The organism is Enterobacter sp. T1-1, assembly GCF_000710795.1.
Classification (GTDB): Bacteria; Pseudomonadota; Gammaproteobacteria; order Enterobacterales; family Enterobacteriaceae; genus Enterobacter; species Enterobacter cloacae.
Window position 1 is genome coordinate 1 of record NZ_JALW01000034.1, and the last position, 55,329, is coordinate 55,329.

Genomic DNA, 55,329 nt, shown 5'->3' on the forward strand with positions numbered 1-55,329 from the left:
GTGCGCACCCGGTATAAGGTGGTGCCGGGCATGGTCAGCGTACGGGATTACAACTACCGTACCGCCGGGACACCGATGGACGCGACGGTGAGCGTGCGCAGTGACGCGATGACCACCGGAGAGCACTACCGCTACGCAGAGCCTTACCGGGAGGCGGGCGACGATGCTGACCCGGAGCCGGAGACCGAATCCGGCGCCTTTTATGCCCGCATTCACCATGAGCGGGAGCTGAACGCCTCGGCGCGTGTTCATCTGGAGAGTAACGCCGCCGGCCTGCTGCCGGGCCAGGTGCTGGAGCCGCAGGGCGAGGTGATTCGTGCGCTGCAGGAGGGCGTGGTCATCACGGAGGTGAAGTACCATGCCGCCCGCGACACCCGCCTGCACGTCTCCGTTGACGGGATGCCGTACACGGAACGTTACTGCTTCCGCCCGGCAGAAACCGAACGCCCGGAGGTACACGGCACGTTGCCTGCCCGCATCGAGAGCCGGGAGATAAATGACATCTGCGCGCACCTGGATGAACAGGGGCGCTACCGCGTCAGACTGGATTTCGACCGGGACGAGGCAGAGCAGGGATTCGCCTATCTGTGGCTGCGGATGGCGAAGCCGTACAGCGGTGGGACGTACGGCTGGCACATGCCACTGACCGACGGCACCGAAGTGGCCATCGCGTACAGCAACGGCGACATCGACCTGCCGTATATCTCCCACGCCCTGCACGATTCTGAACACCCGGACCACGTCACCCGCGACAACCACACCCGCAACGAGCTGCGCACGCCCGCGAACAATAAGCTGAGGATGGAAGACCGGCGCGGCGAGGAGCATATCAAACTTGCCACGGAGTACGGCAAAACCCAGCTGAACACCGGGCATCTGGTGGATGCGCAGGCGAAACCCCGTGGCAAGGGGTTTGAACTCAGAACCGATGAGTACGGCGTGATTCGCGTCGCAAAAGGGCTGTTTATCACCGCGGACGGGCAGCAGAAGGCGGCGGGTGAAGTGCTGGAGATGGAGACCGCCCTGAAGGAAATCGACGTCTGCCTGCAGCAGCTCCGGCAACTGGAGAAGGCGGCGGAGCAGGCGCAGGCGCTGAAGGCGGACATTGACAGCCAGATACGGATGTTTGAAAAGCGCCTGAAGCCGCTGAACGAAACCCTGCTGTTCTCCGCCCCGGAAGGGGTAGCCGTAACCAGCGGTGAGCATATGCAGATGACCGCCGCGAAGAACGTCGCCATCAACGCCGGAGGTGATATCAGCACCGGCGTCACGGGCAACATGACGGCGCTGGCGGGAGAAAAGCTCGGGCTGTTCGCCAGAACGGGCCAGCTGAGCCTGAAGGCCAGCGAAGGCGAGGTGGAGGTACAGGCGCAGAACGGGAAGATGGCGCTGTTTGCAGAGAAGAAGCTGACGATGAGCTCGGCGAGTGACATCTCGTTTGCCGGAAAAAAACGCATCACGCTGACTGGCGGCGGGAGCTACCTGCGGCTGGAGGCGGGGAAAATCGAGTACGGCACCCTGGGGACGTACCTGCGGCGGACGAAGCGGACGATGGCGGCGGGTGCGGCCTCAGTACCGGTTAAATCCATGACAGGGGGCGGTATATGCCTCAGTTGCCTGATGAAGGCGGTAATGAATGGTGACACCTTTGTCATAAGGGGCGAGTCATGAACAGCATCAGCTTCAGTCTCACCGCGCAGCATCTGATCCACTCAACAAAAGTGACATTACTTGCCTTGGTGGACGGCCTGCAATATGAGCGGTATTTCGGTGAGGAACTGTCAGTTCAACAACCTGCCGCCATCCCCCTGTTCGATACCTGTCCGGATTCGCGTATTGCTTTTGCGGGACCGTGGATCATTGAGATGAACAGCGTAATGGATTTCAGAGAAAAGCTGTGCGGGCTGGAAGCCGCGCTGCCGTCAGTTTCCTGGATGGTATCTTCTTCCACGCTTACCGAGCTGGTTGCGCATTTCAGAAAATATATGAACGTCGAGCTGCCGGACGGCCGGGCAGCGTTGCTGCGTTTTCAGGATCCACGCGTTCAGGTGCGTCTTGGCGCAACGCTGGACGATCTGCAACACCGTGACCTGACCGGTTTACTGCAGGAGTGGCTGACTACGGTGGACGGAAAAGTCTGGTCATTCAGGCAAAGGGGGTTCATATGCTGAAGCTGTCTGAAGAGCAGTGTGCAGGTGTGCACAAAATGGAAGATGAAGATTTTGTTCGCGATACTGCGCAAAGACTGAAAAGGAAATTTCCGGGGATTAACGAACCGGATGACACGTTCCATGTTCGCCTGAGAAATGCACTGGATTATGCCAATACCCTGCCGCTGAAAGAAAAGAATGTGAAGCGAGATTTTTTGTTCCTGGAAGCGTTCTGGCCAGGTTTTTATCTGAAGCCCGAAGTGGATAAATGGCTGAGAACCCCAAACGGCTATTCAGTGGAACAGCGGGTTGAAGATTATATGCATGTGATGATTAACAGGGAAAGGAGGGGGCTCTGATGGTGATGATCCCACCGGTAGTGATCGGAGGAACGGGCGGTGCGGCTGCCGGAAGTGTCGGTATGGCAGGAAGTACAGGCGGCGCGTCAACATTTCCCGGCGCAGGAAGCCATGGAGGCTGGGAAGATGAGGATATGTCTTATCCTGGTTCAGGAAGTGCGCAGTCCCGGAGCCAGGGAGGATTTGATTACCAGGGAAAAACCTATGATCCGATACTGAATGATCCGATGGCCGTCAGCGCGGAGACGCACGGTGATTTCTGGGAGGACGACATGGACTACTCAGAAACGGTAAGTTATGAGGGCGTCGAGACCAGAGCCGGCGCACAGGCGAAGACGGATGAAAATACCTGTGAAAACTGCCCGCCGGAAGGGAAAGTGATGCCGATGGTGAGGCGCTGTTCGCGATGGAGTATGGTTACAATCAGCTACCAGACAAGAATATGTGGCACGTTTTATAATCCGGAAACCAAGCACATACAGGAATTTAAATACTGCGGCGTATCATTTGACGGCTGGAAAGATAAGCTGTGTCAGTTCTGGGAGGCGAAGGCGCGGTATGATCAGTTTTTCAGAGCTGATGGATCGAAAAAACCTTGGTGGACAGGTAACCAAAGCGCAATCAATCAGGCATCCCGTCATCAAGCGGTTGCAACCGTGAATCAGCCGTTAAAAATTGTCTGGATATTTATGCAACCTGTAAGTCATGAATATTTCAGAAAGATCTTCATTGATTACAAAGATATTATTACGAGGTGGCAACCATGAGTGAACTTTTTAATGTTTCAATAAATATACATTCTTTGAAAGAAAGTAATATTGAAATAAGAGACTGTTTTAATGAGTTATATAGGAGTGCCAAACTTGTTAAAAAACTTACTCGACGTGAACATACTTGGTACTTAACTGGTTATTCAAAAAAAGAAGCTTTCAAATATGCAGTGTTTAATGGCGATGAACCGAGCCAGAATGCAATAGATATTTTTGAGCGGCATTATAAAAAAAATAGCCCATTAATTAATGAGTCTATATGGAATGGTCAAGCTGACGGGATTGCTTGCTCAATATCACATTTCATGAAGTTTATAGACAATCCTAAAAAATCAAATATTATTATAGATATAGATCAGCAGGTTTCTCATACATCTGATATGATTGATTCATTGTCATTATTAGCCAAAGGAGAGAGCAGAAGGTGGATAAAAGTTGATTCGAAAGGTTATTGGCGAAAAGATCGCAATGTTTTCCCTGATCGGGTATATGTAGGATGGATGCTATATATTCCTCATTTGGTCTTGCCTGAGTTAATTCCAGAGGCGGCAAAAATTGTGCCAGTTATAGAAAATGAGCATCAAAAAGGAACAATAATTGTTTCAACGGAAGAAATATTTGATGGGAATAATAAAGAACACATTGGCAAAGCCAACGACATTGAAATAAGACTCTTGGATCTTGGACTTCTACCGTTGATGACAGAACTTTGATTTTATTATCCTGTAGATATTCGATGGGAGTAATAAAGAACATATCGGCAAAGCTAACGATATAGAAATAAAACTTCTGGATCTAGGTCTGTTGCCATTAATGACAGAACTTTAATTTTATCCACCACGTGAAATGATTATGTCATGAAGAGACGGAACGGAATTTATTCAGCGCATACTGTCAGAGACCGGGATTTTCTGGCGCACGGAAATGGACGAGCCGTCCGGGCTGTATGACGGAGCACAGGAGTCGGTGTGGGACGTGCGCACCCGGTATAAGGTGGTGCCGGGCATGGTCAGCGTACGGGATTACAACTACCGTACCGCCGGGACACCGATGGACGCGACGGTGAGCGTGCGCAGTGACGCGATGACCACCGGAGAGCGTTTGAAAAGCGCCTGAAGCCGCTGAACGAAACCCTGCTGTTCTCCGCGCCGGAAGGAATGGCATTCACCAGCGGTGAGCATATGCAGATGACCGCCGCGAAGAATGTTGCCATTAACGCCGGAGGTGATATCAGCACCGGCGTCACGGGCAACATGACGGCGCTGGCGGGAGAAAAGCTCGGGCTGTTCGCCAGAACGGGCCAGCTGAGCCTGAAAGCCAGCGAAGGCCCGGTGGAGATGCAGGCGCAGAACGGGAAAATGGCGCTGTTTGCAGAGAAGACGCTGACGATGAGCTCGGCGAGTGACATCTCGTTTGCCGGAAAAAAACGCATCACGCTGATTGGCGGCGGGAGCTACCTGCGGCTGGAGGCGGGGAAGATTGAGTACGGCACCCTGGGGACGTACCTGCGGCGGATGAAAAGGACGATGGCAGCGGGTAGTATTTCACTGGAACAAGACCAGACTAAATTGCCCGCACCATTACTGGATTTGTCATGTGGACCAAACGTCGCCTGTTTCAGGATTTCAGATGCATTAACAGGGGCTGAAGATATGGAATTTGCTTATCAGGTTAAAACACCCACAGGGATGTTGCAGGGAAGAACTGATTCAGCCCTGACGCACATAGTGAATTCGGACACTCAAGAAAACGTGGTCCTGGACTATGTTTTCCAGATTAGAGCGGGGACAAGGTAATGGCTGTTTCATCGACAACCACGACAAAAGAACGGGAACAGCAGGAAAAGAAAGTCAGTGTGGAGTTCTTCCATATTGATATGATCCCTGATGCGATGAGAAATATGGGGTGGGAGATGGCTCCTAAGTTAATGGAGCATTGGTTTAGTATTTCTCCTGCGTACTCGTTTGATAAAGAGTCCAAAACTGCACTACTAAAATGCGATGCACGAAATATTCCTCATTAAAAGATCAGTGACAATATCGTAAAGATGGCATGGGCAAATCAGTACCCCCAAGTTAGAGATGGTATCGAGAAGTTAAAGGCTACATGGAACACCCAAAATGCCAGGAAGGAATTAAGAAAACACATTGCCAATATGAATATTTCAGAAGGAGAAAGTGCTGCAATTGGCTTTTCAGATGATGTTAAAGAGCTTGATGCAATAGCTCAGGTCAATTACTTGATAATTGGAAATAAGCTTGACACAATTAACGATTGGTATGGCGCGATAGGTAATGGTAATCTGAAGGTATGTGTTCGAGGGTACATGAGCCTGCTTGAAGGTAAGTACCGCGTGGCAATTAAATCTTTAGGTTTTTATATTAAAGATACATATGATTTCCTGGATGATGATAAATTCGGGATCGACCTGCCTGAGTCGCTTGGAGTTTGGGGGAAAGAAAGGATCTTAAATAAAGCAGAAACAATTTCGTATATGTCATCATATGGTGCTGGTACATTTGGTCTTTTAGTTAAAATGTTTTCTGGTTTTGTCCCTGTGTTTAACTCTGATTTCAGGAAATGGCAAAGAAAACACAATGCTGGCGGTGACTATATAGTGTTTTCAGACATAATGTAAGTTCCCCCTTTAGAAAAAGATTACTTGGTGACAATATGATAAAGAATAAGTATCTAAAAATATCTTTATGGATTCTGATTCTGATCTTGTGGATGATTCTATCGCCTACAGCTTTCTTTGGGCGTTTTAATCAGGCAAGCGAGCAAATAAGTGCGGATGGTGAATATAAGGTTGTGGCTCATTATGTTTTGCCTACAACGCCTATATCATTGTTTCAATGGATGTTTAATGGTGATGTTTTTTTGGTACTATATGATAATCATAATAACTATTTAGGACAAAGTTCACCTTTTGGATTTACGAATCAATCCAATATTTTTAGTAACGATATGTTTTTCCCTGATGAAGTTGATGGTAACGAAAAGTCATTTTCTATTAATGGTGTTAATGAATTCACTGAAGGTTATACAATACCGATAGAACACAAAAAATGGTGGAGTGTATTTTATTCTATTTTTTATTAAAAAATTCGATGATATGACCAAATATCTCCCATGCCCTGCACGATGCTGAACATGCCGAGATTGTCAACCGTGACAACCTCAGGCAGAACATCCTGCGAACCGCGGCATAAAACGAACTGCGGATGGAAGACCGGTGCGGGGAAGAGCATATCGCCCTGACCACGCCTTACGGGGCGGTACAGCTTAATCAGGGGCATATCACCGCTGACGGGCAAAATGACGGCGCTGGCCGGAGAAAAGCTCGGGCTGTTTGCGAGAACGGGGCAACTGAGCCTGAAGGCCAGCGAAGGCTCGGTGGAGATGCAGGCGCAGAACGGGAACATGAGGCTGTTTGCGGAGAAGAAACTGACCCTGACCTCGGAAAGTGACATCTCATTTGCCGGGAAGATGCGCATCACGCTGATTGGCGGCGGCAACTAATAACTTACCAGTCGTAATAAAAACAATGCCACTACTAGAGGATTTGATAAAAGATGGTTTATATGATGAGCAATTTCGTGTGATAGATGACGAAGTTAAACCAATAGTGAACACACCATATTTTATTCGTAATGAGAGCGGCGAAACATTTAAAGGTTTTACAGATTCTCAAGGGTTATGTAAACGAGTGGTTACTTAAGAAGAACTGGAATAATATTAAAACAAAAAATGTATAGAAGAAGCGAATAATTGAACTTGGTTGTGACATTTAGCCATTCAGTACAATAGGTATGACAAATTATGTGAAAATTATGGATTCAACTTCTCAGGTGAATTATCAGCCTATTGGTAATAAAACAGACACAGTAAATGACTGGTATGGTGCTGTGGGGAATGCTAATTTAAAGGTCTGTATAAGAGGGAATGTCATAAAAACCAATGAGAAGTTATTGGTAAATGTTGATGCTTTAGGGTTTTATCTTAAGGATACTTATGATTTTCTTGATGATAATAAATTTGGTATTGATATACCTGAGTGTTTGGGGGGGGAGAGCAGGATACTTGATAAGATTGAAACTGCTTCCTATATGACATCGTATACATCAGGCGTATTTGGTGTTTTAGCACGGCAATATTCTGGTTTCGTACCTATATTTAATTCTGATTTCAGAAAGTGGCAAAAAATCATGGAAAGGGTGGGGGTTATATTGTTTTTTTAGATATATTATGGATCTCCCCGTTGGATAAAGATAGGCTTCTGAAAATAAAGAAAGCACAATAAAGCATGTGATTTGTGCTTCGCTACAGGACTTAACGGATTATCATGAATTATAAATATCTATCTCTATATGAAACGCTTACTGGTAATTTTACAGGAGATCTTCCCGTGGTTCAGGTAAGTGAAGAAGACCAGGTCATTTTATCTGTACTGGACAATATTCAGCGTATCCTCAATTCAAGAGCCGAAGCCATTTCACATTTGCCTGACTACGGTTTGCCTGATATGACAAAAATCCTTCAGGGCATGCCCGGAACCGCACATCAACTAACAGCGACTTTATCGAATGTCTTATTAAAATACGAACCCCGGTTGCAGTCGATGAGTGTGACTTTACTGGAGCAGCATGTTCCTGGTGAACTGAGATACACCATAGATGCGGAACTGAAAGGTGTCGGACTGGTTCGCTATGGTACCGAGTTTATGCCAGAGGGCAAGGTTCTGCTCCGTCATCTGAAGCAGCAAAACTATCTTGATAAACGTTCCTGTTTTTGAATTTCTGTGACCTGGCAAGGACAGTATGATGAATCCGGTAAACACCCACCAACTCAAAACCGGCGGCGACCCGCGTACGCTTGCGGATTACGCCGCCCTGCGTGACGAAATGAACAAACTGACCCATCCGGCGCGACCGGACATCAACTGGCCGCAGGCGGAAAAGCTCTGTCTGTCGCTGTTTGAGCACAATGGGGTGGAACTGCAGACTGCGGCCTGGTATACGCTCGTCCGAACGCATCTGGCCGGTCTGTACGGCATGAACGAAGGACTGGCAATACTGGACGCGCTCCTCTCCCGCCAGTGGGGCAATATCTGGCCGCAGCTTGTACATGCGCGTATGGAAATTCTCAGCGCGCTAAGCAGACGGTTACAACAGATGATGCGCACCCTCACGCTGACCTGTACCGACCTCAGCCAGTTGTACCAGACAGAAGAGCACCTGAACGCACTGGGCGACATATTGCAGCGTCTTGAACTGAGGCATGCCAGCCAGCTTGATGCCCTGCGTACCCTGGTCCATAACGCGGCGGTACGGCTGGAAAACAGCGACGGCAGGCAGGAGGCGGGCGGTGCTGTTCTCCCGGCCAGCTTTACGACCCCGGCAGAACACGTCAGGTGGGTCTATGTTGCGCAGCCGGAGCCGCTGCCGGACAGGCAGGTGATGACCGCGCCGCCTCCGGTGAAGCCCTGGAAGCCATTTGTCGCCGGAATGGCGACCATGCTGGTGATTGCCAGCTCGGTGGCATGGGGATGGCAGACGATGCATACACCAGATCCGGCTCAAACACAGCTCGATGCCACTCTGGCGCCTTTACCTGACGAATTATCCAAAGCGCAGTTGCAGGCGCTGCGACAAGCGTCACTATCACCCGTGGCAGGGCTTAGCAAGACGCAAAATCGGCTCGCACAGCTTAGGGAACTGAAACCTGACTGGGCATGGCGCTACGGCGATAGCCTGGTGCAGCAGGCGCTGATCCTTTGGCCGCAAGAGGCGAAACCGCTGGCGCAACAGTGGCAGCAGCAGGTTAACGTTGCAGCACTTCCGCAACCATATCTGACTGGCTGGCATCAGGGAATGATCCAATTGCAACAACTGGCGAACCGGCTTAACGCACTTGATGAACAGCGGGGTAAGTACATGACGGTCAGCGAGCTGAAATCAGCGGTATTTACCATGATGCAGGCATTTAACAGTGCCGTGCCTGCAGAGGAACAACTGCGACAGCTGGCAGATCTTCCTGAAAACCAGCCGTGGCCTGCCGCGCAGCAGAGCCAGACAGAACAGCATCTGCAGCAGTTGATTGCCCGTTATGCCCTGATGAAACAAAAAACGGCGGAATAGCTACAAAGGGTTCCCTCGTTTTAGAAGGCGAGGAAGTATCCGGGAAGATAAAAATGGCCGGTCAGCGCAGGGGGCGCAGATCCTGGTTTAACCGTGTGAAAATGAACAGAGGCAACAACGTGTCAGCCAGAGAACGTTTCTTTAAAAAAGTGCAACAGAGTAGCAAGAACATAACGTCAGGTAACACCTCAGTTGAGGCTGAAATCGTTGAATTCTGCGAGCGGTTAGAGGGGTTGGTGCAGCAAATCATTGAGTGGTTTGCGGGCACCAGCATTGAAGTCACGTTATCACGTCAGTATCTTCACGATCTGAGCACATTAGGTTATAGCCTGAGCAGCGGAATTTGCCGCTATGAGATAGCGACTATCCTTCTGCAGAATGGCGAGCGTAGTGTCAGTATCGTGCCAGAACAGCTCTTCCGTGCAGGAGAAACGGGTTGTGTAAGAATGCGTGTTGAAGCTCCGGTCTTTCGTGAGGTGTTTTATCTGAGTATGGCGCCGGAAGCGGGCTGGTTTATCCGGCGCGAGTTTCAGAGCATTAAAGAGCGTGCTCTTATGACGGAAGAACGCTTTTTTGTTGCGGTCGATCGTCTGGCTTGAAGAGCGTATGTAAAGAGCAGGTTGCCTTGCTGGCCTATTCCAACAACTTCGCAAATTTCGCCAGCCACTGCGGATGCGCAGGCCAGGCCGGCGCGGTGACCAGGTTACCATCAACGTGAGCCTGATCGATACCGATATCGGCATACTCGCCGCCGCTGAGTCGCACTTCAGGCGCACAGGCCGGGTAGGCGCTACAGGTTCGTCCTTTTAAGATCCCGGCGGCGGCCAGCAACTGTGAGCCATGGCACACGGCCGCAATCGGTTTGTGCGCAGCATCAAATGCCTGCACCAGCTTCAGTATGTCATCATTTAACCGCAGGTATTCAGGCGCTCTGCCGCCAGGGATCAGCAGGGCGTCATAGTCCTGCTCGTTAACGGCGGAAAAATCGGCATTGAGGATAAAACGGTGACCCGGTTTTTCGCTATAGGTCTGAGCACCGTCGAAATCATGGATAGAGGTCATGACATAGTCACCCTTCGCTTTATCCGGGCAGACGGCGTCAACCTGATGACCAATCATCTGTAAGGCCTGAAAAGGGACCATGGTTTCGTAATCTTCGGCGTAATCGCCCACCAGCATCAGGATTTTCTTGCTCATCATTTTCTCACTTTTATGGATAACGACGTTTTAGATATAGCCTGGTGTAGCGCAAATGTCGGAAATAAAAAAGCCCGTCAGAGCACGGGCAAAATAAGCAAGTGATTTAGCAATTCGTTACCAACATAATGGAGGATAACGGCGCATATCTTACGCGCCTGTTGAGTTGGCCGATACCTGATAATTTCGGTAGGTGAAACAACGGATTAAACGTGCGTTACAGCGCGTCGAAAGTGGGGTAAATGCTGTTTTCAATATATTCCGCCACTAACCAGATCTCGCCACTGAAGATAAACCAGAATCCGAAAATAATAAGCATTAAAATAATTATGGCGAGGATTATTTCTGTTCTTCCCATTGCAGACGATACCCACCCATAGTCTTTTTCATCAAGATGGGCATTGTAGCGGGGCTTTATCCGATACACCAGTTTCATGCCGCCAGGACTTTATTACGGCCATCATTCTTGGCGCGATAAAGCGCGTCATCTACCCGTTTAAAGAGATCGTCGATACTCTCATCCTGGTTGTGCCGCGCCACGCCAATGCTGACCGTAAATCGCGGCAGGCCGGGGATCGAGATGCGGGCAACCGCTGCCCGGATCGTTTCGGCGATTTGTAATGCAGTATCGAGAGAGGTACGTGGCAGCAGAATGACAAACTCCTCGCCTCCCCAGCGGAACACGAAATCCTCTTTCCGGCTACAGGCCTCCAGGGTACGTGAAAGTGCGATGAGCACTTCATCCCCCTTCAGATGACCAAAAACGTCGTTGATATTCTTAAAGTTATCGGTATCCACCAGTAGTAAACTGAATTGCTGCTGTAGAGGCAGGTGCGTGAGATTCATTTGCTCAGCGATAATATAGAACTGTCGCCGGTTGAGCAGGCCCGTCATGGCATCCTGTAACGCGGCATGCTCCAGCTCAAGCTCCAGCCTTTTTTGCTCGGTGATGTCATGGATAATGCACAACATCAGTTTATCCCCGTAGATCTCAATTGGTCCGGCATAGGTCTGAACATGGCGGGTTGTTCCATCGGCAAGGCGGTGCACAAAGTTGAGTGGCTTATGCCCACCCGGCAGAGCGGCGATTTCGCTCATCACTGGAATCACATCGCGCCCCAGAGTATTGATCTCCCAGGTATGCTTGCTGCACATCTCCTCGTGCGAGTAGCCATAAAAATTAAGCGCGGCGAGATTGGCATCAACAATTTGGCCGTCGCGAGCAGGGTCGATCAGTAACATCGGGGCGCTGTTTGTCAGAAAAAAGCGAGCATAGAATCCTTGCTTTTTTCGCTGGTAAGTAGCGGAGCGGCTCGCTTTAAGCCCGGTCGGTGCCGGATGTGAAATCCCTTCAAAAACGATAATGTCGCCGTACGGCGCATGGTGGGTCAGCGAAAGACGACAGCTCAACGCGGTTTCATGCCCGTCGCGCCAGACAGTCCAGATCTCGACAATTTCCTGGTCCGTTTTCAACTCAGGGATATACATCGACAGCACGTCTTGCGCATTGGCTGAGAAAGCGCCTTTTCGCAGATCATCCAGCGTTTTATCCCCCATCACCTGAACCGCGGCCGTATTCGCAAAAATAATATGGCCAGAAACGGGGGAGATCAGCCACACGGGAGTTTTAATGACATTCAGCGCATCAAAATAATTTTGCGACATAAGGAATTCCTGTACATCGGCACAATATGCCTGACGATCACGACGGAATCGACTCGCGTGGACTCCTCTGAACCATACTCCAGTTAACCCTGTGTAGCATGATTTTTTTGTGAAACAAAAGCGGATTCCGAATGAATTTTACCAATTGGTATAATCTGTTTCTGTGAATTAATCTGCAGCAGTAGCCACGGGATCTGTTCGGCAGGCAAAGGTCTGGAGAACAGAAAACCCTGCAAATAATCACACCCGAGCTCTGTTAACACCGCTCGTTGCTCTTCTGTTTCGATCCCTTCGGCAACAACATACATCTCCATGGTCCGGGCAATATTAATAATGGTCTCCACCAGCTTGCGGCTTTTCTCATTTTCCAGCATTGACGTCACAAAGCTTTTGTCGATTTTGAGCTCTTTTGCCGGAAGCACGCTGAGCATAAGCAGATTAGAATAACCGGTGCCAAAATCATCAATAGAGACGGTGATCCCGGCCTGGTTGAATGCACTCAGTAATTCGATACTGCGGTCGAGATTTTTAAGGGCAGTGCTCTCCGTGACCTCAAGGATGAGCCGGGAAGGAGAAAGATTATATTTCTGCAACAGAGACGATATGGTCTGAAAGATATCCGGCTGTTCAAACTGAACAGGGGATAAGTTAAAAGACAACGTCCAGTGGGCAAAACCTTGTTCAGTCCAGAAATGCAGCTGACGGCATGCGGCCTCAATCGCCCAGTTACCCACGGGAATAATTAAACCTGTCTGTTCAAGCGAAGGTAAAAACAGATTCGGCAGCAGCACGCCTTGTTCGGGATGTCGCCAGCGAAGAAGCGCTTCAAAGCCGTGGATAGTTCTCTCTTCAGCGTGCCAGGTGGGTTGATACCACAGCTCAAACTGATCGCGCTCAAGCGCCTGCGTGAGTTCCTGCAAAAAACCGGGGTTAGCCGGGATCGCCGTCGACATCTCTGTCCGGTAGACCGCCCAGTCGTTTTTGCCTTGCTTTTTAACGTACTGCATTGCCGCGTCTGCTTTTAGCTTTAACTCATGCAGCGTTTCGCCATCCTGCGGATAACGACTGACGCCTGCGCTGAGCGTTGTACTCAGCGTATGCCCGCATACGGAAAGCGGGCGGCGCACATCGTCGAGCAGCGTTGAGAGGAGGGACTGGAGTTTGTCGTCATCACATTCTGGAACCAGCAGAATAAAAGCATCGCCCCCCAATCTTGCCAGGGTCATCTCACGGGTAAGCCTCGCCGTGATGCGCTGCGCAATGGTGATTAACAACTCATCCCCGACGTTATGTCCCCAGGTGTCATTAACCTGTTTAAAGTGATCAACGTCGAAGAAGATCACGGCAAATTGTTTATTGCTAAGCAACGCGCTGCGCAGGCAATCCTGCATGCGCAGGTCCATCTGGTGGCGATTAGCAAGGCCGGTAAGGGCATCAAACCGTGCCTGTAGTTCAAGCTGACGATTGAGCGCCTGAAGGTTGTCCGTGAGCCGGTTGGTACGCCAGTGGGAATCAATGAGTGAGATAATCAACATCATGCCGAGCAGGCACAGCGTGGTGACCGACACCCCTATCGATAATCCCAGTTCGCTGATACCGCCGGGTAGGGTATGAGCCATATCACTGAACTGAGCGGCCCGCATGCCAGTGTAGTGCATGGCACAGATGGCAGCGCCCAGAACTAAAGCGGCGAGAATGCGATTGATAAAGATCCCTTTTCGCTGATGCCGCAGGTGAAAGGCCAACCAGAGCGCGGCACCGGAGGCCATTACGGCAATTAATATGGATAAACCGATGATGGGGTGATCCCAGATGATGGGGCTGTCCAGCATCAGTGCGGCCATACCGATATAGTGCATTGATACCACGCCTGCGCTCAGAATTAAGGTAGAGATAAGCAGTCTGAAGGGCGAAAGGCGAGCGCCCGTCACGGCAATATTCATTGCCAGCATAGACGCCACCACCGCGACGCCCATTGAGGCGAGGGTTAACCAGAGGTTGTAGCTCATGATCATGGGCATTTTCATCGCTAACATACCAATGAAATGCATCGACCAGATCCCGACGCCCAGCGTAAGCCCTCCGGCAAAACGCCAGAACAGAGCGGCCTTTCTGCTGGAAAGCGGGATTTTCCCGGCACTCTCCAGGGACACAAACGAGGCGATAAAGGCCACAAGATAAGAGATGGCTATTAACACTGGGTCCCACGATACATTGAGCATTATGCAATCCCACGCCAAAGGGGTTACTGATTTCGCCAACCGGGACAGATCTTTATCTGGCTGCGTGCAGGCGAGTTCAAACAATATTAGTTATAGGGTACGTAAAACGGCCCGCACTATTAAAACGCAAAACTGTAAGCAATATAAAATATATTCTCAGTTCTAACTTGTTAAGCACAGCTAAACAAGGGCAGTTAATTGCAACAAAGTCTCTAAAATAGGGTGGTGATTAACCCATTTAGCCGCAGGTGATGGTATCGCTTAAGTTCGTGTCAGACCAGTATCACAGTATCCATGGCACAATATTTCCCACAATACGCTTTTTTTATCTCACTTAAGTTAAATTGCAGGTTGCTAACTGCGAAACGACAAAGCACCGCTATTCGTGAGGACAAACGCCAGTACGAATGCTATAAACCTTAATGCCGACCAAAATATTAAGTTGTGGGAATAATCATGCTAAAAAATATTAGTGTCAGAACCTTCATTGTCTATTTCCTTTTGTCTCTTTTTTTGCTAAACGCAGCTGTCGTCTTTCTATTTACCGGCGCATCGTCACTCTTAATAACGCTCAATGTAATAAATGTGATTGCTCTTTTTTTACTCTGGATTTACATGACCCAATATCTTGTGACACCGATCAATACTGTGAAAAAAAGTATTGAAGAAGTCACGGCAGGGAATCTTGGCGTGACAATCCCCGAGTTTGGCAACAACTGCGCAGGGCGTTTAATTCCCGGGATTAACAGCCTTTCGGGCAATATTGCAACACTGGTCCGGGAAATCAGGGCGTCGTCACAAACCGCCATGACCTTATCGGATCAACTCTCCTCACGCAGCGCGCAGCTATCGGTGAAAACGGAGCAGCAATCGGCTTCGCTGGTGCAAACCGCAGCCAGCATGGAGCAGATGGCTGCGAGCACCAAAAACAATGCTGATAACACCCGACTCGCCAGTGAACAGGCCAATCAGGCAACGCTTCAGGCACGTAAGGGGGGCGAGCTGATGGGGCAGGTTGCTCACAATATGCAATCGATCACCGAATGCGCACAGCAAATGACGGAAATCATCTCGATGATCGACGGCATTGCCTTCCAGACCAATATCCTTGCGCTTAACGCGGCCGTTGAGGCGGCAAGGGCGGGAGACCACGGAAAAGGCTTCTCTGTGGTCGCGGAGGAGGTACGAAATCTGGCACACCGCAGCGCGGAAGCGGCGAAGAACATCAAAACGCTGATTGAAGTCACCAGCAATAACGTTACACAGGGCGTGACGGTAGTGTCAGAAGCGGAAAAAAACATGCGTGAGATTGTGGCCGGATCCGGCAATGTCAGCCGTCTGATGGATGAAATTTCCAGTTCCACATCCGAGCAGGAGAAGGGAATTTCACAGATTACGCTGGCATTATCAGAGCTGGAAAGGGTTACGCAAAGCAATGTGGCGATGGCGGAGGAACTTAACGGATCCTCCGACGTGCTGCGCAATCAGGTTATCGAACTGCAGTCACGGACACGCAATTTCCGGCTCGACGGGGGATACGCGGCTGATAGTTCGTTGTCTTCACCGGTTGTTCCACTGGCGTTCCCGCAGCGACAAGGACATTCCGCCTGAAGGGACACCGCCGTTATCCGTACAATTCCCGAGCGATTTCAGCGCCATGCGGAACATAGTGGTTGCGTAACCTCTGCCGAAAGCTAGACTGACAACGAAAAGCTAAAAGGTGGAGGCGTTGTGGAGAGCATAAAAGGGTCTGAACTGAACGTTCCTGACGCAGTGTTTGCGTGGGTGTTTGACGGTAAAGGCGGTGCCCGGCCGCTGGAAGACAACGACGTGATCGATCACGCGCATCCCTGCTGGTTACACCTGAACTATACCCATCCGGACAGCGCTGAATGGCTGGCATCCACCCCTTTACTGCCAAACAACGTGCGTGATGCGCTGGCAGGGGAAAGCCTGCGGCCACGCGTGAGCCGGATGGGTGACGGTACGTTGATCACGCTTCGCTGTATTAACGGCAGCACGGATGAACGTCCCGATCAGCTGGTGGCGATGCGCGTCTATATGGATGATGGGCTTATCGTTTCCACTCGCCAGCGTAAAGTGCTGGCGCTGGATGACGTGGTAAACGATCTGAAAGAGGGCACCGGGCCGACCGACTGCGGCAGCTGGCTGGTGGATGTCTGCGATGCGCTTACCGATCACGCGAGCGAGTTTATCGAAGAGTTGCACGATAAAATTATCGATCTGGAAGATAACCTGCTCGATCAGCAGATACCGCCACGCGGTTTCCTGGCGTTACTGCGCAAGCAACTGATTGTGATGCGTCGCTACATGACGCCACAACGTGATGTATATGCCCGTCTGGCCAGCGAGCGTCTCAGCTGGATGAATGATGACCAGCGCCGTAGAATGCAGGACATTGCTGACAGGCTGGGGCGCGGGCTGGATGAAATTGATTCCTGTATTGCCAGAACCGCAGTAATGGCCGATGAGATAGCACAGGTGATGCAGGAGTCGCTGGCCAGAAGAACCTACACGATGTCGCTGATGGCAATGGTCTTTTTACCCAGTACCTTTCTGACCGGTCTGTTTGGCGTAAACCTGGGCGGCATTCCCGGCGGTGCTTATCGCTACGGCTTTACCGCGTTTTGCGTCATGTTAGCTGCTTTGATTGGCGGTGTTGCATGGTGGTTGCATCGTAGTAAATGGTTGTAAATTTACGCTTTTTCCACCTTTTTCGCGGATCAAAACGCTCTTTTAATTGAGCAAAGTCAATAAACAGAAACCGCGTAAGGTGCATTATTACTCCCGCAGGTGAATGCAACGTCAAGCGATGGGCGTTGCGCTCCATATTGTCTTACTTCCTTTTTTGAATTACTGCATAGCACAATTGATTCGTACGACGCCGACTTTAATAGTCGGCTTTTTTTTGCCTCCCGTTTCTCAGGGTCTACCCTAAAAGGGTCAATCCAAAAAACTGGAGGGAAAGATGAACCATCTACTCGCGCTGCAACGGCTGCATTCACGGCAGTCCGATCCGGTCCCGACCGACCCAACGCCCATGCCCGATCCCATTCCGCGTCCGCAGCCTATGCCCGACCCGCCGCCCGATGAAGAACCGATTAAATTGTCGCATCGAACCCCGAGATCTGCGAGGATACGCGCCATCTGACCGCAAAGATGACCACGAGAGACTATTGTGACCGCTTTTTCTACCCTGAATGTTCTGCCTGCCGCCCAACTCGATAACCTCAACGAGTTGGGATACCTCACGATGACGCCTGTTCAGGCGGCCGCATTACCCGCCATTCTTGAGGGGCGCGATGTTCGCGTACAGGCAAAAACCGGCAGTGGGAAAACGGCAGCGTTCGGTCTTGGACTGTTACAGCATATAGATGCCACCCTGTTCCAGACCCAGTCTCTGGTTCTGTGCCCGACCCGCGAACTGGCTGACCAGGTCGCGGGTGAGTTGCGTCGTCTGGCGCGCTTCCTGCCCAACACCAAGATCTTAACCCTCTGCGGCGGACAGCCGTTCGGGGCGCAGCGTGATTCGCTCCAGCATGCGCCTCATATTATTGTCGCGACACCTGGCCGTCTGCTGGATCATCTGCAAAAAGGCACCGTTTCACTGGATGCCCTGCAAACGCTGGTGATGGATGAAGCGGACCGTATGCTGGACATGGGCTTCAGCGACGCGATCGACGAAGTGATCCGCTTCGCGCCGGAAGATCGTCAGACATTGTTATTCTCTGCGACCTGGCCTGACGCTATCGCTGCAATCAGCGGTCGTGTACAAAAAAATCCGCTGACAATTGAAATCGACAGCGTGGATGCGCTGCCTGCCATCGAGCAGCAGTTCTTTGAAACCTCGCAGCAGGGCAAAATCCCGCTTCTGCAGAAAGTGCTGAGCCAGCACCAGCCCGCCTCCTGCGTGGTGTTTTGTAATACCAAAAAAGATTGCCAGGCGGTGTGTGATGCCCTGAATGCCGCCGGGCAAAGCGCGCTGTCATTGCATGGCGATCTGGAACAGCGCGATCGTGACCAGACGCTGGTTCGCTTCGCGAACGGCAGCGCCCGTGTGCTGGTTGCAACCGATGTCGCCGCACGCGGGCTGGACATTAAATCGCTGGAGCTGGTTGTTAACTACGAGCTGGCCTGGGATCCAGAAGTACACGTTCACCGCATTGGGCGTACCGCACGTGCCGGAAACAGCGGGCTGGCCATTAGCTTCTGCGCGCCGGAAGAGGCGCAGCGTGCCAATATCTTGTCTGAAATGCTGCAGATAAAGCTTAACTGGGTGAACACCCCGGGGAACGTTCGCGTTGTGCCACTCGAAGCCGAAATGGCAACGCTGTGCATTGATGGCGGCAAAAAAGCCAAGATGCGTCCAGGCGACGTATTAGGCGCGCTGACAGGGGACATGGGAATGGATGGCGCCGATATCGGCAAGATTACCGTTCATCCAGCACACGTATATGTGGCAATCCGCCAGGCGGTTGCGCATAAGGCATGGAAGCAGCTGCAAAACGGGAAAATTAAAGGCAAAACCTGCCGGGTCAGATTGCTGAAATAAGCGGCAGAAAAAACGCGTCTCAGACGGACTCTGAGACGCGACAGGATTATTTCACTTCAAGTACGTTCAGGCGCAGCTCGTCAAACTGATTATCATCCTCTTCCGGCTGCCAGCCGGCAGGCTGCATGGGGATCTCTTCCCGGTCAAACGCCAGATCGCCGCCATTCACCACTTCTGAATCATGGTTGATGCCTTTGAAGTCGAACAGCTCAACATCCGCAAGGTGAGAAGGCACCACGTTCTGCATTGCGCTGAACATGGTTTCGATGCGCCCTGGATAACGTTTATCCCAGTCACGCAGCATGTCACCAATGACCTGGCGCTGCAGGTTCGGCTGAGAGCCACACAGGTTGCATGGGATAATCGGGAAAGCTTTCGCCTGGGAGAAGCGTTCAATGTCCTTCTCGCGGCAATAGGCGAGAGGGCGGATGACAATGTGTTTGCCGTCATCGCTCATCAGCTTAGGCGGCATGCCTTTCATCTTCCCGCCGTAGAACATGTTCAGGAACAGCGTTTGCAGGATATCGTCGCGGTGATGACCCAGCGCAATTTTGGTTGCGCCCAGCTCCGTCGCAGTCCGGTACAGAATGCCACGACGCAGACGAGAGCAGAGAGAGCAGGTGGTTTTGCCCTCCGGGATCTTCTCTTTTACGATACCGTAGGTGTTTTCTTCGACGATTTTGTACTCAACGCCCAGCTTATCGAGATATTCCGGCAGGATATGCTCAGGGAAACCCGGCTGTTTCTGGTCAAGGTTTACGGCCACCAGGGAGAATTTCACCGGCGCGCTCTGCTGAAGATTACGCAGGATCTCAAGCATGGTGTAGCTGTCTTTACCCCCTGACAGGCAAACCATGATGCGGTCGCCTTCTTCAATCATATTGAAGTCTGCAATGGCTTCGCCCACATTACGGCGCAGCCGCTTCTGCAGCTTGTTGAGGTTGTATTGTTCTTTCTTTGTATTTGATTGATTGTCTTGCATTTATTGCTACCTTCGGAGCCAGCAGGGGCAAAAGTTTTCAGCGTGCCGGCTAATCGTTAAGCATCAGCACCTGTTGCCATTCATTTTCCACGCATTCTATGCCGCAACTGTCTGGCTATGAAAGATGGGTTAACGCCGGCAGTCAATGCCAGCGGGCAAAAGTATGTCGCGTATGGTACGGATTCCGGCGGCGAATACCAGCACGTTTTACAGCGATGAAGGATCTTGTGCCGACTTGCGGTAAAACGTAATCGGCTTTCTGTTCGCCATCAGCGAGACGTGGTCGTTAAAACAGATAACATATGGCGGGTAAGGGCAGGCAAGCTCCGCTCAGTAAAATGGCGGAGCCAGTAAAACGGAAGGACAGATCAGGTGGTTACTTTTCTACAATCTCTTTCACATCCGATTGATGGATCTGATGAATGCTACCATCTGCATCTTTGTATGAAATCAAACCGGTATCTTTATCTCGCTCTGGTTTTCCATGTGTGGTCATCATATGCCCATCTTTGGTCGATATGACATAATCACTTGAGCACCCTGTTATTGCTAACGCGACACCTAATGCCAAAAATGCAAAAATACCACCCTTCATATTAACCTCTAATTAACTTTATAGTTACAATCGTTTTAATACAGCATTATTTAACAACAGTGAATTGCAACGCTTCGTCAACGAAAGGGAATTTCCATTTTAAGCAAAAAAGAGCAATAAACGGCCACAGCGTACCCGTATATGTGGCGTTTAATCTTGTGCTTCTTTTTGAAATCCGTCTTTTTTTAGATGTAATCCTTTATGACTATTTCACGTTGCTCTTCATTCGCATCAGTATTGATTTAACTTGTATCGCTGCTTATTATCTTGCGTTTTAGCGTATGGGAATGTGAAGCTCGCATGCGACTTTACTGGCGTGCTGGCGCCCCGGATTAGACAATCACTGGCGAACGATTCCCTTAAGATGATATCCCACTGGAAGGGTTGAAAGTGTTTAAGTTAAGTACTTTTGGTTTTATGATTTTATTGTGCTCAGGGTGTAGTTCTGATGTGGTTATCACTCCTGCGGAAAAACCGGTTTATAAGCCAATGCCTGATATAACGCAATCTGTAACACCGTCTCAGCAACGGGCGATCATGGCTGGGGAACGTCCCGACTGGACAGACAGAGCACCGGTCACCACGACCAGGCGTTATTGATTTCTGCTTATCATCTTCAGGCTGCATAGCGCAGCGATTTCATAAGAAGCAGAGAACAACCCGGGACCTCACGATGGGGTCCTGCATGCTGATACGTAGCTTTAACGTGACCTGCACGAATAGCCACTTAAACTGCACTGTGTTGAGAGTCTATTCATCTTCAAGCTATTAAGCTGTTTTCCCCGTACAAAGCAGGAGGGAAACGGTGATGGCTGTTTTAAAAGTATGTCTTTTAGTTGGGTGCTTCCTGGCGGGTTGTGTCTTGTATCTTCATCTTTTTACGTCAATGAAGGAAGCATGCATAAAAGATACGGCAGGAGAAGTGTTTCACGTGCGTCAGGTTGAAAATGCTACTGATTGTCAGTCTTTTAACTGGAGCACGTATATACAGTGTGGCTATTTTTAGTCGTAAATATAACAAATGATCAACATGCACAAAGCGAAAATTTATATGCGGTAAAAGAAACTGCAATCAGTAAACATTAAGATTTATCTGCTTCTGTTTTATTCATTTCTTTCTGGGGTGGGATATGTTAATAGATGGTTGGATAACAGGGTGAAATGAAGTTAAAAATAAAATAAGCATAATGAACATGACAGAGCAAAAAAATATTTTTCGCGAGTGGTTAGATATTCGTTGAAGTAACACAACATACCCTTAATACCGTTGTGCAGTGGTTCCTTTAAAACTGTACGTTATGCTCAACGGCTCTCATTATTAAGGCTCCCGTATGCAAACTGACAAAGACCTTTCCACCTGGCTCACGTTTCGCCGTCTTTGGCCTATAATATCGCCTTTTAAGAAAGGGCTATTGGTTGCGGCATTAGCATTAATGATAAATGCCGCCTGCGATCCTTTTATGCTGTCTTTGCTAAAGCCGTTAATGGATGATGGCGTGGGCAAAATGGACCGCTCTGTCATGTTATGGATGCCGGTTGTGGTTATCGGATTGATGACGCTACGCGGTATTACCAGCTTCATCTCCAGCTATTGCGTTTCCTGGGTCTCGGGCAAAGTGGTGATGGATGTGCGCCGGAAATTGTTCCGCCATTTGATGGGTATGCCTGTGTCGTTTTTTGACAAACAGTCAACCGGGACGTTGCTGTCACGTATTACCTATGATTCCGAACAGGTCGCATCTTCGTCATCAGGTACGCTGATAACGGTCATCCGTGAGGGCGCGTCAATCATCGGCTTGTTCGCAATGATGTTCTACTATAGCTGGCAGCTCTCAATCATCCTGATTGTACTGGCACCTGTTATATCCGTGACTATCCGTATGGTGTCCAAACGCTTTCGCACTATCAGTAAAAGCATGCAGAATACGATGGGGCAGGTCACGGCGAGTGCTGAGCAGATGCTTAAAGGCCATAAAGAAGTATTGATTTTCGGCGGTCAGGACGTTGAAACAAAACGCTTTGATAAGGTCAGCAATAAGATGCGTTTGCAGGGAATGAAAATGATGTCCGCATCGTCAATCTCCGATCCTGTTATTCAGCTTATTGCTTCCCTGGCACTTGCGTTTGTTCTTTATGCTGCCAGCTTCCCGAGTGTTATGGCGACCCTGACGGCGGGAACGATTAGCGTCGTTTTCACATCGATGATTGCATTGATGCGGCCTCTTAAATCCCTGACCAATGTGAACGCACAGTTCCAGCGCGGGATGGCCGCTTGCCAGACGCTGTTCACTATTCTTGATTCCGAACAGGAAAAAGATGAAGGTAAGCGTGTACTTGAACGCGCAAAAGCGGACGTGGCGTTTCGCAATGTGACGTTTACCTATCCGGGACGTGAGGCCCCAGCGCTACGCAATATCACCCTGAACATACCTGCCGGTAAGACCGTAGCCCTTGTCGGACGTTCCGGCTCGGGTAAATCAACCATCGCCAGCCTGATGACGCGATTTTATGATATTGATGAAGGTGAAATTCTGCTGGACGGCCACGACCTGCGAGAATATACCCTTCAGTCGCTTCGTAACCAGGTGGCGCTGGTGTCGCAAAATGTCCATCTGTTCAACGACACGGTTGCCAACAACATCGCCTACGGTCGTACGGAGCAGTACACCCGTGACCAGATCGAGAATGCCGCGCGTATGGCAAATGCGATGGACTTTATCAACAAGATGGATAACGGTCTTGATACCATCATCGGTGAAAACGGGGTACTGCTTTCTGGTGGGCAACGGCAACGTATCGCTATTGCACGCGCACTGTTGCGGGACAGTCCAATACTCATCCTTGATGAAGCAACGTCAGCCCTGGATACGGAATCGGAACGCGCTATACAGTCTGCGCTCGAGGAACTGCAAAAGAACCGTACGTCACTGGTGATTGCGCATCGTCTGTCGACTATCGAAAAAGCTGACGAAATCATTGTTGTTGAAGATGGCGTTATCGTTGAACGCGGAAGCCATGCGGAATTGCTGACTCACAATGGGGTGTACGCACAGCTTCACAAAATGCAATTCGGTGCGTCAAACAGTTAAGTCACATTCACGCTTTTTACCCCGCTTGCAAAAGCGGGGTATCCCGTAATGTCACCCAAACCTGATTTTTGGTTTTGTTGTTCGCTAATGAGCATCATTACTGCCAATAGTAGTAGGCCAAATCCTGGTGGGTTGCTGTTTTTTGTCCGTTCTGAATAATACGTGCAACAACACGGACGACAGCATCTCATGAAAATAAAATGTATTACGCTGGCAGCGCTGATGTTTTATTCAGCGCCTGGCTGGTCGACGTTTCAGGAGCGGGAATATAATACCTGGTATATAAAAAATGCCGTTCTTTATGACATGACGCAGACGTCGGAAGGTTTTCCGGTAATGGTGAGCGTATCTCAGCCCGGGAAAAAATCCGCTAATCTGGTGGTTTCATACATCACCGAAGGGCAATGCGGAAAAAATACGCTGCCGCTTAATGTGAATGGTAAAGTGCTGCCCGCCAGCTATTACTGTGTTCAGGTTGGGTCGAACAGAATTGAACATTTTTCAGTGGTCGATGCAACCAGCGTCAATGCCCTGGTGGCGCATCTGAATTCAGATTTCACCCTTCTCCTGCAAAACGATATCAAGATTTGGGCCGCAAATATCAAATCGCCGAAATACGGTCTGACACCGCGTTTTTAAAATCCTGCTACGCTTGTTTGTGGTATCAGGAGCATGAACATGAAGAACAAAGATGAACAAACCGGGTTAGTTGGGCTGGCGATTGGTGCTGCCGTTATCGGGCTTGTTTCGGCACAGAAACCGATCGATCGTAACAGCATTGTTGATGAACTGCTAAGACTCGGCAGGCAAAAGGGTGACGGCGTAGAGGATGAGGTGTTCGTCAAGGCCGCTGAGCTGGTAAGAAAAGGGGTGTAAACGATGGCAGAAATCCGTCATGCCCAATGCCATTGTGGTGCAGTGGCATTTACCGTTGCGTTAACCGATGGGTTAAATACCGCCCGTCGCTGTAGCTGTTCTTTTTGTCGGATGAGAGGAGCGGTTGTGGTCTCTGCACCGTTAACCGGTATTACCGTCATCAAAGGCGAGGATAAACTTACGGAGTACCGCTTTAATACCGGTACAGCCCGGCATTTCTTCTGCTCGGTCTGCGGGATTTATACCTTCCATCAGCGGCGTTCAAATCCCAATGAATACGGTGTAAATGTCGCCTGTTTTGAAAATGTCTCTCCGTTCGATTTCCCGGAAGTGACGGTGATGGATGGGGTTAACCATCCTGCGGATGGCGAAAGTGGAGTCTTTGGCTATCTCTCTTTTCGCAAACGCGCGCCAACACAAGCATCCTAGCCGCCTGGCCACATTGTGCTAACGCTGGCTATAGTGGGAAGTGGGTATCTTAAAGAGGAGACATTATGCTTAGTGTTGAAAAAGACGACCCACGTGAGGCGCCTGAATCAGGGGATAAAAAGCCTCAGCCCGTGAAAAAATAGCATTCACGAAGGGTATCACGGCCACCGGCACTGCTGGTGGCTTTTTGTTTTCAAAGGCTCACTGTTAATGCCTGTCGAGATGATTTAAGAGCGTGCCGAGGTGCCCAACAATATCGCGGAAATCGAAAATTAACGCCATCCACAAACACGCTAAAAGAGCCAGTAGGGCAAGGGATACACGACCAAACAACACAGTTATCCTTAATGATGAGGGGGATATCTGCGCAGTCTAACCCGCAGTCTTTCAACTTATCCTCAACAATCTCGCGATAGCGTGCTGTTGTGCGACTAACCTCAAAAAAGGTGAGCCCGCATGATGCTGCGGGCTCTGATCATCAGAACTGGTAAACCAGGCCTAATGCAACGACATCATCGGTACCGATACCGTTGTTTTTGTAGAAGCTGTCATCTTCATCCAGCAGGTTGATTTTATAATCCACATAGGTGGACATGTTTTTGTTGAAGTAATAGGTTGCGCCTACGTCGGCATATTTAACCAGGTCTTGATCGCCCTGACCGTTGCCCAGGTCTTTAGCTTTCGACTGCAGGTAGGAAATTGCCGGACGCAGACCAAAATCGAACTGGTATTGTGCGGTTACTTCGAAGTTCTGGGTTTTATTCGCCACGGCGCTTTCGTTGTCGCCGTAAGGGGTCATATTGCGGGTTTCAGAATACATGGCCGCCAGATAGATATTGTTGGCGTCATATTTCAGACCCGCGGTCCAGGCATCCGCTTTATCCCCGCCCGCGGTGGTATTTCTCACCTGATCGTTGGTACGGTCAGAAGAGGTATAGGCCGCCCCCGCTGAAATTCCCATACCGAAATCATAGGTGGTAGAAATACCGAAGCCGTCACCGTTCTCATGACGCGTGTCGCGACCATTATTGGTCCCTTCCTGGTTATTGCTGGCATCTTCGTTATTACCCTGATACTGCAGAGCAAAGTTCAGACCCGGCACCAGGCCATAGAAATCGGTGTTGCGGTAGGTTGCTACGCCATTGGCACGACCGGTCATAAAGTTATCGGCATAGGTGTAAGAGTCGCCGCCGAACTCTGGCAGCATATCGGTCCAGCCTTCCACGTCATACAGGACACCATAGTTACGGCCGTAGTCAAAGGAACCGTAGTCACCCACTTTCACACCGGCGAAGGCCAGACGTGTCCAGGACTGGTTGTCAGACCCCTCGGTGTTATTTGCCTGAATGTTGTATTCCCATTGTGCGTAGCCGGTCATCATGTCGTTGATCTGGGTTTCGCCCTTGAAACCCAAACGCATATAGGTCTGATCGCCGTCTTTAGATGTGTCATCAGAGAAGTAGTGCAAACCATCTACTTTTCCGTACAGATCTAATTTATTGCCATCCTTATTATAAATCTCTGCTGCATGCGCAGCCCCAGCCATTAACAGAGCCGGAATCATCAGGGCCAGTACTTTTCTTTGCATTATGGTATTCCTTTGCGGTTGTTTTTATTTAATTACCTGTTGAACTTTCCTTTGCGGAGAGTTGTCACATGCTAAATCACTCCGCTGAAAGAGTAATAAATTATAATTGTTACGAAGTGAGTAAAATCTAAAGGGAATTGTTCTGCGGAAATGTTAATTTGTTTGATGAATGTTTTAGTGAAAAACATAATAAATTAAAATTATTAATCATGCGGTAAATCAGGTAATGTCTGCCCCGTTATATGCCTTTAAGATTATTATCCATAATTCCCATGAATATCATTTATTCATTTAACGTGATGCTCAGGGATTATTTGGTCTGGCCCGGTGTGAATACACCGGGCTTTTTTTATGGCATAAAAATGCCCGGACAAGCCGGGCATGGGGATTATTCGCTGGTGGATTTTTCCGCTTTCCCGGCCATTTGCGCCAGGAAGTCGTACCGTTTTTGCAGATCGGCGGCGGCATCTTTCCACAATTGCTCAGCCACCTCTGGCTGTTGCGCATTGAGGCGACGGAAGCGTTGCTCCTGCAGCAGTGTCTCAGCCAGGGCATCTGACGGAGGACGTGAATCGAGCGCCAGCGGCAGCTTGCCTTCCTCTGCCCGGCGAGGATCAAAGCGGTACAGCGGCCAGAAGCCCGTGGCGGTCAACTGACGCATCTGGTCGTGGCTGAGCGCCAGATCGTAACCATGCTCTTCGCAAGGGCTGTAGGCGATGATAAGCGATGGGCCCGGATACGCTTCCGCCTCCTGAATCGCTTTCACCGTCTGGTTAAGCTGCGCGCCGAGCGAGATTTGCGCAACGTACACGTGGCCATACATCATCATGCTGACGCCGAGATCTTTACGCGCCTTGCGTTTCCCATGTTCGCCAAATTTTGTTACCGCTCCTAACGGCGTGGCTTTTGACGCCTGTCCGCCGGTATTGGAATAACACTGGGTATCCAGCACCAGGATGTTCACGTTCTCGGTCAGGCTCAACACATGATCCAGCCCGCCAAAGCCAATATCATATGCCCAGCCATCGCCGCCAATCAGCCAGATCGATTTTTCAACCAGGGCGTCAGCGTCGGTCACCAGTTGTTCTGCACCGTCAACGCCCTGAAGGGCATTACGAAGCGCCGTAACCTGTTCGCGACGAACCTCAGGGGTGGCTTCAGCGTGCAGCGCAGCGTGCAGGTCGGCAGGGATGTTATCGGCAAACTGATCCAGCAGGCGCATCACACGTGCGCGGTGCTGATCCACCGTTAAGCGGAAGCCAAGACCAAATTCGGCGTTATCCTCAAACAGCGAATTCGCCCATGCCGGACCGCGTCCGTTGGCGTCGGTGGTGTAAGGGGTGGACGGCAGGTTACCGCCATAGATAGACGAACAGCCGGTTGCGTTGGCGATCAGCATCCGGTCACCGTACAGCTGCGTCAGCAGTTTGATGTACGGTGTTTCCCCGCAGCCGGAGCAGGCGCCAGAGTATTCGAACAGCGGCGTGATCAGCTGTGAGGTACGGATATCAATACGTTCCAGCTTGCTCCGATCGATTTCCGGCAGGTTCAGGAAGAAGTCATAATTCACTTTCTCTTCTTCCACGTGTTCCAGTCGCGACATCATATTGATGGCTTTGATATCCGGGTTCTGTCGGTCTTTGGCCGGGCAGACCTCAACGCAGAGGTTACAGCCGGTGCAATCTTCGGGTGCAACCTGCAGAACGTATTTCTGTCCGCGCATATCGCGGGATTTCACATCCAGCGAATGCAGGCTGGATGGGGCCGATTCCATCGCGTCCGGAGAAACGACTTTGGCCCGGATGGCAGAGTGCGGGCACGCTGCCACACAGTGATTGCACTGGGTACACAGCTCTTCCTTCCAGATTGGGATCTCTTCGGCGATGTTGCGTTTTTCCCAGCGGGTGGTGCCCATCGGCCAGGTGCCATCCGGCGGCAGGGCGGAGACGGGAAGGGCATCGCCCAGCCCCGCCAGCATGGCCGCCGTTACGGTTTTAACAAAATCTGGAGCCGCATCAGAAACCACCGGAGGACGGTTCGGGCTGCTGGCATTCACCGGCTGGAGCGGCACTTCAGACAGCGACTCGCGCGCCAGCGCCAGTGCCTGCCAGTTGCGTTCAACCAATTCCTGGCCTTTACTGCTGTAACTTTTGGCGATCGCGCCCTGCAGTTCCATTAAGGCGCTGTCGCCCGGCAGAATGTTTGTCAGGTGGAAGAACGCCATCTGCATGACGGTGTTGATGCGCGCGGCAAGACCACATTCGCGGGCGATCTTCGCCGCGTTAATGACAAAAAGCCGCGCTTTTTTCTGATTAAGCACTGCCTGCACTTCCTGCGGCAGGCGCGCCCAGACTTCATCCGCACTGTACGGTGTGTTGAGCAGGAAAATACCGCCAGGTTTGAGACGTTCGGCCATCTGGTATTTATCGATAAACTGCAGCTGGTGACAGCCGACAAAATCAGCCTGCGAAATAAGATACGCCGAGCGGATAGGGTGTTCGCTGACGCGCAGATGGGACACGGTCAGCCCGCCGGCTTTCTTGGAGTCATAGACGAAATAACCCTGTGCATACCACGGTGTGGAATTACCGATGATCTTGATGTTGTTCTTGGTTGCCGAAACGCTGCCGTCGCTGCCCAGACCGTAGAACAGCGCCTCAAGTTTCGCGCCGGAGGGCAGGGTGTTTTCCGGCAAGGCCAGTGAGAGATGAGTGACATCGTCATAAATACCGACCGTAAAGCGAGGCTTCGGCTTCGTTTCACTCAGTTCATTAAACACCGCCAGCACGCAATCCGGACCGAACTCTTTGGACGACAAACCATAACGTCCGCCAATGACACGCGGCAGCGTTTCGCGCTCGCCGTTACTGAAGGCTTCCGCCAGTGCGGTCATGACGTCCAGATACAGCGGTTCTGCGTGTGCGCCAGGCTCTTTGGTACGATCGAGCACGGCCACGCTACGTGCGCTCTCCGGCAGCGCAGAGAGCAGATGTTTCGCTGAGAACGGGCGGAAGAGGCGAACTTTCAGCACCCCAACTTTCTCGCCGCGCGTCAGCAGTTCATCCACGACTTCTTCACAGGTGCCAATGGCTGAACCCATCAGCACAATCACGCGTTCCGCCTGTGGATGGCCATAATATTCAAATGGTTTATATTCCCGTCCGGTGGCGGCAGCGAAATCGTTCATCGCCTGTTCCACATGGTTGTACACCGCGTTGTACCAAGGGTTCGTTGCCTCGCGGGACTGGAAGTAAGTATCCGGGTTGGCCGATGTCCCGCGGATCACCGGATGTTCCGGGTTGAGTGCGCGGGCGCGATGGGCATCAATGTCCGCCTGCGGCAGAAGCGAGAGAAGGGTGTCATCTGCCAGCGGCACGATTTTGTTGATTTCGTGGGAGGTGCGGAAACCATCAAAGAAGTGAATAAACGGCACGCGGCTTTTCAGCGTCGCGATATGGGAAATTAACGCGAAATCCTGGGCCTCCTGGACGCTGCTGGCGCACAGCATGGCGCAGCCGGTCTGACGCACGGCCATCACGTCGGAGTGATCGCCAAAAATGGAGAGCGCGTGGGTAGCAACGGTTCGTGCCGCGACGTGCAGGACAAACGGGGTAAGTTGACCGGCCAGTTTGTACAGCGTCGGGATCATCAGCAGCAATCCCTGCGAGGAGGTGAACGATGTGGAGAGCGCCCCCGTCTGTAGCGCACCATGCACCGCGGCAATCGCACCCGCTTCGGACTGCATTTCGACGACTCTCGGGACATCGCCCCAGACATTTTTTAACCCGTTTCCTGCCCAGGCATCTGCCTGTTCGGCCATTGTAGAGCTTGGCGTAATCGGGTAGATGGCGATAACTTCGCTGGTGCGAAACGCGACTGACGCGACTGCACCATTACCGTCAATAGTTTGCATAGGACGACACCCTTACATTGCGCAAAAAAAGAGGGGTCCGTAAACCTGGTCAGACCCTGAATATTATTCCCTTATTTTAGCAAAGGCCGGATTTTGCGATTTTCGCATTTGTGTCCTCGGTATTCTCACCATCAATGAGTAGATCAAACTTTAGGTGAAAAAATTGCGAGAAATTGTTTCAGCAGCGCATAAATACGCACTTCCGCTCTCGACGGCACGGGATGTGATGCCTATTATGCATAGGTTTCGCATTATTCATGGGGGAGAGAGAGCATGCGTTCAGCGTTTTGGGTAGGGTGTGCCGCGTTATTGCTGTCGGCCTGTAGTAACGAACCTGTTCAGCAGGCCACGGCGGCACACGTGACACCGGGAATGAAAGCCGCGATGTCCAGTTCTGGACAAGCCAACTGCGCGATGATTGGTGGCTCACTGTCGGTTGCCCGCCAGCTCGATGGCTCTGCGATCGGGATGTGCGCCTTGCCAAACGGCAAACGCTGCAGTGAACAGTCGCTTGCCGTTGGATCCTGCGGTAGCTACTGATTATTCAGCGCGTTTAAACATCAGCGTTTTGTCGGCTGTCGCCAGCGTTAACTGGTCTTCAGTCAGGTCGACCTGCGCCCCTTTGCGCAGCATGTCGCCGATGGCCTGATCCAGCTCGTTCAATTGTGGTTCGGTACAGAGTTTGCGCGTCATCGCCAGCCCTTTGACCTTAAGTTCCCCTTCGGACAATTTTCCCTGTCCGTTGAAGCGGTTACACATCACGCCGGAAATGCTGATGTTATTAACCAGGCTGATATCGGGCAACGCGCTAAAACTTATCTCAGGTTGCGTTGTCGTGGCCTTCACGGCTTTCCCGTCCACATTTTCCAGCACAAAGCGGTGGTTCTTTAGCTGCTCCGGCTGAACAGACGCTTTACCCGGATTAACGCAGCCGGAGAGGACAAGACTGATAACACTTAACGCAATGAGTTTTTTCATTTTTCTTCTCGAACTATAAATACTGTGAATCATTTACCAGTGTAACGATACGCTGGCGTGCGTTAATGGGGTTTATCTGAAAGTGCGGGAAGAAGACCGGGCAACGCAGCGGTTGCCCGGGACAAGATCAGTGAGATTTAAACCCGGCGGCCGTCATCAGCATGCGGAAGAACATACTGACAGCCGCCAGCGCCAGTACGCTGCCGCCCCAGATAATGGCCAGCCACAGCAATCGTTTCCAGACAGGCTGTTGCATCAGTGATAACCCTCCCCATGCTGTACTTTTCCGCGAAATACGTAATAACTCCAGAAGGTGTAGACCAGAATCACGGGAATGATCAACAACGCACCTACCAGCATAAAGCCCTGACTTTGTGTCGGCGCGGCCGCCTGCCACAGGGTGATCGACGGTGGAATAATATGCGGCCAGATGCTGATCCCAAGCCCGCTAAAGCCGAGAAAAATAAGCCCCAGCGTCAGGATAAACGGCCGATTATGGCTTTGCAGATTATTCAGGCAGCGCCACTGATACAGGCTCAGCAGGACGACCAGAGCCGGAACCGGCAACAGATAAAACAGGTTCGGCAGCGTAAACCAGCGCGCGGCGATGGCCGGGTGCGCCAGCGGGGTCCAGAGACTGATCGCCGCGATAACGGCCAGCAGCACAATTAAGAGCGTTTTAGAAACTTCGCGCATCCGCTGTTGCAGGGCATTTTCACTTTTCATCACCAGCCAGGTGGCGCCCAGCAGCGCATAGGCCACCACCAGACCCGCGCCACTGAACAGGTTAAACGCGGTAAACCAGTCAAAGGGACCGCCGGTATAGGCACGCCCGGTGACGGCAAACCCGTTTATGACGGCACCCACCGTGATGCCCTGGGTAAACGTCGCCAGAAGTGAACCGCCAATAAAGGCTTTATCCCAGAACGGACGGTGCGCTGGCGTTGCTTTAAAACGAAACTCAAACGCCACGCCACGAAAAATAAGACCGATCAGCATTAATGTCAGCGGAATGGTGAGGGCATCGATAATCACCGCGTAGGCCAGCGGAAAGGCACCGAAGAGGGCAGCACCACCCAGCACCAGCCAGGTTTCATTCCCGTCCCAGACCGGGGCGACGCTGTTGACCATCACATCGCGATCGTCCGGGTTTTGCGTCATCGGGAACAGAATGCCGATCCCCAGATCAAAACCGTCCATCACGATATACATCAGCGTCGCGAAGACGATGATGACAAACCAGATAATGGAAAGATCGATACCCATTATGGCTGCTCCTTATTGCCAGTGGTAACTGCGGAAAGCGGGCGTGCCGGACGTCCATCGGCCTCGGTGGCGAACGATTCGTGAGGCTGAGGCCCTTTTTTAATCAGGCGCACCATATAGCTGTAACCGACGCCGAAGACCGAGGTGTAAACGACGAAGAAAGCCAGCAAACTGACGCTCATATGCAGATCGCCATGGGCGGATACCGCATCCCGGGTACGTTGAAGCCCATAGACGACCCACGGCTGGCGTCCTACTTCGGTGGTCACCCATCCGGCCAGTATGGCGATCAACCCTGAAGGCCCCATCAGCAAAGCAAACCACAGGAAGGGGCGCGAGGTGTAAACGCGCTTTTTATAACGCAACCAGAGCGCCACCACGCCGAGCAGCAGCATCAGCATGCCTAAGCCCGCCATAATGCGGAACGACCAGAAGACAATGGTGGAATTTGGACGATCTTCCTTCGGGAACTCCTTGAGCGCCGGAACCTGTTTATCCAGACTGTGCGTCAGGATAAGGCTGCCAAGAGCGGGGATCTCCAGGCCAAAACGGGTGCGCTCCAGTTCCATATCTGGCCAGCCAAACAGCAGTAGCGGGGTAGGTTCCCCCGGTGGGTTTTCCCAGTGCCCCTCAATGGCGGCGATTTTGGCAGGCTGATGCTTTAAGGTATTCAGCCCGTGCATATCACCGACCATTGCCTGGATGGGGGCCACAATCAGGGTCATCCACAGCGCCATAGAAAACATAGCGCGGATGGCAGGCGTATTGTTTCCGCGCAGCAGATGCCAAGCCGCCGATGCGCCAACAAACAGGGCGCTACTGAGGAAGGCGGCTATCGACATATGCAGCAGACGATAAGGGAAGGAGGGGTTAAAGACCACGGCAAACCAGTCTACCGGAACGACCTGCCCGTTGACGATCTCATAGCCCTGTGGGGTCTGCATCCAGCTATTGGAGGAGAGGATCCAGAAGGTGGAGATAATTGTCCCCAGCGCCACCATACAGGTGGCGAAGAAGTGCAGCCCAGGCCCGACTTTATTCCAGCCGAACAGCATCACGCCGAGGAATCCGGCCTCAAGGAAAAAGGCGGTCAGCACTTCATAGGTCAGAAGCGGGCCGGTAATGCTGCCCGCAAACTGCGAAAATCCACTCCAGTTAGTGCCAAACTGATACGCCATCACCAGCCCGGAGACCACGCCCATGCCAAAGTTAACGGCAAAAATCTTTGACCAGAAATGGTACAGCGAGCGCCAGACCGGATTTTTTGTTTTCAGCCACAGCCCTTCAAGCACAGCAAGATAGCTTGCCAGGCCGATAGTGATTGCCGGGAAAATAATGTGGAAGGATACGGTAAAGGCAAACTGTATCCGTGCAAGGTGAAAAGCATCTAAACCAAACATGCACAGCCTCAATGTCAAACGGTGTGCTGTTATGGTACAGAGGCGCAGATCAGACTATCAGACGCAGAAACGCGAAATTTAACCATAACAGTTGGCAAAAAGCTCCCGCTTTTGCCATCTGATATACTTCCTTATAGGGCATAAAAATATTTTTTTAATGAATTTTATGCATTAAACCGCTTGCTTTGTCGTCGGCACCGTGCGTTAATGGTCTTCTGGTTTTGAGTCCAAATAAATATCTGACGTAGTTTTATAAAGCAGTTCTAATCACGTTGTGCCTCTCCGCAGCCTCTCTTGGGTCTTTATCTACATTCCGATTAGTTTTGTTTCAAACCATTATCGCCTGATCGGCTCATGAGTAATTTACGTTTTTACGTTTACAGGAGAATCCTATGACTTCTTATATCCATTTTCGCTGCCCATGCTGTCATGGCTCGCAGTACCGTACTTCAGCCTTTGATGTGTCTGAGAAAAATCCCTTCGGCGCAAAATGCATCTTTTGCAAATCGCCAATGATTACACTCGACCATCTGGCCGCGGCGCGTCTCGCACACAATCATGTGACCGAGTACCGTAAGTAATTCATTTCATAAACCATAACAGTTAGCAAAATCTTCTCTTTTTCTCCTGCTGATATACACTGTCGGCAATAAGGAGAATCTGATGAAAAAATACCAGCGTCTGGCGCAACAAATTATCTCGCAGATTGAGCTTGGCGTATGGTTGCCGGGCGATAAGCTGCCTTCTCTGCGAGAGCAGGTGGCGAGCAGCGGCATGAGTTTTATGACCGTGGGCCACGCGTATCAGATGCTGGAAAGTCAGGGGCGCATTGTCGCCAGACCGCAGTCGGGCTATTACGTTGCCTCGCGCCCGACCGCACAACAGCCAGCGCCACCTGCACAGGTCATGCGCGACGAAGCGGTGGACATCAACACCTATATCTTCGACGTTCTGCAGGCCAGCCGCGACCCGTCGGTTGTTCCTTTCGCTTCCGCTTTTCCCGACCCGCGTCTTTTCCCGCTTCAGCAACTCAACCGCTCGCTGGCGAACGTCAGCAAAACCGCGACGGCGATGAGCGTGATTGAAAACCTGCCGCCGGGTAATGTCGATTTGCGCCACGCCATTGCCCGCCGCTATGCACAGCAGGGGATGAATATCTCACCGGAGGAGATCGTGATCACCGCAGGCGCGCTCGAAGCGCTGAACTTGAGTCTCCAGGCGGTGACCGAGCCGGGGGACTGGGTGATTGTTGAAAACCCCTGTTTCTACGGCGCGCTGCAGGCGCTGGAACGCCTGAAGTTGAAGGCCCTGTCGATTGCGACGGACGTGCGCGAGGGGATCGATCTCAATGCGCTTGAACAGGCGCTGAATGACTACCCGGTCAAGGCCTGCTGGATAATGACCAACAGTCAAAATCCGCTTGGCTTTACGCTCAGCCCGGAGAAAAAAGCGCAGCTTGTGGCGCTGCTGACGAGGCACAACGTCACGCTGATTGAAGATGATGTCTACAGCGAGCTCTATTTTGGCCGTGAAAAGCCGCTCCCGGCGAAAGCATGGGATCGTCAGGACATGACGCTGCACTGCTCCTCGTTTTCGAAATGTCTGGTGGCCGGTTTTCGCATCGGCTGGGTAGCGGCGGGTAAACATGCGCGGCGCATTCAGCAGCTTCAGCTGATGAGCACGCTCTCTACCAGCTCCCCGATGCAGCTGGCGCTGGTGGATTACCTCGCGACCAAACGCTACGACGCCCATCTTCGCCGCCTGCGACGTACGCTGGCCGAGCGTAAACAGCAGGCGTGGCAGTCACTTTTGCGCCATATGCCGCCGGGCGTCAAAATCCATCATAACGATAGCGGCTACTTTTTGTGGCTGGAGCTTCCGGCACAGCTGGATGCAGGACTGTTAAGCGAACAGGCGTTACGCCATCACATCAGTATTGCCCCAGGCAAGATGTTTTCCACCTCAGATGTCTGGACACCTTTTTTCCGTTTTAATACCTCCTGGGCATGGGGAGAGCGGGAAGAGCAGGCCGTTATTCAGTTAGGGAAATTAATCAGCAGCATGTTGAAATAACGATTCCGGTCTCTCGCTAAATAATCATTGCTTATCTTTTTGCCGCCGCGGCGACCATTTTGCCGCGTCGCATCATACGAAATCTGCATACCACCTCTCACGCCTAACCCCTTGTCTATAATCCAGTTAACGGGGAATGCGCCCTCGGTCACACCTTGATGAAATTTCCTTAAGCCGCACGGTGCGGGGCATTTGCGCGGTCTACGTTTAATGAGGGAGATATTTTTACGGCACGGCTGCCGCTAATTTTTCATTGCGACTGGAGTAATGTTTATGAGCAAAAAATTTGCCCGCAGCAGCCTGTGTGCGCTTGGTATGGCCATAATGACCGCGCAAGCCGCCGAGCCACCGAAAGCGATTAGCGACGGAGAGGGTCGGCTGGATATTATTGCCTGGCCGGGTTACATCGAGCGGGGACAAACGGATAAAAATTATGACTGGGTAACCCAGTTTGAAAAAGAGACCGGCTGTGCGGTAAACGTCAAAACCGCCGCCACGTCGGACGAGATGGTGAGCCTGATGGCGAAAGGCGGGTATGACCTGGTCACCGCGTCCGGAGATGCGTCGCTCCGTCTGATTATGGGCAAACGCGTTCAGCCGATTAACCCGGAACTCATCCCCAACTGGAAAACCCTCGACCCGCGTCTCGTTAAAGGTGAGTGGTTTAACGTGGGCGGCAATGTCTACGGCACGCCGTATCAGTGGGGGCCAAACCTGCTGATGTACAACACCAAAACCTTCCCGACACCGCCGGACAGCTGGAGCGTGGTGTTTGTAAAACAGGACTTACCGGACGGTAAAACCAACCAGGGACGCGTGCAGGCCTATGATGGTCCGATTTACATTGCCGATGCGGCGCTGTTTGTGAAGGCCACTCAACCCCAGTTGGGTATTAACGACCCCTACCAGCTGACGGAAGAACAGTACGCTGCGGTTCTGAAAGTGCTACGCGATCAGCACGCCCTGATCCACCGCTACTGGCATGACACCACCGTACAGATGAGTGACTTTAAGAATGAAGGCGTGGTGGCGTCCAGCGCCTGGCCATACCAGGCGAATGCCCTGAAAGCCGAAAACCAGCCGATCGCGACCGTCTTCCCGAAAGAGGGCGTCACGGGCTGGGCAGACACCACTATGCTTCACGCGCAGGCAAAACACCCGATGTGTGCTTACAAATGGATGAACTGGTCGCTGACGCCAAAAGTGCAGGGCGATCTGGCGGCGTGGTTTGGCTCTCTGCCGGTGGTGGCGCAAGGGTGTAAGGCCAGTACGCTGCTGGGTGAGAAAGGCTGTGAAACCAACGGTTACTACGCTTTTGACAAAATCAAGTTCTGGAAAACCCCGATCGCCGAAGGCGGCAAATATGTGCCTTACAGCCGCTGGACGCAGGATTACATCGCCATCATGGGTGGCCGTTAATCATCCGGGAGCAGAACATGACGTACGCGGTAGAGTTTAATGACGTTTCCCGTCTGTACGGCGACGTACGGGCGGTGGATGGGGTGAGCATTGCCATTCGTGACGGGGAGTTTTTCTCCATGCTGGGGCCGTCGGGCTCCGGCAAAACCACCTGCCTGCGGCTGATCGCCGGTTTTGAACAACTCTCCGGCGGGGCGATCACAATCTTCGGTAAAGAAGCGAGTGAGCTTCCTCCGTGGGAGCGAGACGTCAATACGGTGTTCCAGGACTACGCGCTGTTTCCGCATATGTCGATTCTCGATAACGTCGCTTACGGGCTGATGGTCAAAGGCATCGACAAGAAAAAACGCCATGCACTGGCGCAGGAGGCGCTGGAAAAGGTCGGGCTGAGCTTTGCCATTGCGCGCAAGCCGTCGCAGCTTTCCGGGGGCCAGCGTCAGCGCGTTGCCATTGCGCGTGCGCTGGTCAATGAACCCCGCGTGCTGTTGCTGGATGAACCGCTGGGCGCGCTCGATCTGAAACTGCGTGAACAGATGCAGGTCGAGCTGAAAAAACTTCAACAGGCACTCGGGATCACCTTTATTTTTGTGACTCACGATCAGGGGGAAGCCCTGTCAATGTCCGACCGGGTCGCCGTTTTCAACAACGGACGCATTGAGCAGGTGGATACCCCGCGTGAGCTATACATGCGTCCGCATACGCCGTTCGTGGCCAGTTTTGTCGGCACCTCGAACGTTTTCGATGCGGCACTGGCGCAGAAAGTGTGCGGCATGGAGGGCGCTTATTCGCTTCGACCGGAACATATCCGACTCAATGAGAGCGGTGAGGTTCAGGTTGAAGGCGTGGTTCAGGCTGTCCAGTATCAGGGTGCGGCAACGCGCCTGGAGCTGAAACTTGCCGGGGGGGCAAAACTGCTGGTGAGCCAGGCCAATCTCAGCGCGGACACACTGCACACCGGTGTTGAGCCGGGGCAGGCGGTGCAGGCGTCATGGTCGCGCGACGCCATGATCCGCCTGCATGAGGAAGGGTGAAATGGCGATGAGCGTCTTACATCCTCCCGCACCGCGCGGTACCCTAAGCCGCATTACCGCGTATTTCTGGCGCAAACCGTCGCTGGGGATATTCCTGCTGCTGCTGGCACCGCTGATGTGGTTTGGCATCGTCTATCTGGGATCGCTCCTTACGCTGCTGTGGCAGGGCTTTTATACCTTTGATGACTTCACCATGTCGGTGACGCCGGACCTGACGCTGGCGAACATTCAGGCACTTTTTAACCCGGCAAACTACGACATTATTATCCGTACGCTGGTGATGGCGATTGCGGTCACCCTCGCCAGCGCCATTCTGGCCTTCCCGATGGCCTGGTATATGGCGCGTTACACCAGCGGCAAATGGAAAGCGTTCTTCTATATTGCCGTTATGCTGCCGATGTGGGCGAGCTATATCGTCAAAGCGTACGCGTGGACGCTACTGCTGGCGAAAGATGGCGTGGCGCAGTGGTTTCTCAGCCATCTGGGGCTGGAGCCGATCCTGGTCTCTGTTCTGACGCTCCCGGCGATTGGCGGGAACACGTTATCGACCTCCGGGCTGGGGCGGTTTCTGGTCTTTGTCTACATCTGGCTGCCGTTTATGATCCTGCCCGTGCAGGCGGCGCTGGAACGGCTGCCTGCCTCGTTGTTGCAGGCCTCTGCCGATCTCGGCGCGCGTCCGCGTCAGACCTTTCGTTATGTTGTTCTGCCGCTGGCGATCCCGGGTATCGCGGCGGGCTCGATATTTACCTTCTCTCTGACGCTCGGTGATTTTATCGTGCCACAGCTGGTAGGGCCGCCGGGCTATTTCATTGGCAATATGGTCTATGCCCAGCAGGGGGCCATCGGCAATATGCCCATGGCTGCCGCCTTCACCCTGGTGCCGATTGTGCTTATCTCGCTTTATCTGGCGTTCGTGAAACGTCTGGGAGCATTCGATGCACTCTGAACGCGCACCGTTGTTCCTGAAAGTGGCCGCCTGGGGCGGGGTGATCTTCCTCCATTTCCCCCTGCTGATTATTGCCATCTACGCTTTTAATACTGAGGACGCGGCCTTCAGCTTCCCGCCGCAGGGGCTGACGTTGAAGTGGTTTAGCGTGGCGGCGGGGCGTGGCGACATCATCGATTCCGTGACGTTGTCACTTAAAATTGCGACGTTAGCGACGGCTATTGCTCTGGTACTTGGCACGCTTGCTGCAGCGGCGCTGTGGCGTAGCGCGTTTTTTGGCAAAAACGCCATTTCGCTGTTGCTGCTGTTACCGATAGCGCTGCCGGGCATCATCACCGGTCTGGCGCTGCTGACCGCTTTCAAAACCATCAATCTGGAGCCTGGTTTTTTTACCATCGTTGTCGGGCACGCCACGTTCTGCGTGGTGGTGGTGTTTAACAATGTGATTGCCCGGTTCCGACGCACCTCCTGGAGCCTGGTTGAAGCGTCGATGGATTTAGGGGCCGATGGCTGGCAAACCTTCCGTTACGTGGTCCTGCCCAATCTTGGGTCGGCGCTGCTGGCCGGGGGCATGCTGGCGTTTGCTCTGTCGTTTGACGAAATTATCGTCACAACCTTTACCGCGGGACACGAGCGCACGTTACCGCTGTGGTTGCTTAACCAGCTCGGACGTCCGCGTGACGTGCCGGTCACCAACGTGGTCGCACTGCTGGTGATGCTGGTGACAACCTTCCCCATTCTGGGAGCCTGGTGGCTAACCCGCGACGGCGAGAACAGCGCCGGGAGCGGGAAATAACATTGATTTCAACGGGACAATGCTATGCAAAAACGACTGCTGATTAATGGTGAACTGGTGAGTGGCGAGGGGGAAAAACAGCCGGTCTATAACCCTGCCACCGGAGAGGTTCTGCTGGAGATTGCTGAAGCATCTGCCGCGCAGGTCGACGCGGCCGTGCAGGCAGCCGATCGGGCGTTCGCACAGTGGGGGCAAACCACGCCCAAAACGCGTGCCGAATGCCTGCTGAAACTGGCTGACGTTATTGAAGCGCATGCCGACGAGTTTGCCAGACTCGAATCCCTGAACTGCGGTAAGCCGCTGCACTGCGCGCTGGGCGATGAGATCCCCGCGGTGGTCGATGTGTTTCGGTTCTTTGCTGGCGCGGCCCGCTGCCTGAACGGACTGGCGGCGGGTGAGTATCTGGACGGCCATACCTCGATGATCCGCCGCGATCCGGTTGGGGTTGTCGCCTCCATCGCCCCCTGGAACTACCCGCTGATGATGGCGGCGTGGAAGCTGGCACCGGCGCTGGCCGCCGGGAACTGCGTGGTCATCAAGCCTTCTGAGATTACGCCGCTGACCGCCTTAAAACTGGCCGAACTGGCGAAGGATATTTTCCCGGCTGGCGTGCTGAACGTGCTGTTCGGGCGCGGAAAAACGGTAGGCGATCCGCTGACCGGGCATGAGAAAGTGCGCATGGTGTCACTCACCGGCTCAATTGCAACCGGGGAGCACATCATTGGCCATACCGCCTCATCCATAAAACGTACCCACATGGAGCTGGGCGGCAAGGCACCGGTTATCGTCTTTGATGACGCCGATCTGGATGCGGTCGTCGAGGGTGTGCGGACGTTTGGTTTCTACAATGCCGGGCAGGACTGCACTGCGGCCTGCCGAATTTATGCCCAGAAGGGCATTTATGCTGCGCTGGTGGAAAAACTGGGCGCAGCGGTGTCCAGCCTGAAGATGGGGGCGCCGGAAGAGGCCTCTACCGAGCTGGGGCCGCTGAGCTCGCAAGCGCATCTGTCGCGCGTCTGCCAGGCTGTGGAGGAGGCCAAAGCGCTCAGCCATATCCGCGTGGTGACGGGCGGCAGTAAAAAAGAGGGAGCGGGTTATTACTTCCAGCCAACCCTGCTGGCCGGAGCAAAACAGGAAGATGCCATTGTGCAACGTGAAGTCTTTGGCCCGGTGGTGAGCGTCACTGAATTTGACGACGAAGACCAGGTGCTGGCCTGGGCTAACGATTCACAATATGGCCTGGCCTCGTCCGTCTGGACTCAGGATGTGGGGCGCGCTCACCGGCTGAGTGCGCGTCTGCAATACGGCTGCACCTGGGTGAATACCCATTTTATGCTGGTAAGCGAAATGCCACACGGCGGCATGAAGTTATCCGGTTATGGGAAAGATATGTCGGTGTACGGGCTTGAGGATTATACCGTAGTCCGGCATGTGATGATAAAACACTAATATGCAGCTAAGTGGCTGTAATATATTGAAAATATATTGCAGTCGCTTGCTTGTGGACCATTGACGTTAAAATTAGTGCTCAGCAGAGCTGCCTGGTTGATGATTATGCCATCCTGACTGGAATTGGATAAACATGTGTAATAATGGCCCCAAACGGCAACTGGAATGACAGGTAATGGGATTTCAATATTGGTTCACGGTATGTGCAATTTTTCTGACCTGCCCCTTTATGCTTGTTCAGTCGATTATCTTTTTGCGACGAGGTGTCTACACTAAAACCTTCAAGGGAACGATGCGAAAGGAATATATCCACAAAGACACTAAACCTATTGAATACTGGTTTAACGTTATTGCTCAAATGATGATGAGTGCTGCAGTACTTGGTTTAGGTTTCTGGTTATTAGATGACCTACCTGCCTTTCATAGTTGGCACACTGAAATCCGCGCAATGCTTCCTTTTTAATTCACCATTGAAAAGATGCCAAACCTCGCTCAAGCGGGGTTTTTTGTTACCTGAAGATAACCACGGGGCATCGAAGCCAGAGGGATTAAAGAGTCAACTACAATCTTGATCTTGTCATGCATGGTTTTCGAAGACGGATCCTTGTCAGGGCATAGTTGTAACGCAATATACTCATTTGTTATTAGCCTTAATATTTAAGTGGTTATTGTGTAACGAAAAAACTTGATCTGTATCAACATATGACGCATATTGCGTGCGGTTATTTTTTCGGCTCTGGAATACAGAATGACGTTGTATCAAAAGATGTTGGTTTTTTACGCAATCATGGCTTCTATCTGCGCATTAATCACCTGGTTCCTGTCTAAAGATCGTAAACGCATCCGCCTGCTCAGCGCGTTTCTGGTAGGGTCGACGTGGCCGATGAGCTTCCCCGTTGCGCTGCTGGTCTCGCTTTTCTGAAGCACGCTTCCATTTTTAAACGATGAACATGGCATTCCCGCTACGATAACTGTATAAATAAACAGTGCATCGTAAAAGGAGTGCTTATGAACAGTTTTTACTCGCAACATGCGGGTTGCACCGTCCGCTGGCATGATTTGCCCGGCACCGGCGATCCCGTTGTCTTCATCCACGGATTGGGCTGCGCCTCGTCCTATGAATATCCCCGCGTCGTTCGAGACCCTCAGTTTGGCGGGTGCAGAACGATTCTCATCGATTTACCCGGCAGCGGTTACAGCGATAAGCCTGAGCACTACAGCTACAAAACTACCGATCAGGCCCGCGTTGTGGCTGAACTGATGGATCATCTCAAGCTCGATGCCTTCTGGCTGTACGGTCACAGCATGGGCGGTAGCATCGCCATTGAAGCGGCGGGGCTGCTGGCATCGCGTGTTAAAGGGCTGATGGTGTCGGAACCCAATTTTCATGCCGGGGGTGGGATGTTCAGCCGCTCGATTGCCGCACAAACGGAACAGCAGTTTCTGGAACAGGGATATCAGGCCATGCTCTGTGCAGAAAAAACGGCGTGGGCCGGGTGCCTCCAAAGTAATGCACCTTATGCTGTCTGGCGCGGCGCATCGAGCCTGGTGGCGGGCGTTGAGCCAGACTGGGAAACGCAATTTCTGTCGCTGCCTTGCCCGGTGACGTTGATTTTCGGCGAGCTCTCTTTGCCGGATGACGATGTGGAGCGCCTGAAGCAGAAGGGCGTTGAGGTCAAAATCATCCCTGCTGCGGGGCACTCCATGTCGTGGGAAAACCCGTCGGCACTGGCGCAGACGTTAGCGGAGTGTATGTCGGCGTGATTATCGTTGCGAAATGTTGGCCGGGTAAGCGCAGCACCACCCGGCAACAAAGACTGCTACATGATTAAAGCCTGTAATGCCCGACGTGCGTCAGGCTGAACATCATGCGGGTGCTGATAATCAATGTTCTCTATTGCCCGGCTATAGAGGGCAACCAGCCAGTCGTAAACGTACGCGGTGGCCGCATGGACAGGCTGTTCCTCCAGGCGCGTCAGGCGCGGCGCGGCGCTGCTAACCACGGGCGTAACAAAGATTGCCTGCCCCTTACGGATGCGGCTTGCCGGACGTTCAGCAACAGGCGTCTGGTCGTAACCCAGCCAGCCAACGAAATTGCCCATCACCGCATGCAGCTGTGCGGCACTGCTCTTGTCGGTTTCGACAATACGCTGAAGCTGCTGAGGCAGGTTAAGACGGTAGCTGGCGACCACCAGAACCTCGGCAATTTGCTGTAACACCGCAGGCTCAAGACCCAGGCGTGTGGCCGCTGCGTCATTGCGACTCCACTGGCGCAAATGGTTCATCCACACTTTATGCGCCAGGCGCGCTTTATCTTTTGTCTGGAACGTGCTGGCACTTTCCTGCGCATTATCGGCAAACAGATCGATGGTATCCGTAAACAGACCGTTGACCTGCTCCTCGCGCGGTTGCTGGACGGCCAGAAGCGTTTCGAAGGCTTTGAGCGGAGGCAGAAGCCCTTCGAGCAACTCACCGTGGCGGGCGGCGCTGCTTTGCAGGGTGCGAACCATGTTCTCGGCCTGAGTTCGTCTTGCTGCAGGCTCCTCAACCAGCGGTGCCAGATAACTGTGCATCAAAGCCGACAGCTCCTGGCGCAGCGCCGTTTTCAGCGTGTTAAGACGTTTCTGTCGCTGGGCAGGTAACGTGGCCTGTGACAGCCACTCGATGACGCGCTGCATGCTGTGGCTGTCCAGCGCCTGCAGCGTGCCCCAGCGCAGGCCCGGTTTACCCAGCAGATGCTGGACTGCTTCATCGAGATTCTGCCGGGTGGTAAAACGCGCGTCGTGAGGCGTAATCGCCCACACCAGACCCGGCAGGGCTGATTCCTCCGCAGGCTGCGTCTCTTTGACCCAGTTCATCAGTACCTTTGCTTTTTTTGCCGTCTGGTCGTGCTGCGCGGTCGCATTGCAGATCACAAGCACATCTGGCTGCAGCTGCTGGCGATAGTGTTCCAGCAGCCACTGACATTTGGCCTGGCTTAGCGGATCGGCGCTGTTGTCTGCAAAGACCGGGATATCAATAATATCGACGTTATCCAGCGCGCTGCTCTCGACAGGCAGTACCAGTTCACGCGTCAGGAATGCCAGTACATCGACGGGCAGGCTAATGGCATTAAGCATCTCGCCGTTGTTCAGGGGATGCAGCAGCGTCTCCTGAGCGTCCGGAAGGGTAAAGGTGCCATGGGTCAGGAAGCCTTCGCCAGGCAGACCAAAGTTATCCACCAGCAGGCTGAGCGGGGCGGCAAGTTCGCTGGCGTGGCTGGTCTGGTGCAGAACATGGGCGAGCTTTAACCACTGCTGGGTCAGTTCCTGTTGCTCACCCCATAAAAGCGACCAGACGCTGGCCCGGGTGGTGAGGTCAAGCGATGGCACCAGTTGCGCAAACTGATGCCACAGCACATCATCAATTTGCTGTCTGGCGGCAGGTACCGTGCTCTGCCAGAAGCGGGCAATCGCGCCCACTTCCTCCGCCGTTATGCCCGGTACACCCTGCGGCTGACGCAGGCCGCGCCACTTCTCAAGGCGCGTCTCGATAACGGCCTTATCCACGGCGCGGATCTGCGGGTGTAAGGTGGTGCGGGCAATAAACAGCTGCACCAGCTCGGCCTCGGTGACCAGGCTCAGACGTAGCGGGAAAGCCTCATCGTCCACCGCTGTGCTTTCAGTGCTGAAGCGCAGTGCCATGTTGGTCAGGGCATGTCCCGGGTTGATATGTGAAAAGTAGTCGAACGTGCGTTGCCCGGGAATAACGTTCAGCCGCCCGTTACCGTTGCCGCACAGGGACAACAGCAGATGCGCTTTGGCGCTTTGGGAGTGGCCATACAGACCAATGCTGCTCCGCCGGGTCAGCGCCTGTTCAATGGCCTGCTCCCGCGCCTGCGCCGCATTGATACGTGCCAGCAGGGCGTCGGCATCGTTATCCAGCACCGGGGCGTGCAGGCGCGTCTCGTTAATCCACCCGATTAAGGCCTGCGTGGTGGTCATCGTTGCACTCATTTCAGGTATACACTCCCGCTGTCGATCCAGTAGTGGCTACCGCTATGACGGCGATCGGCCAGGGTATTCAGTTTGAAGGTTAAGGCGTCAGGTGGGACAGGGGTTCCATCCTGCAGCCAGGCGTCGCTTAGCTCGAAAGATTCCGGGCCTTCGTGCTTGCTGCCTCCGCAGAGCTTAAGCCGCACGTTCAGCACGCCGTCGCCAGCAATCGCTTTGGCCAGTTCCGCCGAGTTGATACTCAGGGTGTACAGCGGCGTCGCCGGCCAGCGTGCGTTCGCCAGCTGGCGGAAGCCAAGCGTGACGTTACCACGCAGCGGGAAATGCAGGCGGGCGTCGAGTTTTGCGCCAGGTTTATCCAGGTCGATATCCTGATACCAGACGTTCTCCTCACGCAGCGTGTTAACGGTGTTATCCAGCACGCCCAGATAGCGCACGGTGGAGTAGGCGCCAATATCGGCCGCCTTAAAGTTAAAGCGCGGCAGACGCAAATCGAGCGCCAGGCTGCAGAGCATGGCCCCCACGGCGGCGGTCGATTTCGGGTTACCGATGCGACCCTGCTGGCTGAACGGATACCACTCATGAACCTGGTATTTATCCAGCCATACGATGCGATTGACCGGCACGGGCTGGAGATGGCGGATCAGCGCCTGCACGCCCGGCAGGCACCCCGGACGACCAGTGATCAGCAAAATATCACAGCTGTAATGAGAGATCGCTTCGCACACCGCATGGAGCGGAGAGGCCAGCGTGAATTGACCTGCCAGCATCGCATCCTGCATTTCGCGGAAATTCACATGCAGCGGCACGGCAAACAGGTCGAAGGCTTCAGAGCCAGCAGGCAGAGCGTGGTCGACAGCCTGCTGCAGGTAGTTCATCACATTGCGGGTCGGCTTCTGCGGCAGCAGATCGCCAAAGGTGGCATGCAAACCGGCCAGCGGATCGTCAATGTCGCTGGATTCCCACGCGGCAAGGATCGCATGACCGATCGGCATAAAGAGCTGAAGTGCGGTCTGCTGGCGCAATACCGCCTGGGTATCAATACGCCCGGAGTCACCGAACAACGACGCCATCAGCAGAGACGCGTCCGCAATGCCGGACTTCTGCAACTGCGTTTGCAGGGCTGGCAACACATAGCGCTGGATAACGTCCAGCAGCGTGTCGTCGCCGGCCACTTTAAACCCTTCGCGGAAGAGAAGCTGTGGCGTGATTTTGACGTTATTCCCGGAGCCGTCATCCAGCTGATAGTGGGTGATCGCCATATCTGTGGTGCCGCCGCCAATATCGATAGAAGCAACGCGCAGCGCGCGACCCGGCTGGACACCAGGCTCAGGTTCACGATCCGGGCGGGCGAGGGAGGCGAAGAAGGCTTCCGTCTGACCACCAAAACGGGAGATCGCTTCGTTGTAAAGCCAGACCAGTTGCCCGCAGCTCGCTTCATCCCACTCCATCTGGATCTCAGGCACCGGCACCACGCTTTTATCCTGCTGCTTGCGGGTGGCAAAGTCTTCATCCTGCGGATGCCATCCCATCGCTTTCCAGACGATGGCAATCGCTTCAAACATGCGGCGACGGAAGATCTCGCGCTCCTGCTTCGGCATCGCCGAGGGCAGTGTGAGGATCAGCGTGCGCAGCTGGCGCGGAGACGCCGGGAAGCCCAGACGCAAGCGCGTGGCGACGCTGTTGATCTGGCCCAGCGCCTGTGCCAGCAGCTCGCACAGCATATGGGTCATCAGGGTGCTGCGGCTGTACTGCGGGGAGAAAACCGGCAGACGCTCGTCCTGGGGCAGCGTAAACAGCGGTTCGCCGTCATCATTCATCAGGTTCATCAGCGGGAACGCGGTCGCCAGCGGCTCGCGTTGGGTTTTGCTGTTCATCTGGCTGAAACGCCAGTCCTGCACCACCGGCGTCTCATCCCACAGGTAGCGACGCGGGCTGGAGATACCGCTGTTACCTTCAGTCCCCAGACGCTGCATGGCCAGCTTACGCGCCTCATCGCCAACCCGGACAATAGAAGGCCAGACGAAGGCATCCTCGCGACCGCTTTCAACCGAGAAGTGCTGTTTGCCAAAGCGTGCTTCCGAGAACTCCAGGCGGCTGGTAAACAGGGGCTCATTGAGGAACTGCGGCTCGCTTAAAGAGCGCACCTGCAACTCGGCCGTCTGGCGCAGACCGTCGTTGGCGTCGCCGTGATCTTCAATAATCACGCCGCAGGTATGGGTGTTGCCCACGTCGAGGATCAAATCGACCGGAATGGCAGGCGTGCTGAGCGTATGGGTGACAAATTTGACTTCCGGCACGGTGAGTTGTTCACCAAGCATGGTCAGCACATTCAGCCAGTGTGCCTGATACTCAAAGCTGCGCATGGCCTGCTGCAGATCGCGTTCTGAACGGTGTTCAACGTCCGAGGCGTACTGCGTGAACGCTTCGCGCAGCCAGCCATCTATCCACGTCTGGTCGAGGAAATTTTCTACTTCGGCATCGCGCCAGGCCAGCGCGAAGCGGGTCCCGTTAAGAATATCGTTTTCCACCGGCGACAGCGCGGAGGTGGCATGCTCCGCAATCTGGCTGTCGAGGGCGAGGGTGACGCGATGGGTGTTGCCTGCGGTGTCCGGCGTCTCCAGCTTGCGGACCTGAACGCGCGCCCAGTTGTCCGGGCCGTCAACAAAGGTTCGCGGCGGGTTGAAGCGCAGGAACGGAACGGGGAGCCAGACGCCATCCAGCACGGCCAGGGACTGATGCAGCGCGATGGTTGTCTCAGGCTTGACTACCTCAGGCTGGCCGCCGTCCGTGCCGGGCAGGGTGTAACGCCCGTTAACCAGGTCGAAATCAAGGCGCAAAAGCGGGCCGTTCGCGGTTTTACGCACGAAACGCCCGTTGCTGGCGGTGTCCTGCGGGGTCAGACCGAAATCGAGGAACTGTACACCGCTGTTGGCAATAAGCGTAACGCTCTGTTTATAGTCGCAAAGATTTACCAGCATAGGATCAGGCACCTGCTTTCTTAAACGTCAGTGGAACGACGGTTTTTGCATCATAACGGGCATTGCATTCGGCGACATCGCTGGTGCCTGCTTTACAGGAGACTTCCGGCATCGGGTAGCGGGAACCGTCTGTGCAGCGTGCATTGCCGCGACTCTTAATCATCAGCTCGCCATTGCTGTGCAGGCCGGAGAAAACCTCTACGCGGCACACAACATTATCGCCATGCACAACACGGGCGAAGCCTTTGTTGTTCTGGATCTGATAGCGCAGTGACGGCGGTTTGCCGGTCACCGGATCTTTTACGTCAAGAATGGCGCGCCAGGTGCCGTTCAGGAAACGCGTCGAGCCCGCTTTGACCTGACCGGCCTCCATGACCATGGCATCTTTCGGGATCGCGGCAATCACCACCGGGGCAGACACCGGAGCGGGATCGGGTTCCTTCGCTTTATTCTCTACCACCTCAGCCTGATGCAGCGGCAGGTTCATCGCCAGTGGTTCAACCGCTTTAATCGGTTTTGGGGCAATCGCCACGGGTTGTGGTGCCGGGGCGGCGGCTGGCGCGGGCTCTGCCGAAGGGGCCTGTTTTGGCCACAGCAGCGGGGCGGCAATGGCGGCAACGATCACAGCGGCAACCGGCAGCGACCATAAGGGCACGCGACGCTTTTTCACGACGGGCGCAGGAGCAGGCTCTTCAACAGGCGGCGCAACGGCTGGCGCGGGCTCGGGCTCATACAGCGCTTCAGGCGTAATGCGCACAACCGTGGCCGGGGCGATCAAAGGTTCGTCAGCGTGTTCAAAGGTGACGGCCGGGGTCGGTTCAGGTTCCGGTTCAGGATCTTCAATCACCACCGGCGCGGGCTCAGGGATCAGCGATTCGCGCAGGCAGTCGAGTACGTCATCGCGTGCATTTTCGTTCAGGTTTACAAATCCCCAGAACGCAATGACCGGTTTACCGTCGACCAGATAAAGGAAATTTTCGCTCGGGAACTGGAAGGCTTTCGACAGCAAGGAGCCAAAAAGCTGTTGTGCGGTTTTAGGCGACTGGAGGCATTTCTTACTCAGCGATTCGACGCTGGCAAGAGTGTTTTCCAGATAGCGTAGGGCGCGAAAACGGTCATCTTCATTGGCCGTTTTCCAGCTGGTGACGCTACCTTCCACCGGGGAGTACCAGTCCACGCGGTCACCGCCGTCGTTGACCTGCGGAATGGCCAGACAGTCGACAATGGCCTGCTGTTTGCGCAACCGGAGTGCTTCACGTATTTGCAACGCTGATTCAAAAACGGCTTGTCCGCCGCCGCCAACGGCCTGAAAATCATCCAGATTACCGCTGCGTAAAAGAGTTTTTGCCACGATTTGATCCCATATACTTCTTCACACCGTTACTTTAACGAAACCGGAAAGCAAACAAACGGAGGAAGAGACGCTAAAAGCGCCGATTTCTTGCGGCATAGATCGTGACGGTTGTGCTTGACGGATAATGGAACTTAAGACAAATCACCTTTTTCGGCACTGGCTGTAAAACCAGCGAAAAACGCGGCTTTAGAATAACCTGATAGTGTTTCGTTATTTGCCAGCTTATAGCGGCTGTGCTGTTATTACTGTCCTATATAATAAAACTGTCAGGGTTATAACCATGTCTACAGGGAAAACACTGCTCGCCCTTGCGCTGAGCGCTATTTTACCAGCCGGTGCCGCATGGGCGGCAAACAACGACACCCTTATTTACTGTTCTGAAGCGTCCCCCGAGTCGTTCAACCCGCAAATTGCCAGCTCAGGCCCGTCATTCGTCGCCAGCTCTCAGGTACTCTATAACCGCCTGATCAATTTCGACCCGGTGAAAAACACCCCGGTTCCGTCTCTGGCGGAATCCTGGACGATTTCACCGGACGGCAAGACCTATACCTTTACGCTGCGTAAAGGGGTGAAGTTCAACAGCAACAAATACTTCAAACCGACGCGCGACTTTAATGCCGATGACGTTATTTTCTCGGTCATGCGTCAGAAAGACCCTAAACACCCGTATCACAATGTGTCGCAGGGCAATTACGAATACTTTAACGACGTCGGCCTCGATAAGCTGATCCAGGACGTTAAAAAGGTCGATGATTATCATGTTCAGTTCACCCTCAGTGAACCGAACGCCGCTTTCCTGGCCGACTGGGGCATGGATTTTGCCTCCATTTTGTCTGCCGAATATGCGGATGCGATGCTGAAAAAAGGCACGCCTGAGAACGTCGATACCTGGCCAATCGGAACCGGCCCCTATGTACTCCAGCAGTACAAGGTGGACTCTCTGATCCGCTATGTGGCTAACCCGAACTACTGGGAAGGCCCGGTCCCGACCAAACACCTGATCTTCTCCATCACGCCAAACGTGGAGACTCGTCTGGCGAAACTGCAAACCAATGAGTGCCAGATCATTCCTGCGCCATCTCCGGTGCAGTTTGACGTCATTAAGAACAACAAAAACCTGACGCTGCACTCCGTCGATGCGCTGAACGTGGGGTATCTGGCGTTCAATACCGAGAAAAAACCGTTTGATAACGTGCTGGTGCGCCAGGCGCTGAACTACGCCACCGACAAAAAGGCCATCGTTAACGCCGTCTTTATGGGCTCCGGTACGGTCGCGAAATCTCCAATTCCGCCAAATATGATGGGCTTTAATAAAGATCTGAAGGATTACAGCTACGACCCGGAAAAAGCGAAAGCCCTGCTGAAGCAGGCCGGACTGGAGAAGGGCGCGGAGGTCACGCTGTGGTCAATGCCGGTACAGCGTCCGTACAACCCGAACTCCCGCCGTATTGCCGAGATGATCCAGAGCGACTGGGCGAAAGTGGGCGTGAAGGCCAAAATCGTCTCTTACGAGTGGGGAGAGTATCTTTCCGGAATGCGTAAAGGCGAGCATGACTCCGCGCTGTTCGGCTGGATGTCGGACAACGGCGACCCGGATAACTTTGCCGATGTGCTGCTGGGCTGCAATAGCATCAAAACCGGCTCCAACGCTGCACGCTGGTGTAATAAGGATTATGATGCCCTGGTGCAGAAAGCCAAACTGACCAGCAACCCGGACGATCGTGCGAAGCTGTATAGCCAGGCGCAGGAGATTTTCTATCAGCAGGCGCCGTGGATTGCGCTGGCAAACGGCAAAACGTTCTATGCTACCCGCAGCAACGTCACGGGTTACAGCGTGAGCCTGATGGGCAGTGATTTCTCAAAAGCGAAGCTGAACTGATTGTGTGCCCGGTGGCGCTGCGCTTACCGGGCCTACGGTACGCCAGGTAGGCCGGGTAAGGCGTAGCCGCCACCCGGCAACGAAAAAGGAGTGACAATGTCACATTTAAACGAAGTTATCGCCCGTGTGGATGCCGCGCTTGACGAAAGCGTCATTGCACATATGAACGAACTGCTGATTGAACTGAGCGATGATGCTGAGCTGAGCCGCGAAGAACGCTATACCCAGCAGCAGCGCCTGCGTACCGCGATTTCGCACCACGGTAAGCAGCATAAAGAAGAGATGGAGGCGCGCCAGGAGCAGCTCACCAAAGGCGGCGTTATTCTGTAATGTTCAAAACTGGCGTCGGGCCACCAGCCACGCGCCCACCACCAGCATCACTGCGCCGCACACCGGGCCAATCAGCGCCCGCAACGGAATGCCATGGCTTTTCAGCACGTCCATTATCAGCCCGCCGATGAGCTGGCTTGCCACCAGCACGGCGATGGTTGTCGCCGCGCCAACGTTCTGGTAACCACTAATGCTGGCAAAAACAAAAAATGAGCCCAGCAACCCGGGGATCAACGTCCACCAGCGTACCGTGGATGCCAGCTCGCTAAACCCCGCGCCCCCTTGTTTAAACAGCAGAATGCTAACAAACAACACAATGCCGACCAGCGAGTTCAGCAGCATCGCAATGAGTATGGTGGAAGAGGACTGGGTGATACGCACCATCAGGGTATTTTGCACCACCAGGCCAATGCCCGCCGCCACCAGAAAAGCCAGCGTCAGTGATTGGTTCATTTAATCGCATCCGGATCGCTGCGCTCATCAAGCTGCAGCTGCATAAAGGTTAAGTCCAGCCAGCGGCCAAATTTGGTGCCCACCTGCGGCATCTGACCCGTTGTAACAAAGCCAAGCGTCTGATGAAGATGGATGGAGGCGTGGTTCTGCGCTTCAATCCCCGCCACCATCACGTGTTTGCCGATGTCACGGGCTTCAATAATCAACGCCTTCATCAGCATACGGCCAATGCCTTTGCCCTGGTGATCCGGGTGGACGTAAACCGAGTGCTCTACCGTATGACGAAAACCGTCAAAGGCGCGCCAGTCACCGAAGGAGGCGTAGCCGGTGATGATGCCATTCTCTTCGCTTACCAGCACCGGATAACCTGCGAGGGTGCGGGCCTCAAACCATGCGATACGGTTATCAGTATCGACCGTGGTATCGTTCCAGATCGCGGCGGTGTGCAGCACCGCGTGGTTGTAAATTTCACCAATAGCGGCGCAGTCTTCTTTGCAGGCATGACGAACGATCATGATGGAACCCCTGAATGTGTTGTTTACTATGTTATTACGTTATTGCTACGATATTACACAACAACCCGGACAGATGGCTACGGTATAAGCCCGATTTTTTTGTTATTAAAACCTCATTGAAATACCGTTCATACACTATAGTATGACGTCATGAACACCATAACAGACACGATGAATCAACGGATTAGCGCAAGAATTCGCCTTGAACGCGAATCACGCGGATGGTCGCTGAGCGAACTCGCCGATCGGGCAGGCGTCTCGCGCGCCATGATCCACAAAATTGAGCGCGGCGACAGCAGCCCGACGGCAACGCTGCTTGCGCGCTTATCCGGCGCGTTCGGCATCAGCATGTCAACGCTGATAGCAAGAGCGGAGATGCAGGAGGGTAAACTGCTGCGCCTTGCTAACCAGCCCGTCTGGCGCGATCCGCAAACCCATTACCTGCGCCGCCACGTTTCACCGCGCACCGATCTGCCCATCGATCTTGTCCAGGTTGAACTGCCCGCCGGGAGCGATGTGCCGATGCCCGCATCGTCCTATGCGCTGGCCCGCCAGCTGATCTGGCTGCAGTCCGGGGAGCTGGTCTTTCAGGAAGGCGACACCCGCCACGAAATGCAGGCCGGGGATTGTCTGGAGCTCGGGCCGCCCAATGACTGTCGGTTCATTAACGAAACCAATGAACCCTGCGTCTATCTGGTGGTTCGTCTTAACCAGTCTGGCTCGTAATGTTAAGGCGCTCAGGCGGATCATGAGCCAGGATCAATGGACATCTGTACCATAAGGAGTCTCTGATGAATCAATCTGTTTCGCAAAATCGTCGCTGGGTACTGGCTTCGCGTCCACACGGCGCGCCGGTCGCGGATAACTTTCGTCTCGAAGAGCAGCCGGTTCCGGTACCGGCGGCAGGAGAAGTTCTGCTGCGTACGATCTGGCTTTCGCTTGACCCGTACATGCGCGGCCGCATGAGCGATGCGCCATCCTATTCACCGCCGGTTGAAATTGGTGCGGTGATGGTCGGCGGAACGGTCAGTCGCGTTGAGCAGTCCAGTCATCCGGATTTTAAAGCAGGAGAATGGGTGCTGGGATACAGCGGCTGGCAGGAGTACGACCTCTCTGACGGCAGTGGTCTGGTCAAACTGGGCGAAAATCCCTCCCATCCTTCCTGGGCGCTGGGCGTTCTGGGAATGCCGGGCTTTACCGCCTATATGGGGCTGCTGGATATCGGGCAACCCAAAGCGGGTGAGACTCTGGTGGTTGCCGCGGCAACGGGGCCCGTAGGTGCGACGGTTGGGCAAATCGGTAAAATCAAAGGCTGCCGGGTCATCGGTGTGGCCGGAGGCGCAGAGAAATGCCGCCATGCCGTTGAGGTGCTGGGCTTTGACCAGTGTCTGGATCATCATGCCGATGATTTTGCCACGCAGCTTCAGAACGCCTGCCCGAACGGTATTGATATCTATTATGAAAACGTTGGCGGTAAGGTCTTTGACGCCGTGCTCCCGCTGCTCAATACCTCCGCGCGGGTGCCGGTATGTGGTCTGGTGAGCGGCTACAATGCCACCGGTCTGCCTGAGGGGCCGGATCGTTTGCCGCTGTTAATGGGCACCATCCTGAAAAAACGCATTCGTATGCAGGGTTTTATCATCGGCCAGGATTACGGACACCGCATCAAAGAGTTCCAGGAAGAGATGGGGCGCTGGGTGCAGGAGGGTAAAATCCACTATCGTGAACAGGTGACCGACGGGCTGGAAAACGCACCGGATGCGCTGATTGGCCTTCTGGAAGGCAAAAACTTTGGCAAAGTCGTGATTCGCGTCGCGGCAGACAATAAATAAACAAGATTATGGCGGGGGGGGCCGCCCCCATTTTTTTTTTAGATAAAAAATATTTTTTTTTTTTTAAAATACACAACATTTTTTTTT

Annotated in this window: 52 protein-coding genes and 4 pseudogenes; 38 read left to right on the plus strand and 18 right to left on the minus strand. The window is 53.1% G+C overall.

Translation table 11 applies throughout. From position 1 onward, the window contains the following. From AK59_RS0112530 to AK59_RS0112600, 14 genes and pseudogenes are all read left to right on the plus strand, one after another. A partial coding sequence (locus tag AK59_RS0112530; protein ID WP_156037803.1) for a DUF2345 domain-containing protein occupies positions 1 to 1,671 on the plus strand: 1,671 nt, incomplete at its 5' end. After that, a complete protein-coding gene (locus tag AK59_RS01000000123720; protein ID WP_050491985.1) occupies positions 1,668 to 2,171 on the plus strand; it encodes a DUF4123 domain-containing protein in 504 nt (167 codons plus the stop codon). The genes AK59_RS0112530 and AK59_RS01000000123720, both read left to right, overlap by 4 nt. Further along, positions 2,165 to 2,509 carry a hypothetical protein gene (locus AK59_RS0112540; protein ID WP_029882907.1) on the plus strand — a complete coding sequence of 115 codons (345 nt, stop codon included), beginning with the start codon at positions 2,165 to 2,167 and terminating at the stop codon, positions 2,507 to 2,509. The genes AK59_RS01000000123720 and AK59_RS0112540 overlap by 7 nt, the downstream gene beginning before the upstream one ends. After that, positions 2,509 to 3,276 (plus strand): Tox-REase-5 domain-containing protein, encoded by a 768-nt coding sequence (locus AK59_RS0112545; protein ID WP_029882908.1) that lies wholly within the window; start codon positions 2,509 to 2,511, stop codon positions 3,274 to 3,276. The genes AK59_RS0112540 and AK59_RS0112545 overlap by 1 nt, the downstream gene beginning before the upstream one ends. Continuing rightward, a complete protein-coding gene (locus tag AK59_RS1000000125245; protein ID WP_029882909.1) occupies positions 3,273 to 3,992 on the plus strand; it encodes an Imm52 family immunity protein in 720 nt (239 codons plus the stop codon). The genes AK59_RS0112545 and AK59_RS1000000125245 overlap by 4 nt, the downstream gene beginning before the upstream one ends. Before the next feature lie 211 nt (positions 3,993 to 4,203). Continuing rightward, the gene (locus AK59_RS0112555; protein WP_029882910.1) at positions 4,204 to 4,395 is read left to right on the plus strand and encodes a hypothetical protein; all 192 of its coding nucleotides are present in this window, start codon (positions 4,204 to 4,206) and stop codon (positions 4,393 to 4,395) included. After that, positions 4,380 to 5,075, plus strand: a pseudogene (locus AK59_RS1000000124800) (DUF2345 domain-containing protein); the annotation flags it as partial. The gene AK59_RS0112555 and the pseudogene AK59_RS1000000124800, both read left to right, overlap by 16 nt. A gap of 80 nt (positions 5,076 to 5,155) precedes the next feature. Further along, positions 5,156 to 5,917 (plus strand): annotated as a pseudogene (locus AK59_RS01000000123725) (DUF6402 family protein). A 35-nt stretch (positions 5,918 to 5,952) separates the two neighbouring features. After that, positions 5,953 to 6,381 (plus strand): DUF6201 family protein, encoded by a 429-nt coding sequence (locus tag AK59_RS0112570; protein WP_029882912.1) that lies wholly within the window; start codon positions 5,953 to 5,955, stop codon positions 6,379 to 6,381. Positions 6,382 to 6,398: 17 nt separating this feature from the next. Further along, positions 6,399 to 6,798, plus strand: a pseudogene (locus tag AK59_RS1000000125255) (DUF2345 domain-containing protein); the annotation flags it as partial. Between the two features lie 314 nt (positions 6,799 to 7,112). Beyond that, a complete protein-coding gene (locus AK59_RS1000000125260) occupies positions 7,113 to 7,520 on the plus strand; it encodes a DUF6402 family protein (protein WP_050491986.1) in 408 nt (135 codons plus the stop codon). 104 nt (positions 7,521 to 7,624) lie between these two features. Continuing rightward, on the plus strand, positions 7,625 to 8,074 hold the full coding sequence (gene tssE / locus AK59_RS0112590; protein ID WP_029882914.1) for a type VI secretion system baseplate subunit TssE: 450 nt from the start codon (positions 7,625 to 7,627) through the stop codon (positions 8,072 to 8,074). Between the two features lie 28 nt (positions 8,075 to 8,102). Beyond that, complete coding sequence (locus AK59_RS0112595) at positions 8,103 to 9,419, plus strand: VasL domain-containing protein (RefSeq protein ID WP_029882915.1); 1,317 nt, start codon at positions 8,103 to 8,105, stop codon at positions 9,417 to 9,419. 119 nt (positions 9,420 to 9,538) lie between these two features. Then, entirely contained in the window at positions 9,539 to 10,018 is a 480-nt protein-coding gene (locus tag AK59_RS0112600; protein WP_029882916.1) for a hypothetical protein, read from the plus strand. Between the two features lie 34 nt (positions 10,019 to 10,052). On the opposite strand, the gene AK59_RS0112605 is transcribed toward AK59_RS0112600, so the two are convergent. From AK59_RS0112605 to AK59_RS0112620, 4 genes are all read right to left on the minus strand, one after another. Beyond that, positions 10,053 to 10,616, minus strand: a complete 564-nt coding sequence (locus AK59_RS0112605; protein WP_029882917.1) for a DJ-1/PfpI family protein — start codon at positions 10,614 to 10,616, stop codon at positions 10,053 to 10,055. A gap of 217 nt (positions 10,617 to 10,833) precedes the next feature. Next, a complete protein-coding gene (locus AK59_RS1000000125480; protein ID WP_081852451.1) occupies positions 10,834 to 11,052 on the minus strand; it encodes an Ecr family regulatory small membrane protein in 219 nt (72 codons plus the stop codon). After that, the gene (locus AK59_RS0112615) at positions 11,049 to 12,281 is read right to left on the minus strand and encodes a sensor domain-containing diguanylate cyclase (protein WP_029882918.1); all 1,233 of its coding nucleotides are present in this window, start codon (positions 12,279 to 12,281) and stop codon (positions 11,049 to 11,051) included. The genes AK59_RS1000000125480 and AK59_RS0112615 overlap by 4 nt, the downstream gene beginning before the upstream one ends. A gap of 83 nt (positions 12,282 to 12,364) precedes the next feature. After that, positions 12,365 to 14,503 (minus strand): putative bifunctional diguanylate cyclase/phosphodiesterase, encoded by a 2,139-nt coding sequence (locus AK59_RS0112620; RefSeq protein ID WP_029882919.1) that lies wholly within the window; start codon positions 14,501 to 14,503, stop codon positions 12,365 to 12,367. Between the two features lie 456 nt (positions 14,504 to 14,959). On the opposite strand from AK59_RS0112620, the gene AK59_RS0112625 reads away from it, so the two are divergent. The 4 genes from AK59_RS0112625 (at position 14,960) to dbpA (ending at position 19,076) form a co-directional block, all read left to right on the plus strand. After that, on the plus strand, positions 14,960 to 16,114 hold the full coding sequence (locus AK59_RS0112625) for a methyl-accepting chemotaxis protein (RefSeq protein ID WP_029882920.1): 1,155 nt from the start codon (positions 14,960 to 14,962) through the stop codon (positions 16,112 to 16,114). Positions 16,115 to 16,234: 120 nt separating this feature from the next. Next, a complete protein-coding gene (zntB, locus tag AK59_RS0112630; RefSeq protein ID WP_029882921.1) occupies positions 16,235 to 17,218 on the plus strand; it encodes a zinc transporter ZntB in 984 nt (327 codons plus the stop codon). Positions 17,219 to 17,492: 274 nt separating this feature from the next. Then, on the plus strand, positions 17,493 to 17,675 hold the full coding sequence (gene ynaL / locus AK59_RS1000000125380; protein WP_071830099.1) for a proline-rich small protein YnaL: 183 nt from the start codon (positions 17,493 to 17,495) through the stop codon (positions 17,673 to 17,675). Between the two features lie 27 nt (positions 17,676 to 17,702). Beyond that, positions 17,703 to 19,076 (plus strand): ATP-dependent RNA helicase DbpA, encoded by a 1,374-nt coding sequence (dbpA, locus tag AK59_RS0112635; protein WP_029882922.1) that lies wholly within the window; start codon positions 17,703 to 17,705, stop codon positions 19,074 to 19,076. Positions 19,077 to 19,122: 46 nt separating this feature from the next. Here the strand turns inward: dbpA and ttcA are convergent, their stop codons facing one another. The 3 genes and pseudogenes from ttcA to AK59_RS01000000123740 all read right to left on the minus strand — a co-directional run bounded on the left by ttcA (position 19,123) and on the right by AK59_RS01000000123740 (position 20,653). Further along, positions 19,123 to 20,058, minus strand: a complete 936-nt coding sequence (gene ttcA / locus AK59_RS0112640; RefSeq protein ID WP_013096454.1) for a tRNA 2-thiocytidine(32) synthetase TtcA — start codon at positions 20,056 to 20,058, stop codon at positions 19,123 to 19,125. A 98-nt stretch (positions 20,059 to 20,156) separates the two neighbouring features. Further along, positions 20,157 to 20,341: pseudogene (locus AK59_RS1000000125265) on the minus strand (site-specific integrase); the annotation flags it as partial. Between the two features lie 93 nt (positions 20,342 to 20,434). Beyond that, the gene (locus AK59_RS01000000123740; RefSeq protein ID WP_032618552.1) at positions 20,435 to 20,653 is read right to left on the minus strand and encodes a YgdI/YgdR family lipoprotein; all 219 of its coding nucleotides are present in this window, start codon (positions 20,651 to 20,653) and stop codon (positions 20,435 to 20,437) included. Between the two features lie 1,331 nt (positions 20,654 to 21,984). Here AK59_RS01000000123740 and msbA point away from each other — a divergent pair. From msbA to AK59_RS1000000125270, 5 genes are all read left to right on the plus strand, one after another. Next, positions 21,985 to 23,742 (plus strand): lipid A ABC transporter ATP-binding protein/permease MsbA, encoded by a 1,758-nt coding sequence (msbA, locus tag AK59_RS0112645; RefSeq protein ID WP_029882923.1) that lies wholly within the window; start codon positions 21,985 to 21,987, stop codon positions 23,740 to 23,742. A gap of 189 nt (positions 23,743 to 23,931) precedes the next feature. Then, positions 23,932 to 24,381 (plus strand): hypothetical protein, encoded by a 450-nt coding sequence (locus tag AK59_RS0112650; protein ID WP_029882924.1) that lies wholly within the window; start codon positions 23,932 to 23,934, stop codon positions 24,379 to 24,381. A 39-nt stretch (positions 24,382 to 24,420) separates the two neighbouring features. Continuing rightward, positions 24,421 to 24,618 carry a hypothetical protein gene (locus AK59_RS0112655; RefSeq protein WP_013096459.1) on the plus strand — a complete coding sequence of 66 codons (198 nt, stop codon included), beginning with the start codon at positions 24,421 to 24,423 and terminating at the stop codon, positions 24,616 to 24,618. Positions 24,619 to 24,621: 3 nt separating this feature from the next. Beyond that, positions 24,622 to 25,047: a GFA family protein gene (locus tag AK59_RS0112660; RefSeq protein WP_029882925.1), complete on the plus strand. Its 426-nt coding sequence runs from the start codon at positions 24,622 to 24,624 to the stop codon at positions 25,045 to 25,047. A gap of 65 nt (positions 25,048 to 25,112) precedes the next feature. Continuing rightward, entirely contained in the window at positions 25,113 to 25,190 is a 78-nt protein-coding gene (locus AK59_RS1000000125270) for a hypothetical protein (RefSeq protein ID WP_223232805.1), read from the plus strand. Positions 25,191 to 25,525: 335 nt separating this feature from the next. Here the strand turns inward: AK59_RS1000000125270 and ompC are convergent, their stop codons facing one another. Together ompC and nifJ are read right to left on the minus strand one after the other, a co-directional pair. Then, a complete protein-coding gene (gene ompC / locus AK59_RS0112665; protein WP_029882926.1) occupies positions 25,526 to 26,635 on the minus strand; it encodes a porin OmpC in 1,110 nt (369 codons plus the stop codon). Positions 26,636 to 27,023: 388 nt separating this feature from the next. Next, entirely contained in the window at positions 27,024 to 30,548 is a 3,525-nt protein-coding gene (nifJ, locus tag AK59_RS0112670) for a pyruvate:ferredoxin (flavodoxin) oxidoreductase (protein ID WP_029882927.1), read from the minus strand. Between the two features lie 273 nt (positions 30,549 to 30,821). Between nifJ and AK59_RS0112675 the strand changes: the two genes are divergently transcribed. Further along, a complete protein-coding gene (locus tag AK59_RS0112675) occupies positions 30,822 to 31,088 on the plus strand; it encodes a putative hemolysin (protein ID WP_013096465.1) in 267 nt (88 codons plus the stop codon). Here AK59_RS0112675 and hslJ read toward each other — a convergent pair whose 3' ends face one another. From hslJ to AK59_RS0112695, 4 genes are all read right to left on the minus strand, one after another. After that, positions 31,089 to 31,526, minus strand: coding sequence for a heat shock protein HslJ (hslJ, locus tag AK59_RS0112680; RefSeq protein WP_013096466.1), 438 nt, complete (start codon positions 31,524 to 31,526; stop codon positions 31,089 to 31,091). 127 nt (positions 31,527 to 31,653) lie between these two features. After that, positions 31,654 to 31,782 (minus strand): DUF2474 domain-containing protein, encoded by a 129-nt coding sequence (locus AK59_RS01000000123745; RefSeq protein WP_013096467.1) that lies wholly within the window; start codon positions 31,780 to 31,782, stop codon positions 31,654 to 31,656. Then, entirely contained in the window at positions 31,782 to 32,792 is a 1,011-nt protein-coding gene (gene cydB / locus AK59_RS0112690) for a cytochrome d ubiquinol oxidase subunit II (protein ID WP_029882928.1), read from the minus strand. The genes AK59_RS01000000123745 and cydB overlap by 1 nt, the downstream gene beginning before the upstream one ends. After that, positions 32,792 to 34,192 (minus strand): cytochrome ubiquinol oxidase subunit I, encoded by a 1,401-nt coding sequence (locus AK59_RS0112695; RefSeq protein ID WP_029882929.1) that lies wholly within the window; start codon positions 34,190 to 34,192, stop codon positions 32,792 to 32,794. Before AK59_RS0112695 ends, cydB begins: the two co-directional genes overlap by 1 nt. Positions 34,193 to 34,584: 392 nt before the next feature. Here AK59_RS0112695 and ymcF point away from each other — a divergent pair, with 392 nt between their 5' ends. The 10 genes from ymcF (at position 34,585) to AK59_RS0112740 (ending at position 43,670) form a co-directional block, all read left to right on the plus strand. Beyond that, entirely contained in the window at positions 34,585 to 34,773 is a 189-nt protein-coding gene (ymcF, locus tag AK59_RS01000000123750; RefSeq protein ID WP_020689184.1) for a cold shock small protein YmcF, read from the plus strand. A gap of 82 nt (positions 34,774 to 34,855) precedes the next feature. Continuing rightward, positions 34,856 to 36,265 (plus strand): aminotransferase-like domain-containing protein, encoded by a 1,410-nt coding sequence (locus AK59_RS0112700; RefSeq protein ID WP_020689183.1) that lies wholly within the window; start codon positions 34,856 to 34,858, stop codon positions 36,263 to 36,265. A gap of 273 nt (positions 36,266 to 36,538) precedes the next feature. Then, a complete protein-coding gene (gene ydcS, locus AK59_RS0112705) occupies positions 36,539 to 37,684 on the plus strand; it encodes a putative ABC transporter substrate-binding protein YdcS (RefSeq protein WP_029882930.1) in 1,146 nt (381 codons plus the stop codon). 17 nt (positions 37,685 to 37,701) lie between these two features. Beyond that, positions 37,702 to 38,715 (plus strand): ABC transporter ATP-binding protein, encoded by a 1,014-nt coding sequence (locus tag AK59_RS0112710; protein WP_029882931.1) that lies wholly within the window; start codon positions 37,702 to 37,704, stop codon positions 38,713 to 38,715. Position 38,716: 1 nt separating this feature from the next. Continuing rightward, positions 38,717 to 39,661 (plus strand): ABC transporter permease, encoded by a 945-nt coding sequence (locus AK59_RS0112715; protein WP_023621159.1) that lies wholly within the window; start codon positions 38,717 to 38,719, stop codon positions 39,659 to 39,661. Continuing rightward, positions 39,651 to 40,457 carry an ABC transporter permease gene (locus tag AK59_RS0112720; protein ID WP_029882932.1) on the plus strand — a complete coding sequence of 269 codons (807 nt, stop codon included), beginning with the start codon at positions 39,651 to 39,653 and terminating at the stop codon, positions 40,455 to 40,457. The genes AK59_RS0112715 and AK59_RS0112720 overlap by 11 nt, the downstream gene beginning before the upstream one ends. A 24-nt stretch (positions 40,458 to 40,481) precedes the next feature. Beyond that, the gene (gene patD / locus AK59_RS0112725; protein ID WP_029882933.1) at positions 40,482 to 41,906 is read left to right on the plus strand and encodes an aminobutyraldehyde dehydrogenase; all 1,425 of its coding nucleotides are present in this window, start codon (positions 40,482 to 40,484) and stop codon (positions 41,904 to 41,906) included. A gap of 175 nt (positions 41,907 to 42,081) precedes the next feature. Beyond that, a complete protein-coding gene (locus AK59_RS0112730; protein WP_029882934.1) occupies positions 42,082 to 42,369 on the plus strand; it encodes a hypothetical protein in 288 nt (95 codons plus the stop codon). A 285-nt stretch (positions 42,370 to 42,654) separates the two neighbouring features. Further along, on the plus strand, positions 42,655 to 42,828 hold the full coding sequence (locus AK59_RS01000000123755; RefSeq protein WP_013096478.1) for a GhoT/OrtT family toxin: 174 nt from the start codon (positions 42,655 to 42,657) through the stop codon (positions 42,826 to 42,828). An 86-nt stretch (positions 42,829 to 42,914) separates the two neighbouring features. Next, the gene (locus tag AK59_RS0112740; RefSeq protein WP_029882935.1) at positions 42,915 to 43,670 is read left to right on the plus strand and encodes an alpha/beta fold hydrolase; all 756 of its coding nucleotides are present in this window, start codon (positions 42,915 to 42,917) and stop codon (positions 43,668 to 43,670) included. Positions 43,671 to 43,726: 56 nt separating this feature from the next. Here AK59_RS0112740 and AK59_RS0112745 read toward each other — a convergent pair whose 3' ends face one another. Genes AK59_RS0112745 through AK59_RS0112755 form a run of 3 tightly spaced genes read right to left on the minus strand, consistent with a single transcriptional unit; the run spans position 43,727 to position 50,230 of the window. Further along, complete coding sequence (locus tag AK59_RS0112745) at positions 43,727 to 45,901, minus strand: virulence factor SrfC family protein (protein WP_029882936.1); 2,175 nt, start codon at positions 45,899 to 45,901, stop codon at positions 43,727 to 43,729. Continuing rightward, positions 45,898 to 48,879, minus strand: coding sequence for a virulence factor SrfB (locus AK59_RS0112750; protein WP_029882937.1), 2,982 nt, complete (start codon positions 48,877 to 48,879; stop codon positions 45,898 to 45,900). Before AK59_RS0112750 ends, AK59_RS0112745 begins: the two co-directional genes overlap by 4 nt. 4 nt (positions 48,880 to 48,883) lie before the next feature. Beyond that, positions 48,884 to 50,230 (minus strand): SrfA family protein, encoded by a 1,347-nt coding sequence (locus AK59_RS0112755; protein ID WP_029882938.1) that lies wholly within the window; start codon positions 50,228 to 50,230, stop codon positions 48,884 to 48,886. A 283-nt stretch (positions 50,231 to 50,513) separates the two neighbouring features. Here AK59_RS0112755 and AK59_RS0112760 point away from each other — a divergent pair, with 283 nt between their 5' ends. Together AK59_RS0112760 and AK59_RS0112765 are read left to right on the plus strand one after the other, a co-directional pair. Further along, on the plus strand, positions 50,514 to 52,112 hold the full coding sequence (locus AK59_RS0112760) for an ABC transporter substrate-binding protein (RefSeq protein WP_023621253.1): 1,599 nt from the start codon (positions 50,514 to 50,516) through the stop codon (positions 52,110 to 52,112). Between the two features lie 96 nt (positions 52,113 to 52,208). After that, positions 52,209 to 52,442, plus strand: a complete 234-nt coding sequence (locus AK59_RS0112765; RefSeq protein WP_029882939.1) for a YdcY family protein — start codon at positions 52,209 to 52,211, stop codon at positions 52,440 to 52,442. 3 nt (positions 52,443 to 52,445) lie between these two features. On the opposite strand, the gene AK59_RS0112770 is transcribed toward AK59_RS0112765, so the two are convergent. Together AK59_RS0112770 and AK59_RS0112775 are read right to left on the minus strand one after the other, a co-directional pair. Next, positions 52,446 to 52,895 carry a DMT family transporter gene (locus tag AK59_RS0112770; protein ID WP_029882940.1) on the minus strand — a complete coding sequence of 150 codons (450 nt, stop codon included), beginning with the start codon at positions 52,893 to 52,895 and terminating at the stop codon, positions 52,446 to 52,448. Then, positions 52,892 to 53,410 (minus strand): GNAT family N-acetyltransferase, encoded by a 519-nt coding sequence (locus AK59_RS0112775; RefSeq protein ID WP_013096485.1) that lies wholly within the window; start codon positions 53,408 to 53,410, stop codon positions 52,892 to 52,894. The genes AK59_RS0112770 and AK59_RS0112775 overlap by 4 nt, the downstream gene beginning before the upstream one ends. 150 nt (positions 53,411 to 53,560) lie before the next feature. On the opposite strand from AK59_RS0112775, the gene AK59_RS0112780 reads away from it, so the two are divergent. Together AK59_RS0112780 and AK59_RS0112785 are read left to right on the plus strand one after the other, a co-directional pair. Then, positions 53,561 to 54,136 (plus strand): helix-turn-helix domain-containing protein, encoded by a 576-nt coding sequence (locus tag AK59_RS0112780; protein ID WP_013096486.1) that lies wholly within the window; start codon positions 53,561 to 53,563, stop codon positions 54,134 to 54,136. Positions 54,137 to 54,201: 65 nt separating this feature from the next. Then, entirely contained in the window at positions 54,202 to 55,242 is a 1,041-nt protein-coding gene (locus AK59_RS0112785) for an NADP-dependent oxidoreductase (protein ID WP_023621250.1), read from the plus strand. Positions 55,243 to 55,329 lie beyond the last annotated feature (87 nt).

What these genes read in the sequence shown, in the direction of transcription:
- AK59_RS0112545 (WP_029882908.1), top strand. Translation starts at nt 2,509, where the DNA reads ATGGTGATGATCCCACCGGTAGTGATCGGAGGAACGGGCGGTGCGGCT.
- AK59_RS01000000123755 (WP_013096478.1), top strand. Translation starts at nt 42,655, where the DNA reads ATGACGTTGTATCAAAAGATGTTGGTTTTTTACGCAATCATGGCTTCT.
- AK59_RS0112770 (WP_029882940.1), bottom strand. Translation starts at nt 52,895, where the DNA reads ATGAACCAATCACTGACGCTGGCTTTTCTGGTGGCGGCGGGCATTGGC.
- AK59_RS0112720 (WP_029882932.1), top strand. Translation starts at nt 39,651, where the DNA reads ATGCACTCTGAACGCGCACCGTTGTTCCTGAAAGTGGCCGCCTGGGGC.
- AK59_RS0112675 (WP_013096465.1), top strand. Translation starts at nt 30,822, where the DNA reads ATGCGTTCAGCGTTTTGGGTAGGGTGTGCCGCGTTATTGCTGTCGGCC.
- AK59_RS1000000125260 (WP_050491986.1), top strand. Translation starts at nt 7,113, where the DNA reads ATGGATTCAACTTCTCAGGTGAATTATCAGCCTATTGGTAATAAAACA.
- AK59_RS0112715 (WP_023621159.1), top strand. Translation starts at nt 38,717, where the DNA reads ATGGCGATGAGCGTCTTACATCCTCCCGCACCGCGCGGTACCCTAAGC.
- AK59_RS0112650 (WP_029882924.1), top strand. Translation starts at nt 23,932, where the DNA reads ATGAAAATAAAATGTATTACGCTGGCAGCGCTGATGTTTTATTCAGCG.
- AK59_RS0112745 (WP_029882936.1), bottom strand. Translation starts at nt 45,901, where the DNA reads ATGAGTGCAACGATGACCACCACGCAGGCCTTAATCGGGTGGATTAAC.
- AK59_RS0112750 (WP_029882937.1), bottom strand. Translation starts at nt 48,879, where the DNA reads ATGCTGGTAAATCTTTGCGACTATAAACAGAGCGTTACGCTTATTGCC.
- AK59_RS0112730 (WP_029882934.1), top strand. Translation starts at nt 42,082, where the DNA reads ATGGGATTTCAATATTGGTTCACGGTATGTGCAATTTTTCTGACCTGC.
- AK59_RS0112710 (WP_029882931.1), top strand. Translation starts at nt 37,702, where the DNA reads ATGACGTACGCGGTAGAGTTTAATGACGTTTCCCGTCTGTACGGCGAC.
- patD (WP_029882933.1), top strand. Translation starts at nt 40,482, where the DNA reads ATGCAAAAACGACTGCTGATTAATGGTGAACTGGTGAGTGGCGAGGGG.
- AK59_RS0112595 (WP_029882915.1), top strand. Translation starts at nt 8,103, where the DNA reads ATGAATCCGGTAAACACCCACCAACTCAAAACCGGCGGCGACCCGCGT.
- AK59_RS0112605 (WP_029882917.1), bottom strand. Translation starts at nt 10,616, where the DNA reads ATGAGCAAGAAAATCCTGATGCTGGTGGGCGATTACGCCGAAGATTAC.
- cydB (WP_029882928.1), bottom strand. Translation starts at nt 32,792, where the DNA reads ATGGGTATCGATCTTTCCATTATCTGGTTTGTCATCATCGTCTTCGCG.
- hslJ (WP_013096466.1), bottom strand. Translation starts at nt 31,526, where the DNA reads ATGAAAAAACTCATTGCGTTAAGTGTTATCAGTCTTGTCCTCTCCGGC.
- AK59_RS0112695 (WP_029882929.1), bottom strand. Translation starts at nt 34,192, where the DNA reads ATGTTTGGTTTAGATGCTTTTCACCTTGCACGGATACAGTTTGCCTTT.
- ymcF (WP_020689184.1), top strand. Translation starts at nt 34,585, where the DNA reads ATGACTTCTTATATCCATTTTCGCTGCCCATGCTGTCATGGCTCGCAG.
- AK59_RS01000000123720 (WP_050491985.1), top strand. Translation starts at nt 1,668, where the DNA reads ATGAACAGCATCAGCTTCAGTCTCACCGCGCAGCATCTGATCCACTCA.
- AK59_RS0112655 (WP_013096459.1), top strand. Translation starts at nt 24,421, where the DNA reads ATGAAGAACAAAGATGAACAAACCGGGTTAGTTGGGCTGGCGATTGGT.
- AK59_RS0112540 (WP_029882907.1), top strand. Translation starts at nt 2,165, where the DNA reads ATGCTGAAGCTGTCTGAAGAGCAGTGTGCAGGTGTGCACAAAATGGAA.
- AK59_RS0112760 (WP_023621253.1), top strand. Translation starts at nt 50,514, where the DNA reads ATGTCTACAGGGAAAACACTGCTCGCCCTTGCGCTGAGCGCTATTTTA.
- AK59_RS0112740 (WP_029882935.1), top strand. Translation starts at nt 42,915, where the DNA reads ATGAACAGTTTTTACTCGCAACATGCGGGTTGCACCGTCCGCTGGCAT.
- nifJ (WP_029882927.1), bottom strand. Translation starts at nt 30,548, where the DNA reads ATGCAAACTATTGACGGTAATGGTGCAGTCGCGTCAGTCGCGTTTCGC.
- AK59_RS1000000125245 (WP_029882909.1), top strand. Translation starts at nt 3,273, where the DNA reads ATGAGTGAACTTTTTAATGTTTCAATAAATATACATTCTTTGAAAGAA.
- AK59_RS0112775 (WP_013096485.1), bottom strand. Translation starts at nt 53,410, where the DNA reads ATGATCGTTCGTCATGCCTGCAAAGAAGACTGCGCCGCTATTGGTGAA.
- AK59_RS0112625 (WP_029882920.1), top strand. Translation starts at nt 14,960, where the DNA reads ATGCTAAAAAATATTAGTGTCAGAACCTTCATTGTCTATTTCCTTTTG.
- AK59_RS01000000123745 (WP_013096467.1), bottom strand. Translation starts at nt 31,782, where the DNA reads ATGCAACAGCCTGTCTGGAAACGATTGCTGTGGCTGGCCATTATCTGG.
- AK59_RS0112620 (WP_029882919.1), bottom strand. Translation starts at nt 14,503, where the DNA reads ATGCTCAATGTATCGTGGGACCCAGTGTTAATAGCCATCTCTTATCTT.
- ynaL (WP_071830099.1), top strand. Translation starts at nt 17,493, where the DNA reads ATGAACCATCTACTCGCGCTGCAACGGCTGCATTCACGGCAGTCCGAT.
- AK59_RS0112765 (WP_029882939.1), top strand. Translation starts at nt 52,209, where the DNA reads ATGTCACATTTAAACGAAGTTATCGCCCGTGTGGATGCCGCGCTTGAC.
- AK59_RS0112785 (WP_023621250.1), top strand. Translation starts at nt 54,202, where the DNA reads ATGAATCAATCTGTTTCGCAAAATCGTCGCTGGGTACTGGCTTCGCGT.
- AK59_RS0112555 (WP_029882910.1), top strand. Translation starts at nt 4,204, where the DNA reads ATGGACGAGCCGTCCGGGCTGTATGACGGAGCACAGGAGTCGGTGTGG.
- ydcS (WP_029882930.1), top strand. Translation starts at nt 36,539, where the DNA reads ATGAGCAAAAAATTTGCCCGCAGCAGCCTGTGTGCGCTTGGTATGGCC.
- AK59_RS0112700 (WP_020689183.1), top strand. Translation starts at nt 34,856, where the DNA reads ATGAAAAAATACCAGCGTCTGGCGCAACAAATTATCTCGCAGATTGAG.
- AK59_RS1000000125270 (WP_223232805.1), top strand. Translation starts at nt 25,113, where the DNA reads ATGCTTAGTGTTGAAAAAGACGACCCACGTGAGGCGCCTGAATCAGGG.
- AK59_RS0112570 (WP_029882912.1), top strand. Translation starts at nt 5,953, where the DNA reads ATGATAAAGAATAAGTATCTAAAAATATCTTTATGGATTCTGATTCTG.
- msbA (WP_029882923.1), top strand. Translation starts at nt 21,985, where the DNA reads ATGCAAACTGACAAAGACCTTTCCACCTGGCTCACGTTTCGCCGTCTT.
- tssE (WP_029882914.1), top strand. Translation starts at nt 7,625, where the DNA reads ATGAATTATAAATATCTATCTCTATATGAAACGCTTACTGGTAATTTT.
- AK59_RS1000000125480 (WP_081852451.1), bottom strand. Translation starts at nt 11,052, where the DNA reads ATGAAACTGGTGTATCGGATAAAGCCCCGCTACAATGCCCATCTTGAT.
- ttcA (WP_013096454.1), bottom strand. Translation starts at nt 20,058, where the DNA reads ATGCAAGACAATCAATCAAATACAAAGAAAGAACAATACAACCTCAAC.
- AK59_RS0112615 (WP_029882918.1), bottom strand. Translation starts at nt 12,281, where the DNA reads ATGTCGCAAAATTATTTTGATGCGCTGAATGTCATTAAAACTCCCGTG.
- AK59_RS0112780 (WP_013096486.1), top strand. Translation starts at nt 53,561, where the DNA reads ATGAACACCATAACAGACACGATGAATCAACGGATTAGCGCAAGAATT.
- AK59_RS0112660 (WP_029882925.1), top strand. Translation starts at nt 24,622, where the DNA reads ATGGCAGAAATCCGTCATGCCCAATGCCATTGTGGTGCAGTGGCATTT.
- AK59_RS01000000123740 (WP_032618552.1), bottom strand. Translation starts at nt 20,653, where the DNA reads ATGAAGGGTGGTATTTTTGCATTTTTGGCATTAGGTGTCGCGTTAGCA.
- ompC (WP_029882926.1), bottom strand. Translation starts at nt 26,635, where the DNA reads ATGCAAAGAAAAGTACTGGCCCTGATGATTCCGGCTCTGTTAATGGCT.